The organism is Kangiella spongicola, assembly GCF_003194565.2.
Taxonomy (GTDB): domain Bacteria; phylum Pseudomonadota; class Gammaproteobacteria; order Enterobacterales; family Kangiellaceae; genus Kangiella; species Kangiella spongicola.
On sequence record NZ_QICH01000001.1, the window covers coordinates 57672 to 115342 of the forward strand.

Here is a 57671-nt window from a genome sequence, read left to right on the forward strand (position 1 = left end):
AGTCATTCTGCCAACAGCCGAAGAGGCAAGAATCAGCCCAGGATTATTTGTACCTAATAACTCGGCACTTTGCCCATTACATGCCTTTTCAAGCTGTGTGCTAATGTCTTCATCCCAGTCAGTATCAAATAAAACTCTACTTTCATCAGCAATTTCTGCTACAGCTCTTTCTATGGTATCTAACTCATGTGCAAAGCTGAAAAAGTCTTCTATGTTTTCAAAATCCCGCCCAAACACTTTTCGTGAATGCTTTAAAGAATCTTCTTCACCTAATTGATGGAAAAATTTCATTTCATCTTCGTCTAGAGCTGCCAAATCAGGAAGTACTACAACTATTGGGACATCTACATCAGCGCAAGCAAGTTCTTTGTATTGGAGAATGTTCATTGCATGCTTCATCAAATAATATGCTTGATCTGCAGGTGTTGATCTTTGAAATATATGTTTCGATCTTAAAAAAGGACAGGGTAAAATAAGAGTGTCAGTATAAATACCACACTTGGACGCTAAATTTTCAGCATGAGAAGGGAAAAGATCTCCACCAAATATACCCTTAATATTATTATGCATGTCTTCAACATGATAATGGGCAATATATCCAACCTCTCCCCAAAACTCATCAATAAATTCAAGAAAACCATCAAGGTTTTCAATCAATTCGTTAATCGACCCTTCGCTCTTCATTGCAGCTAAACCAGCTTCATGCGGAGTAAGCTTTCTCTTAATCATTATGTTGTAAAAACGACTAAAATTTTGATCAAAGAAGTTAAAGTACGCGTTCTGAATTTCAGAAAGTGAGGCCTCTTTTTTTAATTCATCTCTGTCATGCAATTCTGTGATCGCGAGTGCCATCGAACGCACAAGGCCATCGGCTGTATCAAGATCCACTTCACCGTCTGGGCCAGCGCGAACTTTATCTAAGCTCTCAGCGACACCTAAGCCTTCAGCGATATGAATTTTTCCCTCTTTCATTTTTTCTTGAAGGATCTTCAGTCGTCTTCGAAGCCTTTCTTCATATTCTCTTTCTTCAGGTGTCTTTTCCATTTGAGGAAGATCCTTTTTTAACTTAACATAAGAATACACGAATTGGCTCGTAAGCCACTAATTTTAAGAAATAATTTTCCCTATCCCAGAAAAGTGGCTAATACCGTAGTAAAGGCGGTCTTGAAGTGCAGTATCGTTCGGAGTTGCAATAAAATGTGTACTTGATGGCGAACGTCCTTCAGCCTTATTCCTATATTCTTTGTTTTGTTTATTTAGTGTTCAAGTAGAGATTACTGTAAGTTTTGGGGAGTGTCAAAAAATCCTCGGAGCGTTAACTTCATGCAACTACTGTCATTGCGAGGAAGCAAAGCTGACGAAGCAATCTCATGAGCCCCAAAGAGATCGCCACGAGCTGACGCTCTCGCGATGACGAGCATTAAAAAACCTCAAAGCCCTTTAGAACCGTGATGACGAAAACGCACAAAAAAAGCCCCAAGGCGTTAGCCTCAGGACTTTAATCTTTAACGTTGATATATTGTTTCGAGTTCGCGGCAGAAGTTGTTTTAGGAGCGGAGGTGATACCTAAGGAGATTGCACCAAAGGGCATTCCCTTCGGTCACCAAGAGTCGTTTTGCTCCTTCGCAATGACGAGCATAAAAAAAGCCCCAAGACGCGAACCTTGAGGCTTGTAATAACGTAGGTAGATTTTACTTAGACGCGACAAAACAGGTGACAGAACACGGAGTTTGCTCTAGCAAATGAGTATTTCTGGCTCCTGTTTTAACAAAGTATAAGAAAAATCTAACCAGTTATTTATAGTTTGTCAGCTTCTTCTGAAAGATATTTTGCTACGCCTTCCGGAGATGCATCCATACCTTTGTCACCTTGGTTCCAGCCAGCTGGGCAAACTTCGCCGTGTTCTTCGTGGAACTGAAGCGCGTCTACCATGCGGATCATTTCGTCTACGTTACGGCCTAGTGGTAGGTCGTTTACGACTTGGTGACGTACTACGCCGTCTTTGTCGATTAGGAATGAACCACGGAATGCTACGCCTGCTTCTGGGTGCTCAACGTCATACGCTTGGCAGATTTCGTGCTTTACGTCTGCTACTAGCGTGTAGCCTACTTGGCCGATACCTCCGTCGTTGATTGCTGTGTTACGCCATGCGTTGTGTGTGAAGTGTGAGTCGATAGAAACACCAACAACTTCTACGCCACGCTTTTTGAATTCTGCTAGACGACGGTCAAAAGCGATTAGCTCAGACGGACATACGAACGTGAAGTCTAGTGGGTAGAAGAATAGAACGGTTGGCTTGCCTTTTGTTGCTTCTGCAAAGTTGTAATCTTCAACGATCTCGCCGTTACCTAGAACAGCTGCTGCAGTAAAATCTGGTGCCTTACGGCTTACTAATACTCCCATTATTTCCTCCAAGAGTTATATGTTTTTAAATTCGTGAGCGTATTATACGCTTTTGTATGGGTATGTCTTATGCGATCACATGATAGATTAGTTTTAGCTATGGGCTCATAGCTTTTTACTAAAATGCCTATATATTAAGCAGTTATCGCTTCTTTGGTGCGTCTTACACTATCACGCATGAGACCTCTAAACCACCGATGAAGCGCCATTTGGTGCTGGCGCTCATGCCAGTAAAGATATATGTCTAAATACGGTGTTTTCAAGGGCAGTTCTTTGATGACTAGACCATATTTCTCGGCATCTTTTTCCGCGACCAGTCTCGGCATGGCAAAAATCAGATCGGTACGACTACAAATATCCATCGCCAGGTGAAAGGTTGGGACAAATAAGGCGATATTACGACTTAGGCCTTCTTTTAATAGTAGCTTATCGATGCGCCCCAGCCCTTTACCCGTCACCGTGACTAAGCCGTGGCGCTGCTGAGTGTAGGTTTTTAAGTCTATATTTTTATTACTTAGGGGATGGCTATTCGCCATGACCATCACGAAATCATGTCGGAACAGGTGATAGTTATGATACTTGGTACTTCCTAAGGATTTATTCTCATCGCCAATCAAGAAATCAATTTCACCTGCTTCTAGCAATGTCACCGCGTCAGGTCGATAGCCCATGGTACGCATGGCGACTTTGGGCGCTTCTTTTTGTAGGTCTTGCCATAGATTAGGCAGAAAGAGGCTAACTTCTGAGTCCATCGACATGATGCTGAGCTCACCGGTCGCTTCTTCGGGCACGAACTCTTCGGGCTGCATAAGACACATAAAGTCTGCTAACCAACTTTTAAGACGGGGCTGAAGCTGAAGCGCCCTTTCGGTCAGCTGATAACCGCTACCGACGCGGATCAATAAGGGGTCATTTAAGGTTTCTCGCAAGCGCTGTAAAGAACGGCTGAGTGCTGGCTGGCTCATGTTTAACCGCACCGCGGCATTAGAGATATGTCGCTCCTCGAGGATCACGTCCAGTAGTAGTAATAGGTTGAGGTCGACGTTTTTAAAATTCTCTATGTGCATAACGGTTATCCAGATGATTCATTTTATGCATAACTATAAAACGATTATATTAACGCCATCAAGTAATTTAGCGTGTTTATTCACAAACACTGGAGGATACAAGATGAGCGATTCAATCGCAGTGGTTTACCACAGTGGCTACGGTCATACCAAAGTTTTAGCAGAAGCTGTTATCGAAGGCATCAAAGAAGGTGGCGCTAATGCTCTACTGGTTCCGGTCGATAAAGTTGACGAGCATTGGGACGATCTCGCGGATGCCAAAGGCATTATTTTTGGTAGCCCAACTTACATGGGTAGCGTTAGTGCCGACTTTAAAGGCTTTATGGATAAGTCATCGAAGGTCTGGGCTGAGCAAGGTTGGAAAGACAAACTAGCAGCCGGCTTCACTAACTCAGGTTCTCAAAGTGGCGACAAGCTTAACACTTTAATGCAAATGTCGGTATTCGCGGCTCAGCAAGGTATGTTATGGGTCAGCTTGGGCTTAATGCCTGGTAATAACAGCAGCACCGCGTCAGTCAAAGATCTTAATCGTATTGGCAGTTACTTAGGCGCTATGGCGCAAAGTAATACTGACCAAGGTGCTGATGTCGCTCCACCAACGTCAGATCGTGAAACAGCTAAGATGTTGGGCAAACGTGTCGCTGAAACGGCTTCACGCTACAAGCTTTAAAACTTAAGTTTCATAGGTTACTCCGGTTGAGCTTCTATTAAATCCAAATATCATAGTTACGCTACTTACCCCTAAGAAGCTCCTTTTGGCCACGCAAGTGGCCTTTTTTATGCCCAATCAGTTCAAAATATGCGCCAAGCCAAACAACCCAATCCAAATAGCAATGTTAAAATGATTGACAATCATTCTCATTTGTAAGAAAATTCTGCCCATAAAGAACTTGTACCAGAAATACTGCAAAGAGAGATTGAAATTATGTACGTTTGTCTATGTAAAGCGGTAACAGACAAAGCAATCAAAAAAGCGGCCTGCGAAGGCGCTTGCTCTATGCGATGCCTAAACAAAATGGGCGTGGCGACTCAATGTGGCAAATGTGCTCGTGATGCCAAGCAGATCTTGAGAGCAACTCGCGCCGAGTTGGATATGCAGTTGAACGCAGACTCTGGCCGAATCGCTATCCACGCTGCCTAAGTCTTTATTTGCAGTCCAATGCTTTAGCTTGTTGAAGCAACAAGCTTTCTGTTACTTTTTCAATTCCTGCAAGCTCGCGTCCTACTCCTACAAACTCGCTCATCACTCTCGTATCCCCCTCTCCTATACCCCTGCTATAAATAACCCGTATTTATTTAGTAACACTATCAGAGAGTTATGCTGTTGATTGAGAAACAAGTCCAAACAAGAATTAGTTCCAATTGATAACGTTTCTGATTTCCATTTAATTTCAATAACTTAGAGAACCTTTGGCTTGCTAAACTGGTTCAAGCTTCCTACAATGAAGGAATAGTTCATTAATTGGAGAGAGACATGAAAGGCGACGCAAAAGTTATCGAAATATTGAATAAGGTACTAGGCAACGAGCTAGTGGCCATCAACCAATACTTCCTACACGCTCGCATGTACAAGGACTGGGGCTTAAAAGAATTAGCCGACCACGAGTACGAAGAATCGATCGATGAGATGAAGCACGCAGACTGGTTAATCGAGCGTATTTTATTCCTTGAAGGCTTACCAAACCTGCAAGATCTAGGTCGTTTACGCATTGGTGAAGACACCAAAGAAATCTTAGAGTGTGACCTAGCGTTAGAATTACAGGCGATCCCAGACCTGCGCGACGGTATCGAATATTGCGAAAAAGTTCGTGATTTCGTGAGCCGTGATTTATTACAAGAAATCTTAGAGAGCGAAGAAGAGCACGTAGATTGGTTAGAAACTCAACTTGGTTTGATCGAGAAGATTGGTCTTCAGAATTACCAGGCTGAAAAGATGAAGAAGAACGGTAACTAAACGTTAAGCATTTTGATTTTCATTAATGGCGCTTTTTAGCGCCTTTTTCTTTTATAGATATATTTTTAACTCAGTTCAGCCCTTCTTTAGCAAGAAAGTCCACCACTCTATCGGGATAATCGGTAAAGATACCATCAGCGCCCAGCTCCCTAGAGTTTTGAATTTTATCGAGATCGTTGACCGTGTGAACATAAACTTTCATGCCTCTGGAGTGTGCCTGTTCGATTAGGTCTTTATCCAACATCGAATAGCACGGATGAAAACTGTAGGCATTAATTTCATCAGCAAAGTCAAAGGCAACGACCGGCTGATCATCGGCAATCACGCCAATGCGGATCTCGGGATCAAATTCATGGATAAGATAGAGCTCGGAAAATAAGTAAGAGGAAATAATAAACTGCTCTTTCTTAAAGCGCCTTTTGTCGAGCAGCTTAACCAGCTTCATCACTAGGCTAGCGGTATTGATTCCTTTCAGTTCAATATTAATAAAAGCTTTATCGCCGATGAGCTCGATGACCTCTGCTAATAAAGGTATTTTCTCGCCCTGCCCTGCGTCGAGTTGACGCAAGTCATTAAGTGAGTAATCGAGCAATCGTCCACAACCATTGGTAGTCCGATCTAGTGTATCGTCATGAAATACTAGAAGCTCATCATCTATATTTTGAACATCGAACTCCACACCATCGACGCCAATCTCCAAGGCTTTTTTAAAAGACAACAGCGTATTCTCTGGTGCAAGCCCCATCGCACCGCGGTGACCAATGACGTCAAACTTCGCTGTCTTCATTCTTGATATCTTTAACTAAAATCTGATTGCCCACTTTTTTGGTTTTGAATAAATCAATCACCTTGATCAAGTCGCTCAGTTTTTTATAGCCATAATTTCGAATATCGATCGACGATTTATTGGTAATAAAAGAACCGATAGGACCTAGCGACGCCCAGCCCTTGTCGTCAGAGTTGAGGTCAATCGCATCCCGAATCAAGGAAATAAGCTTCGTGTCCTGCTTGAGTTTACTCGGGTTGGTTCTTTGCGATTGCTCACTATCCAGCTTCGAATCCAGAACTAAAAAGCGGCTACAGGAGTTTTTAAAGACATCCTTGGTTTTGCTTTCGCCATAGCCAAAGACCAGTTTGCCTTCGTTTATGAGCCGCATGGATAATGGCGTGAAGTCACAATCCGAGGTGACTAAACAAAAGATATCGACTTCTTTGGTGAACAGAACGTCCATGACATCAATCGCCATCGCCATATCCGTAGCGTTTTTGCCTTTGGTTAGATCGAACTGTTGGATGGGCTGGATAGCATGCTCAGGTAGTAACTCAATCCAGCCTTTTAGGCCATCCTTAGTCCAGTTACCATACGCTTTACGAATAACGACTCGTCCATGACTGGCTAAGTCCGACAAAATTAAGTCGATGTATTTATTCGACACATTGTCAGTATCGATAAATAGTGCGATTAGCTTTTCTTGGCTCATCAATATCCTTTTATATTCATCTGCTTTTGGATTCTATGCTTTAAAACAATACTGACAGTTTCCCTCAAATGCAATTCCCCAGCGCCTCATCACAGTTACATGTTACTCGCTAAGTTTGAATAGGCGCTTAAGCGGCTTTTATAAACGACCACACAGCTTAAGATAAAGATGATGCCAGCGATTAGGCTGAGCGGTAACCACCAGAATGTAAGCTTTCCATAACTTAACCCCGCTAACAAACTTCCCAGCGGATAACCGGACGTATGAGCCACTGCGAGCTTGCCACTAATGTGACCTTTAGTGGCGTTCGATAGTGCCATGGCAAACCGGCTATAAATTGGTGTAATTAAAGCAATAACTGCAGCAATGGGTACCATCAAAGCTAGTACTAAGTGCGTAGACTGCGCGACACTAAAACCCAAGGTAGAGGCGATTAAGACTAATGACAAAATGATCATAATACTGGATGAGCGCCAATTCAGTCGCTTCACAATTAGAAGCTGACACAATAGTGCAGTAGTCGCCACAGCCGTCATAGTTAGGCCCATCATAAAGGTGGCTTGTTCAGCATCTTTAAGCCACTCTAGAAACAAGGGACCAAGGATAAATTGTAGGTAGCCGAGCAATAAGGTGACACAAAATGCTAAAGCAAAAAACACCCTAACTTGCGGCGCAGTGGAGCGATTGTCATTATCACCGCTTTCTTCTTTTTTAGACTCTTCTAACCATTTCGTTTCGCCGTTCTTCTTGGGCGTTGTAGTTAAGCTAAACGTTAAGCTAAACGTCACAACAGCCCATACAATTGGCAGAGCCACTACACAAAAGACGCTTAAAACCCAGCTGATTTGCGAGGCCAGCACAATTAAAACAATAGGCCCACAAAGTCGCCCGATGGAAAGTGAGGCGCCTACGAGCCCGAGCCGCTTCATCGATAACCCATCGCTTTTATCATCCGTAGCTTCACTTCTACTAGATGTTTCAACCGCTAGAGACTGACATGTTGGCATAACACCGCTAGCGCTTACGCCATAAAGAATGCGGCTGACTGCAATCGCCATGAACCATAACCAGGGTGCAAACGAAAGAGTTTTGCCAAGCCACCACACCAAGCTCAAGATAAGAATGGAAAGACCTAAGCCTAGGGCCGAGTAGCGGATTATCACCCCTGCTCCGTGACGATCAGCCCAGCCCCCCCATCTTGGTGACATGAACAAAAACAATAAGGTCGGCATCGATAATAGAACAGCCCACTGCACCGCCGATAACCCCGTAATTGCTATAAATTTTGGCGTAGCTGCGATCAGGGTGCTTTGAAACAACCCCATAAGAATCGGCAAAAATAACCAGCTTTGGTTATCTTTTTTGTTTACGGCTTTGGGCTTTGATATAGACAAATGTGACATTTCCGAAAAGCTTGACGAGTTTCAAATAAGCGCAAAATTTATCATAAATAATTCTCAATTGCTATTGATAATGATTATCATTCGATCTACTGTAGCGCCTTCGCAATAACCCAATATTGAGAAGGAATTATTATGTTCGACTCCGCCGCGAACTGTTTTTTAAATGCGTTAGTACGTGAATTTGAGCAATGGGAATATGCAAAGCTGCCCCCAGAAGTCACACAAGCTAGTGGTTACCCTTATGGCTTTCGCTGTATTCTCGACGGTGAAAAATCTATCTATTTACCGCTAATCGAATACTCCTATTTCGGTAGAAGTTATATTTTTCATAAGCAGTACAGCTACAATCACACAGAGAAAACTTTTATTGAGTACGGTTTTTCGCAATTTCTTCAACTTCTCGGCCAGCATCTTGAAATGTTTACTGACACAAAGCTTGGTGAACCTCAGTTACAGAATCTACTCAAGGTTTTGCATCGAGCACATGAAAGCACCGTTAATATCAATAACGTTTTAACTCATAGACAAAATGACCTCGAGCGTATCTATAACCAAGACTTAAACTTTATCGATAGTGAGCAAAGCCTTTTAGTGGGTCACTCGATACACCCCTGCCCTAAATCAAGAAGTGGCTTTGATGAAGCCGATGAAAAGCTTTATGTGCCTGAATATGCAAACGAATTTCAGTTACATTGGTTTGCAGTGAAAAAGGACATACTTTTTGTTTTTGCCGGAAACGAGACCCCACTGGAGAGCTATTGCCATGACCTCGTAGTAAACAATCCCGAACTCAAGCAACTCGCAAACTCACTAAAATCAGACTTTGTGTTAATCCCTTGTCACCCCTGGCAGGCTAAGCATTGGAAAGCTAATAAACAACTAACAGAGTATTTTATAAATCACCAACTGGTAGACCTTGGCCCACAAGGGCCCGCTTGGAGCGCCACATCGTCACTTCGCAGCTTGTATCAGGCTGATGCCCCTTGGATGATTAAGTTCTCACTGAGCACTCAGCTCACTAACTCCGTTCGCCACCTGCAACCGGAAGAAATGATCCGCGGGCAAATCATTGAGAAGGTGCTGTCATCGAAAAAATTTCAAAAGATGGAGCAAGAAGTATCTAGCTTTAACATCATGCGCGAGCCAATCAGCATTGCGCTTAAAGGCATCGACGGCGAGGCCTTAGATAGTACCGCTATTATTTGGAGACAAAATCCTTTCTACCAGAATCTTAATCCTTCCGAGTCTACCGAAGTGTTATCGGGTCTTTTGCAAGATTTACCTAATTCGCCTGACAACCGACTAAGCCTGCGATTAAAAGCGCTGGCAGAAAAAAGTCAGTCAGAACCAAGCCACCTAGCACAAGCCTTCCTGCGAAATTTTTTACAGGTTGTGATAAAGCCAATCATCATCGCTCAGGCAAAATACGGTCTCTTGTTCGGCGCCCATCAGCAAAATATCGTGATCACTTTTGACTCACAGCTGATACCAATAAAAGCCTACTTTAGAGACTGCCAAGGCACCGGTTTCTCCTCCCTAGCAAGGGAGCTTTATGGCGAAGAGTTGCTTAGCGAAACGATAAACAGCGGCAATCTATTTGAAAGCGATACCGTGATTCACCTTTTTGCTTACTACTTAATGCTGAACTCTTTCTTTAACACCATCAGCAGTCTCACCCTCCCCAAGCTATTAAGTGAAGAAGCAGCGCTGGATATTTATCGAGAGTTTTTATTGCAACTTAAGGCCGAAAACTTACCTGATCCACGAGTTATTGATTACCTACTGGACTCTGAATATATCTGGTCAAAAGGTAACTTCTTCTGCAATTTGCACGATATTAATGAGAACACTATGGCCGATCCTTTCAGTATTTATCACCGACTTAAGAATCCTTTATATGCTTCTTTTGAGTCGATTGGCAGTGTCGCCTAAGGAGGTATGATGCAACCATTAGAATCTAACGAAATCATCCAGCCTTCACCTTTTAAGCAATACCCAACGGAGCATTTATACTGCTATACAGATACGGTATGTGAACAAGAATTCGAAATCCGTAAACTGGATATCGAGCAACACTTAGATCTTTTCCACCGTTGGCATAACCAGCCCTATGTCTATAAGTTCTGGGAGCTTAATCAATCCAAGTCCGAGCTAAGGAAATACCTCGAACGACTGACAAAGCAGGCATACATAGAGCCATGTATTGGTTATATCAATCAGACTCCCTGTGCCTATTTCGAAATTTATTGGGCTTTTTTCGATCGCATCGCACCATTTTGCGACGCCACTCTGTACGACCGAGGTTATCACTTACTCATCGGCGAGAAGCAGTATTTGGGACGCCACAATACCACTTTATGGCTCAAGCTCGTCAATGACTTCATCTTTAAGGGTGAACCCAAAACGAAACGTATCGTTGGTGAACCCCGAGCTGATAATAAAGGCTTATTGAAATACCTAAGCCAAACGGGCTTTGTCAAAACCAAAGAGTTTGATTTCCCACATAAACGAGCGGCTCTTATCGAATGTCACCGTGATCGTTTTTATCGAGATTTTACGCTTTAAACCTTAGCTATCACATAAAAAATTGAATCTAAGCATTCAGCAAAAATTATTCTACGAAGGAAATAGACATCATGAACACTAAAGATCTAGTCGGGGTCGGAATTGGCCCCTTTAATTTGTCCATCGCAGCTTTATGCCACGACAACCCACAGCTCGAGGTAGCCTTCTACGACAAGAAACCGAGCTTCTGTTGGCACCCAGGTATGTTGCTTCCGAATACTTACTTGCAAACATCTTTCTTAAAAGATCTAGTCACGGCGGTAAACCCACAAAGCCCTTTTAGCTTTTTGGCCTATTTAGTCAGTAAAAAGCGCTTTTATGCCTTCCTTAATCAAGAGCGACCAGCCATTAGTCGTCACGAATATAATGATTATTTACAATGGGTTAGCAGGCAGCTCCAGACTCTAAACTTTAACCAAAGAATCGAGAAAATTGATTTCAACAATGACACTTTTGAAGTCTATTTAGAGCAAAATACGGCACCAGTTATAAGCAAAAACTTATGTTTAGGTACGGGCAAACGCCCACATATTCCAGCTGCTGTAAAAGCCCAGTACCACAAGGAAAACTGTTTCCACGCCATAGAAATGGCGAATCACAAACGTGATTTTACCAATAAGCGCGTCACTGTAATTGGCGGTGGTCAAAGCGGGGCCGAAATATTCTTGCACCTTCTCCAAGGGCACGATGGCGAGCCGCAAGAAATTAACTGGGTTTCCCGTCGTAGTAACTTTTTACCGATGGATGAAACCTGCTTTACTAACGAATGGTTTTCACCAAAGTATATCGACAGCTTTTTCCCGCTACCGTCGCAGGCCAAAACTCAAATTGTCGACGAGCAGAAACTAGCTTCAGACGGCATCTCAGAGTCAACCTTGAAGAGCATCTATGAATGTTTGTATGACAAAAAGGTCGCTGGCGAACAGCAGAATTACCGCTTAAGACCTAACCGTGATCTAACCGCCGCTTACCTGTCTAATGGGCTTGTGCTTGAAGCTCATAACAAATTCGATAACACCACTGAGCATTATCATAGCGATATCATCATCCTCGCCACCGGCTTTGAAAACGCTCTACCCGAGTATTTAGAGCCGATTAAGCATCGACTGGATCTGAATAATGAGCAACAATTCCATTTGAACCGAGACTACTCAATTCGTTGGGATGGACCGCAAAACAACAAACTCTATGCTTTAAACGCGGGACGATATAGTCATGGTATTTCAGAGCCACAGATGAGCCTCATGTGTTGGCGCTCGGCAACTATCGTCAATGATTTATTAGGCCGTGAGTATTACGACTTGCAAGATGATTGCTCTTTTGTTGAATGGCGTAACCCAACACCTTTCGATGCTACCCAGCATAAGCTTTCGGCTTAATACTTTTAATTACTGACAAAAAAGTCACACAAAAAAGCCGCATCAAGTGCGGCTCTTTTGTTTTGCTTATGTATTGCTCGATAAAGCTTACTCAGGCTTCTTGCCGTAAGACTCGTCCAATACTTGCTGTAATTCGCCTTGTTGGAACATTTCTAAAATAATGTCACAACCGCCGATTAGCTCACCGTCTACCCATAATTGTGGGAAAGTCGGCCAGTTAGCGTATTTTGGCAACTCAGCGCGAATGTCTGGATTTTGCAAAATGTCTACGTAAGCAAATTCGTGGCCACATTCCATTAACGCCTGTACTGCCTGGGCAGAAAAGCCGCACATAGGAAGTTTTGGCGAACCCTTCATATACATCACGACTTTATTGTCGGCAATTTGCTGCTTAATCTGCTCGATAGTTTCGCTCATGGGATCCTCAATTAACTAGTTACACTCTGTTTAAGTGGCGGCGATTATAACGCTTTTCAAGACGCTTTAGCACCCCTAGCCAAGGATTCTTTATGATTCAGATCAATAGCTCCCAACAATTTCTTTGAAAAACAATTACTCAGGGTGTAAATCCGAATTATTTCCAACTAAAACTAGGCTTATTGTGCTCGGATGGTTACAATGCCAACCTAAATGATAATGAATACCACTTCAATTAGCGCATGAGCAACCAACAGCCTCTACTTCAGCTAGACAAAGTTGAATGTCGTTATGGCGATCAAGTCATCGTTAAAGACGTTAGTTTCACCTTAAATCAAGGCGATAGCGCGTGTTTACTCGGTGCGAGTGGTTGTGGCAAGACGACGCTACTACGCGCCATTGCAGGTTTAGAGCCGATTTTTGATGGTTCTATACGCATTCACGGCGAAGAGTGTTCTAACGCCAACTTCCTGATGCCCCCGGAAAAGCGCGGGCTAGGTTTAGTCTTTCAAGATCATGCCCTATTCCCTCATTTAACCATTTTTGATAACGTCGCCTTTGGCTTGCGTCACCTCAAAAAACATGAAAAAGCCAAGCGCGTCAAAGAGTGTCTTGAACTGGTTGGCCTGGCCGATATGGCTGAGCGTTATCCGCACCAACTCTCTGGCGGCCAACAGCAGCGTATCGCGCTTGCGCGCACGATTGCGCCAAAGCCGAAACTTATCCTGTTAGACGAGCCTTTCTCTAGCCTCGACACTCACCTACGCCGCTCTCTTGCGCGTGAGCTAAAAGAGGTACTAGCCGATCAAAATATCGCGCACCTTCTCGTGACCCACGATCAGCAAGAAGCTTTCGCCATGTCGGACTATATTGGTGTCATGCACGAAGGTAGCTTATTGCAATGGGACAGCCCTTATAACTTGTATCACAAGCCACAGGATGCCCAGATCGCGTCTTTTATTGGCGAGGGCTACTTTATCGCTGGTAAAATTTGCGAAAACACAGATACGGTAGAAACTGTTCTCGGCACTTTTGACATTGCAAACGGTTCAGGTTTTGCGGCCGAGCAAGATGTCCTAGTCTTAATGCGCCCAGACGACCTAAAGCCCAAGGCAAATTCAAAGCACCATGCAAAGGTCAGCCACAAGGTATTTAAAGGCGCTATTATTGAGTATGAGCTTGAATTACCGAACAAAGAACGCCTAAAAGCCATCTTCCCGAGCCACTATGACTATGAGCTATCACAAGATATAGGGTTCGACTTAGATATCAAGCACCTTATCGTCTATCCGAACTTAATTTCAGTCTAAAAATGTAAAAATAAAAAAATAGTAAAAAGCGCTTGATCACGCGCAAATGCAGACGGCACAAGGGCTTAAAAGTTACCCCACCTTTTCACACAAGTTATCCACAGCTAATTACACAAGATATGCTCTTGCTTCTAATGCAAAAACGCACTATCTTGTATCTATTGGCTTCTGGCATACAATATATGGTGAGTTAACAAGTTGTCCTAACTCGTTGATTTATAGCCAAAGCGCATTAATTTTGTACAAATAACAACCAAAAACCTGTATTCACCTAACGATTTAACTCCTATGGACTATAAATCGTTAAATAAGCATCAAGAGGTCTGTGGAGGCAAGATGGAAACCGAAGTCAGCAAAGCACAACAGTCAGCTGCATCAACCCAAACCCAACATTCGGACGCAAGCCCAGAAATCCAAGCGAATAAGCCTGGAGAACTTCGTGTAATTCGTCGTAACGGTAAAGTAACACCGTATGACGATAGCAAAATCGAAGTGGCAATGACGAAAGCGTTCCTAGCCGTAGAGGGTGGCAACGCAGCAGCGTCTTCACGCGTGCATGAAACAGTCCGTCAACTGACTAAGCACATTACTGAAGCATTTGAACGTCGTATGCCTGGTGGTGGCACCATTCATATCGAAGACATTCAAGATCAAGTTGAGCTTGCTTTAATGCGTAATAGTGAGCAAAAAGTTGCTCGCGCTTATGTTTTATACCGTAACGAACGCGCTAAAGAGCGTGCTGCTCGCGACAACGATAAGCTTGATGCTTTAGTTGGCGACAATGCCGTTACTGTGACTGGCGCTGATGGCAAAGAAAAGCCATTAGATGTTCAGCGTTTACACACAGTCGTGGTTGAAGCTTGTAAAAACCTTGACGACGTTGATGCTGATCAGATTATCAAAGATACCATGCGTAACTTGTATGATGGCGTGGCTTTAAGCGACGTTTATCAAGCGCTAGTGATGACAGCTCGCACCATGATCGAAGTCGAGCCAAACTACTCATACGTAACAGCACGTTTATTGCTCGACAATATCCGTACTGAAGCTTTGCGTGAGTTGAAGGTCACTAAGCGTGCGACGCAAAGCGAAATGACAGCGATTTACCCGCAAGCCTTTAAAGCATACTTAGAGCTTGGCGTAGAGCATGAATTACTAAGCCCTGAGCTTCTGTCTTTCGACCTTGAGAAATTAGGCAACGCAATCCAAGCGGATCGCGACTTATTGTTCACATATCTAGGTATTCAAACCCTATACGACCGCTACTTTATCCATAAAGACGAAGTTCGTATCGAGTTACCACAGGTATTCTGGATGCGTGTTTCTATGGGTCTTGCGATTAATGAAGAGAACCGTGAAGAGCGCGCGATTGAGTTCTATAACATTCTTTCGACGTTCCACTACATGAGTTCTACGCCTACCCTATTTAACTCAGGCACACTACGTCCACAGCTTTCGAGCTGCTACTTAACAAACGTTCCGGATGACCTTGAAGGCATTTATGGCGCTATTAAAGATAACGCCCTACTGTCGAAGTTTGCGGGCGGCTTAGGTAACGACTGGACACCAGTTCGTGGTCTTGGCGCTTACATCAAAGGCACCAATGGTAAGTCGCAAGGTGTAGTTCCTTTCCTAAAAGTAGCGAACGATACCGCTGTAGCTGTAAACCAAGGTGGTAAACGTAAAGGTGCTGTTTGTGCTTACTTAGAAACGTGGCACATCGATATCGAAGAATTCCTAGAGTTGCGTAAAAACACCGGTGACGATCGTCGTCGTACGCACGATATGAACTCTGCTAACTGGGTACCAGACTTATTCTTGAAGCGTGTCAGCACTGACGGCGAATGGACATTGTTCAGCCCAGACGAAGTACCAGATTTGCACGACCTATACGGCAAAGCGTTCGAAGAGCGTTATGAGTACTACGAAGAAATGGCGAAGTACGGCAAAATCAAAACTGCCAAAACCATGCAAGCCAAAGATTTGTGGCGCAAAATGCTATCGATGTTGTTCGAGACAGGCCACCCATGGATTACCTTCAAGGATCCATGTAACTTGCGCTCGCCACAGCAGCATGCAGGCGTTGTACACAGCTCAAACCTATGTACAGAGATTACGCTGAACACCAAAGCTGGCGAAGAGATTGCTGTATGTAACCTAGGTTCGGTTAACCTGCCTAAGCACATGGTTGATGGCAAGTTAGACACTGAGCAGCTAGAGAAAACAGTTACTACCGCTGTTCGTATGTTGGATAACGTGATTGATATTAACTTCTACCCAGTAGAAACAGCGCGTAAATCTAACATGCGTCACCGTCCAGTCGGTCTAGGCATGATGGGCTTCCAAGATGCCTTGTACGTACAGAACATTGCTTACTCGTCTGAAGACGCCGTAACTTTCGCCGATAACGCGATGGAAGCGATTTCTTACTACGCGATTAAAGCATCGACTGACCTTGCTGAAGAACGCGGTACTTATGAAACTTTCGCTGGATCGCTATGGTCGCAAGGCATCTTGCCGCTAGACTCGATTCAGAAACTAGTCGAAGAGCGTGGTGAAGAATTCATCGAAGTTGACACCAGCAGCACAATGGACTGGGATTCGCTTCGTGAGCGCGTACAGAAAGTGGGTATGCGTAACTCTAACGTTATGGCTATCGCACCAACGGCAACGATTTCAAACATCACAGGTGTTTCGCAATCTATCGAGCCGACGTACCAAAACCTATATGTGAAATCGAACCTTTCGGGCGAATTCACAGTCGTAAACCCATACATGGTTCACGAGCTTAAAAAGCGCGGCTTGTGGGACAACGTTATGGTTAACGACTTGAAATACTACGAAGGTAGCTTGCAGGCCATCGACCGTATTCCACAAGAACTGAAAGACTTGTTTGCTAACGCCTTTGAAATTGAACCAAAGTGGTTAGTCGAGTCAGCGAGCCGTCGCCAGAAATGGATTGACCAAGCTCAATCATTGAACCTTTACATGAGCGAACCATCGGGTAAAAAACTTGATATGGTTTACCGCATGGCATGGTTCCGTGGCCTTAAAACTACTTACTACTTGCGCTCAATGGGCGCGACAAGCACAGAAAAATCGACCATCAGTGATGGCAAGCTAAACGCAGTATCATCAGCAGCCCCAGTCGGCTCCACTGCTCCAAAAGCTTGCGCCATCGATGAGCCAGATTGCGAAGCTTGTCAGTAACACTATCGGGGAGCCTATCGCTCCCCTTTTTTAGACGTTTAACGAATTAGCAACACAAAGAAATAAATGAGGTAGAAATATGTTCAACTGGGACGACTACGAAAAAGAAGAAAAAGCGGAGCAGAAAACACCGCCACAACAGCCAAAGGCAGAGCCTGCGCAAAAGCCTGAGCCTGTAGCCACAGCAAAGCCAGCGACTAAAGAGTATGTTGAGCCGGAAGCTATGGACAACGTTGCCAAAGCTCAAGCCTCGCTTGAAAACCTTGACGTAGCCCCTGGTTTGGAAGAACTTGAGATGGGCGCTGAGCGTATCGAAGTTGACGACAAGAAAATGATCAACTGTCGTGCTGACTTGAATCAGCTTGTTCCGTTTAAGTACGACTGGGCTTGGCAAAAATACCTCGATGGTTGTTCAAACCACTGGATGCCACAAGAGATCAACATGACTAAAGACGTTGCGACTTGGAAAGACCCGAACGGTCTAACTGACGACGAACGTAAAATCGTCATGCGCTCGCTAGGTTACTTCTCTACTGCCGACTCATTGGTTGCTAACAACCTAGTACTCGCAATTTATCGCCTAATCACAAACCCAGAGTGTCGTCAGTACATCTTACGTCAAGCGTTTGAAGAAGCGATCCACACACACGCTTATCAGTACTGTATTGAATCTCTAGGTATGGACGAAGGCGAAGTCTTCAACATGTACCGTGAAGTTCCGAGCATCGCTAAAAAAGCAGCCTGGAGTATTAAGCATACTCAAGGTATCTCGAATCCAGCGTTTACAACTGGTACGCCTGAAGCGGATCAAGAGCTTCTGAGAAACCTTATCGGCTTCTACTGTGTTACCGAAGGTATTTTCTTCTACTGTGGCTTCACTCAGATCCTATCAATGGGTCGTCGCAACAAGATGACTGGTGTTGCTGAGCAGTTCCAATACATCTTGCGTGACGAATCGATGCACCTAAACTTCGGTGTTGACGTGATTAACCAAATCAAGTTGGAAAACCCACACCTTTGGACTGAAGAGTTCCAAAAAGAAGTGACGCAGATGATTCTAGAAGGCACTCAGCTAGAAATCGAATACGCTCGTGACACTATGCCACGCGGTGTATTAGGCATGAACGCCAACATGATGGAAGAATACTTGCAGTTCATCTGTAACCGTCGTTTAGCCCAGCTAGGTCTTCCTGCACAGTTCAAAAACGTCTCAAACCCATTCCCATGGATGAGCGAAATTATGGACTTGAAGAAAGAGAAAAACTTCTTTGAAACTCGAGTAATCGAATATCAAACAGGTGGCGCCCTATCTTGGGACTAACCTGATTCGCTGTTACGTGCCACATAAGTTGATATTTGGTCACATAAAATGATATTGCTTTTAAAATCAATTGTTTTTTAAAAGTAATACTCTTGGGGGAACTGAGAGGCTCCTATAAGCCTCTCAAACAAAAGCCTGACAAGAAATTGTCAGGCTTTTTTTGTTTATACTTGCAAGAAGTTAATCTTTACTGCCCCTAAGTGAATGCCTTCCAACATACCGCTGTAACTACGCCCACAATGACAACCACACCAACCCAGCCATACTTGGTATTTGTCTTTTGCACTGCAGAAGTGTACTGGCTTGCTTGGTCTGTTTGACTTGCCGGTCTAGCCTTCTGAGGCGTTACTTTTGGCGCGGCCTGAACTTCAACGGGTTGCTTCGAGTAAGTGCCGTCTGAGATCGTGGTGGAGTTGAACCTTCGGTTATGCATTTGCTTAACCTTTTCTTCGAGAAAGCTTCTATTGGCTTCTTTATCAAGAAGTGACTCAGACAATGTGGGCATGTTGTTCCAGAACTCTTGAGCTTCTTGTGGCATATCTTCAAAGCTCTCATAAGTGGTTCCATTGTATTCATAAAGTGTTTGCCCGTCGCTCAAGTCCTGAAACTTAAACTCCATCAATTCACGGATATTCTCTTTTTGATCCTCTGGAACCTCATCTAAACTGGTGTATGTTTTACCGTTAATCGTTATGCTGCTGTTGCTGATAGTGGAGGATGTGTATTTTGAATTCATAGCCTTCCCTGCTTTTCCTTAAAGTTCGCTATATTTTGCTGATTATTTTAGATTTTCTCAAGATGATTTTGTGTGCTAATAATCTTCGCCTAAACCATAGCATGACTTCCCTTGATTTATGTCTTTTATGTTGAACACTTTGTAGAACCCAATACAATAGGCAGCACTCTAATTATTAGCTGTCGATAGACACGAGGAGTCGATATGTTGGCACCGGGAATAGGCGGAAAAACGCCTGAGCAAGCTTTGGCGTCGCTGAGCGATATGATGGCGGATGTAGCGCCAATCACTGTAGATGAACATTTGAGTCGCATAGAAAAAGTACAAGAGTACATGGTGTCCAAGGGCATTGATGCGCTGTATTTAAACGCTGGCACTAACCTTACTTATTTTTCGGGCCTGCGCTGGTATCCGAGCGAGCGTTTGGTTGGAGCTATTCTGCCGGCGAAAGGCGAGATTCAATATATTGCGCCTGACTTTGAGGTGGGTAGCTTGAACGGCTATATGATGATCGAGGGCCCGATGCACACGTGGCTTGAGCATGAATGTCCATACACCTTAGTAAAGTCTGTGTTACAAGGGCTAGGCCTAACAGAGACGGCGACTCTTGCTGTGGATGAGGCTTCACCCTACTTCTTAGTCGATGGCTTAAAGCAGGCGATGCCTGATGTGACCATTATTAGCGGTCAACCTCTTACCTCACACTGCCGTATGTGTAAGTCCAAGCATGAGATTGCGTTAATTCAGCGTGCGATGGACATGACGCTTGAGGTTCATAAAGCAGCAGCCAGTATCTTAAAAGAAGGTATTAGTACCGCAGAGGTGGTTTCATTCATCAACGAAGCACACAAAAAAGTAGGCAGTACGGGCAGTTACTTCTGCATTGTGTTATTCGGCGAGGCAACCTCATACCCGCATGGCGTGAAGCACGAACAGTATCTAAAAAAAGGCGATACGGTGCTGATCGATACAGGTTGTAAGGTTCATGGTTATCTTTCCGACATCACGCGTACTTATGTTTATGGCGAGGCGAACGACCTGCAAAGAACAACGTGGCAGCATGAAAAAAATGCTCAGCTAGCAGCCTTCGATAAGGCTCAGATTGGTAACAATTGCGAGGATGTTGATGAAGCGGCTCGTTCATACTTAACCGAGCAAGGATATGGCCCTGATTATAATTTACCGGGATTGCCTCACCGAACTGGACATGGTATTGGTTTAGAAATTCATGAAATGCCGTACTTGGTTCGCGGGGATAAAACCCCTCTTGCGCCTGGAATGTGTTTCAGTAACGAGCCGATGTTGGTTATTCCAAAAACCCTTGGCGTTCGTTTAGAAGATCATTTTTATATGACTGATACAGGGCCTAAATGGTTTACAGAGCCTAGCCACAGCTTAGATAACCCCTTCGGTCTTTAAAAATCCTTAGCAGCTCCTTCTACAAACAGAAGGAGCTCACCTTTCTCTTTGCTCACCTTTCTCTTTGCTCACCTTTCTCTTTGCTCACCTTTCTCTTAGCCCACTCACTTCTGTTAATTCACAATCTACAATTTAGGGTTCTTCTCTAAGATGTACTTAATGCCATCTTAGTAAAAACTAACGCTCGATAAGGCTCTCTACCCTTAGAGATATGAAGCTCAAACACTTTTATAACTTGAGGTCTGTTCTTAGGCAAATAAGCTAAGCAATCTTTGCGTGATAGAGAAAAAGGATTCCGAATGATTTGATAACGATTGAGGTGATAATTAAAAAGTCTAACAGCGCTGTTTTGTTGTTCCGAGTGCGGTAGTTTTATTGTCACATTTACTTCGGTGCTTGCAGCGAAACTAGGAGCTGAGAAATAAATGCTGAAAAGTAATATGCAAAAGGTAAGTACTTTATTCATAAGTGGCACCGCGCTATGGTCTGAAAGCGATACCGATGGCTCATCAGCTGATGAAAAATAATTAAATCTTGTGACTTAGTTTGGGGCAGTGTTGCTTGAAGTTTACCAAAAAAAATTGTGCTCACGCTGTGTGAGGAAGGTAAGACTGAATATGTCCTTGAAACTGCTTTTCCACTCTTCGGGAGAGTCATCTTCATATGAAATTAGACTATCTAATGGAATGCATAACTTCAAGTAATATAGCGAGTGTTTAACCCGTTAAATGTAACAAACTATAACGACCGCAGATTTACCCCTGATACACTTTATTTAGGCTGTCGAATATAATCCATGATCGTCATTCCTTCGACATACAGTTCTTTTAAGGTAGCCTTTCCATCTAACACACTTATTTCTGCATAAACGTTTTCTTCTTGCTGGCGTCTACGTACAGTTCTTTCAATTATAGGCGCTGCATCTTCAGGTGCGTAGTAGCGGTTAAAGGGGATTTTCACATTGTACCCATGCTCGATATTCCCCCACCCGACCTTGATTTTGATATAGTCTCGCTCAGAGCTTGGTTCTTCTTTTACTAATTTAGTGAACGTTGCAAACCCTGAGTCATTTTCTGCAAGGAGAGCATAAGCCCATTCACCACGCTGTAATATTTCATCAGAAGGAATTGGCTCTGCATTAATGTTATAGGTCAAAGTTACGTAACGTCCACGAAAGGGATCATAGGGATCAATCGGCTGAGTTTCGAATCTATATACCGTGCCTTCAGATAAAATCTGATTTTGTTCATAGATCATATAGCCCGGTACAGCCAGTTGAACAACGCATAATACAAGCAATAAAAGTTTTATGTTCTTCATGCTTACCCCTCCACACTTTCTGCTTGTTGTTTTTTCTTAAACCAAACATTGGTTGCTATAAAGGCACAACCTATGATGATGAAGATAACGCCTTTATACACGAAGGGAATGTCGCTATCGAAAAATCTAAATATAACCAGCAAGCTGAACCAGATTAACCCACCATTGAGTAACATTAATTGCCCTCGATTAACCCCTTGTAGCATCAAGAGAACCGATCCTATAAGAATGTAGAGGTTAGAAGAGATAACAAAAACGCTTTCGTTAAATCTAAAGAAGTAGCCGATGAGGCCAAAGAAGACAAAAACTAAACTCGTTAAGGCAACCCAGTTTGAAGCTGAGAATTCTTGGTAGCGCCTTGCTATAAAGATAGAGGTCAAAATCAGGGAGGCAATAAAGAATCCAATAATGGCATATTCATTAAAACTCATGGCATTTTCTACTTGCCATAAATCGTAAGGCAACGTTCGGCCATACCAGGTGAACATTAAGCTCACAACGCCAATTATGAGAATCCCAAAACTGCTCGGCGCATTACTCCAAAAGCCATCTTGCTCTAAACCAAACAGCCAATAGCCGAGAGCATAAAATGCACACCCCATAGCGAGAGTTATGTATATTGCCCAGTTATCCAGCGGTGAAGCATAGTAACTACTACCGTAAATGATTGAAATAGTTAAACTTATCAATGCCACCCACAAACACCAGTGTAAGAGTATACGACTCTGTTGCTGATAAAGGTGGTATAAGTGCGGGATGAGAACGATATAAAACAACCAATAAGGCTCACGCTCAAGGCAACATAACCATAAAATAATGCCGCAGATAAGCATTAACGTCGTGCCAGACCGTAAGAGATATACGATGGGGAGAGTTAAAAACAGCCAGACCACTAAGAAGCGCTCTAAATCACCGTAGATATGATAGGTTTGACTAATCAGAGCAATGCTAGAAGCTACCGCAAAAAAAAGTAATACCGCGCCAGACTCTCTCACAGCTAGTGATTGAGGTTTATATTGAACGCCATACCAACACAAACTCTGTGCCAGAACTAAGGGTAAAAAAGATAAGAAGGTGCGCGTGGTTTTTCCAAAGTGCTCCCAGTTGTGTGCTAATAGGAGAATTATTCCACCACCGATCAGTAACGAACCTAATGACACCAGAAGTATATTACTCCAGCTAGAAGACCTGCTATGGCCAGGGGAAACACAGATACTTTGATAGCGCTTTAATAATGTATCTCGAGCATTTGGCTCAATTAATCCTTCATCGAGCCAAGAGCTAGACTCGCGTTCAAACCACCTTAATTGTTCTGAGGAAATTGTTTCTTGCTTGCTGTTATTGTTCATCTATACCCCCTATAGTTATTTCACTATACACCAACTCGTTAGCTCATCCCATCTTCTTGAGTGATACGATTAAGAGTTATAACTCACTGATAAACATCGATTTAAAGCCCCTCTTTCACTATCTGTTCTTCTAAACTTTACCAGCTTCGTGATATAACAGACTCAACTATTTCGAACTAGGTTCTGTTTATGGTGTTAATTTTAGCCACATCGCTTCTTGTTATCTCTCTGTGCGTTATATCCCACTTAGAGTCTTTGCGCAGGATTACTATATTATGTGATTGGTTAAATATTAAAGGCCGTTATCGCATAACCATAAGTGTTCTTGTGGCGATCTTGTCGCACACTATCCATGTTTGGTTATTTGGTCTCGCATACTTTTTTATTCTCAGCTTAGAAAAAGCCAACCAAATAGTAAGCCTAGATGGGCCCGTTTCCAGTTTCTTAGACTGTGTTTACTTCTCTTTCGCCAATTATACCAGTTTAGGCTACGGCGACTTAGTCCCCGAAGGGCCTATTCGCTTTATGGCAGGAACGGAAGCGTTAGTTGGGCTTGTGTTTATTGCATGGACGGCTTCGTTTCTTTACTTGAAAATGGAGCAGTATTGGAAGTGATATACGAAAAAGCCCAGCAAATGCTGGGCTTTTTTAGATACTTTGCTACTGTCTAACAGAAGCAGTAACGCTAGGATTATGCGAAGTTTTTAGCCGCAAAGTCCCAGTTCACAAGCTCCCAGAAGTTTTTCAAGTATTCTGGACGAGCGTTACGGTAATCTACGTAATAAGCGTGCTCCCACACGTCAACAGTCATTAACGGTGTAATACCTGCGTCTGTGATTGGTGTATCAGCATTGCTTGTGTTTACGATTTCTAGCGAACCTGAAGCGTTTTTCACCAGCCAAGTCCAGCCAGAACCGAAGTTACCCGCAGCGCTTGCTGTGAATTTTTCTTTAAAGTCTGCGAATGAACCGAATGCCGCGTTGATCGCGTCAGCTAGTGCGCCAGTTGGCTCACCGCCACCGTTAGGGCTTAAGCTGTTCCAGTAGAACGTATGGTTCCAAACTTGTGCTGCGTTGTTGAAAACACCACCTTCAGAAGAACGAATAATCTCTTCTAGCGACTTACCTTCGAAATCTGTACCTTCAATCATCTTGTTCAAGTTAGTGACGTAAGCATTGTGGTGCTTACCATAGTGATAATTGATGGTTTCTTCAGAGATGTGTGGTGCTAGTGCATCACGTCCGTAAGGTAATTCTGGTAATTCAATTGCCATGATAATCTCCTGATTTATTCACGCTATAAATATAAAGTGTCTATTCTAACACGTTCAATATACCGACCCAATAGAATAAAATTAATAAGGTTATTAATGATTTATAACTTCTTCACAAACCAACGAAGCTTTGACATTTAGCTTCATTCCCTTATTATCAAGTGAACCAATAAATCCAATAATATTCTATGAACAGTCTAGTACTTATATGCGCCTTCATTATGGGTTTTTCAATCATGACGGTTGAACTTTTAGGCGGAAAAATTTTGTCACCTTATTTCGGCGGTAGCGTCTACGTCTGGGGGAGCATCATCACCATCTTCATGCTTGCCTTGTCGATAGGCTACCTTGTGGGCGGCAAGTTGTCGCTAAAAGAGCCCAACACCCGCAAATATGGCGTTATTTTTATCGTAGCCGCGATTACCACCTTACCACTGGTGATTTGGCACGCAGAGTTATCGGACTGGGTATTTATGCAGATAGAGGATCCGCGTTACGGTTCTCTAGTCACGTCGCTAATCCTATTCCTCGTACCCACAACCATTATGGGCATGGTCGCGCCGTATTCAGTCAGATTATTAGTCGCTAACGCTGAAAGTAGTGGCCAAACGGCTGGCTTTTTATACTTTGTATCGACCTTAGGTAGTGCGCTTGGCACTATTATGACGTCTTTTTACTTGGTGCTGTGGTTTGAGTTAGACAATATTTTATACGGTGTGACTGTGGTCTTAGCGCTCGTCGGGCTTGTTGCGATACTCTTTCCTAAACCACTTCCTAAAGCTGAAAAAGCGGAGCTTTCCCATGAGTAAGACCCTTTCCTTTAGTAAATACAAAATTATTTCATTATTCGCGCTACTTTTAGGCTCACTCCTAATCCCAGCGACTAGTCAGGCTAAAATTCTGGAAGAAAAACGCTCCTTATATCAAAACGTTTACATCATAGATGACATGGGTTTGACTTGTATGCGCTTTCGCAAGAAAAGCCACAATGATCTAAGCCAATCCTGTATTTTTAATGACACGCCAGAATACCTTGTCTTTGACTATTATAAACTCGCCATGGGCGCGACCTTCTTCTTAGAAGACCCAAAAGATATGCTGATCATAGGTCTTGGCGGCGGCGTATTAGTTAATCGCTACAAAGAAGTCTATCCCAAAGCCAATATCACTTCGATTGAAATTGATGACGTAGTAGCACAAATGGCTCGTAAATATTTCAATTACACCGATGAAGGCGAACAGTATGAAACCCATGTTCGTGACGGCCGTGTTTTTATCAAAAGAGCCCTAAGAAAAGACAAGCGCTACGACTTTATTTTACTCGACGCTTTTAATAGCGACTATATCCCTGAGCATATGATGACTAAGGAGTATCTTGAGGAAGTTAAAGGTTTGCTCAAACCTGGCGGCATAATTATGGCCAATACATTCAGCTCAAGCGCCCTGTTTCATCATGAATCCGAAACCTACCATCAGGTATTTGGCGAACTCTATCAGATCCACTTTGATGACGAAAAGACCAACCGCGTTATCGTCGTCAGTAATGAAAAGCTTCCTAGCAAAGAAAAGCTTCTTAAAAAGGCGAACGAGTACAAGCCATTACTATCGCCATACGGTGTAGATACCTTAAAAGTATTCGATGCGATTAGCGGTGAGGTCAACTGGGACACGGATGCAAAAGTATTAACCGATCAGTATTCACCTGCTAACTTATTGAAATAATTATATTATATTTACTGTCGCCCCACTGGCGGGCGCTTGTCGTCACCGTCAGAGGCTGATTTATGGATAATTTCCTCCTGAAACAGCACTAAGGAGAAAACAATGATTGTTAAAAAACTGCGCGAAAAGAAACAATGGTCACAAGAGCAACTTTCAATACTAAGTGGCATTAGTGTTCGCACTATTCAACGCATTGAAAGTGGCAATCGCGCTAGTTTGGAATCACTCAAGTCTCTCGCTGCTGTTTTCGAAACTGATATCGAAACATTACAAAAGGAGATTATCGTGATAGATAAAAGCACAGAAGAGTGGAAAGCAAAACCGTTTTGGTTACGGTTCAACCTAGTGGGCATTAGAAAGCGTTCGCACTTAATATTCTTGGAGTACGCTTTTGCCATTTTGGGTTTAGTTGCATGGCTTGGCGCTATATTTTTCGAGTCGAGCTTACAGCCGTTTGCCCCCGCACTTTTCTTTAGTGCCTATATTACCGCTTGCACCATCCGCAAAGCTGATCAAGACAAGGTCTGGTAAATCCACTAGGTAATAAAAAAAGGCGCTGAAACAGCGCCTTTTTTATTAATTCTACCCGCCTAAAAATAAGGATTTTTATTCCTAGGCGAGGAGTAGCAATACATAGACTGCCACGGAGCACTATTTTTGAAGAGCTTGATCTAAGTCCTCAAGAATATCATCAATATCTTCAACACCCACCGACAAACGAACTAGGTTATCTAAAATACCGATTTCTTGACGAATCTCATGTGGTACTGAAGCGTGCGTCATTAATGCTGGGTGATTCGATAAACTTTCGATACCACCTAAGCTTTCTGCCAGCGTGAAGATTTTTAGTTTCTTCATAAACTCGTGTGAGTTTTTAGCTGCTTCTTCTTCGGTGTCACCTTTAACCAGAACAGAAACCATACCACTAAAGCCTTTCATTTGGCTTTTCGCCAGTTCGTGCTGTGGATGTGATTCCAGACCTGGGTAGTAAACTTTATCAATCTGCGGGTGGTTGCTTAAGAACTCAGCCACTTTCTGACCGTTTTCGTTATGCTGGCGCATACGAAGTGCTAATGTTTTTAGGCCACGAAGTGCCAAATAGCTATCGAATGGGCCTTGTACCGCGCCTGCTGAGTTGTGCAAGAACGCCATTTGCTCACGCAATTCATCATTATCACCAACAATTGCAACACCGCCAACCATGTCAGAGTGACCGTTGAGGTATTTAGTCGCCGAGTGCATGACGATATCAAAACCAAAGTCTAAAGGCGTCTGGTTGAATGGTGTTGCGAAGGTATTATCCGCTACAGCGATTAAGTTATGCTTCTTAGCGAAATCTGCAATCGCTTGCATATCAACCACTTTCAGCATTGGGTTAGTTGGGCTTTCAACCCAGATCATTTTAGTGTTTGGTCTAAGCGCTTTTTCTAAATTGCTTAAATCAGACAAGTTCTCAAAGCTAAAATCTAAGTTTGCAGTACGCTTACGAACTTTGTCGAATAAACGGAAAGTACCGCCGTATAAGTCGTCCATCGCAATCACGTGTGAACCAGCGTCCAACAACTCAAGAATGGTGCTGGTAGCCGCCATTCCCGAAGCAAAAGCGTAACCCTGCTTACCGTTTTCTAAATCAGCGATACAACGCTCATAGGCCATACGAGTTGGGTTCTGACTACGCGAATACTCATAACCAGTGTGCTCGCCTGGCGCTGGTTGCGCATAAGTCGAAGTCGTGAAGATTGGTGGCATTACCGCGCCTGTGATTGGCTCTGGCTTTTGGCCAGCGTGGATAGTGCGGCTGGCGAACTTAAATTTCTTGTCTGACATATAATACCTATTGGTTATATCGTGTAGCTTGTATTTGCTCGATAATGACTAGATTCTTATAACATCTAGTCATTAACCTTAATTTCAAGGGGTGCTCTTTGGGTTAATCAAAGAGTCTTTCAGGATTGAGCGTTAAACACACAGAGTTAAAAGTCCGGACGATTCTTTTCTGCGAGTTCTTTTTGATACTGTTTAACCTTTCTAAACAAGCTAAATATTTGTTTATGAAAAGGAATCATCAATAAGACGCCAAGTCCCATAATAATCCATGGATAGTGTGGCCAGCTAATATATTCAGCCAGCACCCCTGAATTCTTTTCATTAATTAAGTAGATTTCATAACCCGCAAACACTACCAGCGCCATGCCGATAACGTCTAGCACCAATAAGCCTAAGGAAATATTGGTGCTTGGCGGTGTTGGTTGCTGCTGTGTCATGATAAAAAGCCCTGCTCTTTCATCCAGTCATCGTTATACATTTTCGATAAGTAACGATTACCAGTATCGCAGACAAACGTTACGACGTTCTTCGGCTCAGTCTGATCTTGGCAATATTTAAGCGCGGCCGCGACTAACGTACCGGTTGAAGAACCGCCCATAACCGACTCTTTTAACATCAATTCACGCGCTGTATTCAAAGATTCTTTATCAGTCACGGTGTAAGCTTTAGTGAACAGGCTCATGTCGCAAATATCGGGGATGAAATCTTCGCCAATACCTTCGATTACCCAACTACCCGCTTCGGACATTTCACCGGTCTCATGGTAGTGCGTTAAAATCGAGCCTTCAGGATCGGCCAAGACAATATCAATATCAGGGTTCTTTTCTTTCAAGAAACGACCGATGCCAGTAACAGTACCGCCAGAGCCGACACCTAATACCACCGCATCAATCTTACCGTCTAACTGTTCCCACATTTCTGGGCCAGTGGTCATGTAGTGCGCGGCTATGTTTGAAGGGTTTGAGAATTGATTGATAAAATACCAACCGTTTTCTTCCGACAAGCGTTTAGCTACGTCTTGGTAATACTCAGGGTGGCCTTTACCGACGTCTGAGCGGGTGCGCATCACTTCGGCACCAAAAGCACGCAAGTTATATTCTTTTTCCATGCTCATCTTATCGGGCATGACGATTTTCAGTTTATAACCTTTCTGCGAGGCAACCATGGCTAAACCTAAGCCAGTATTACCCGCTGTTGCTTCGATTAAGGTATCGCCAGGTTTGATCCAGCCTTCTTTCTCGGCCGTTTCGATCATAGTGATAGCAATACGATCTTTAATCGACGCGCCTGGGTTTTGCGATTCAAGCTTACCAAAAAGCTGACACTTGCCCGTGTTCATCTTTTGGAACTTAATCATTGGCGTATTGCCAACCATTTCGAGAATATTGTTATAAACTTTCATGCCGTTTCGATATAACCTTGCCTTTTCTAATGTTGGCGCTACTTTACCACATTCGCGGTTTCAATGAACCTACCCTGATAAATCTTAGTTTGCTGTGCCTATCTGATCCAACCAGTCGCCGTTGGAGTGACATCCCTAGTGCCATAAAGCATACTAATCCGCAACTTAGAACTACATAAAATTATTACAATGCTCGACCGTGCCAGTGTCATTGACCAAAACTTTTTAATCGCACTTAAAACTGCAAAATTTCCTAATAAAATCAGCAACATACCTGCTAGCGCGACGCAGCTATCGCCACAGGAGTTTGTGCAATTATTTGAGTCACAGCTGATCAGTCGACACCTCGACTTACGTGCCCGTATTTTAAAGGATCAAGGTATTGGTTTTTACACCATCGGCAGCAGTGGCCACGAGGGTAATGCTACCCTTGGTAAAGCCTTTAGATATAACGATATAGCTTTTTTGCATTACCGATCAGGGGCTTTGATGGCGGAGCGTTCGCGCCAAGTACCCAACATCGATCCAATTAAGGACCAAATCTTGTCTTTGGTCGCGGCAAAAGATGATCCTATCTCGCAAGGTCGCCACAAAGTCTTTGGGTCAGCCAAGCTTTTTGTACCACCACAAACCAGTACCATTGCCTCGCATTTACCCAAAGCTATGGGGGCCGCTTGGTCACTGGGTCGTGCACACCGTACCGGTTTCGACAGCTCTATCCCAAATGATGGTGTGGTCTTGTGTAACTTTGGTGATGCTAGCTTTAACCACGCGACCGCACAGTCTGCGTTTAACGCTGCCCAATATCTTTCCTATAAAGGCGAGCCATTGCCCTTAGTCTTTATTTGTGAGGATAACGGCATTGGTATTTCAGTTTCTACGCCGGAAAACTGGGTCGAAAATAACGTTAAAAATCGTCATAGTATCGAATACATTCAATGCAACGGCTTACACCTGCCAGATGCTTATATGGCTGCGCAAGAAGCCGAGGAAATCGCTCGTTATGAGCGCAGACCTGTATTCCTGCACATGAAAACTGTGCGCTTAATGGGCCATGCCGGAAACGATACCGAGAGCATGTATCACACGGTTGAGCACATCGAGAAAACCGAAGCACAAGATCCCCTATTACATTCAGCTCGTTTATGTATCGAGGCGGGTTATTTATCGACCGATGATATTTTGACCATGTATGAAAATACCCGTCAAAAAGTAGAAAAAGTCGCCGAACAAGCAATTAAATTACCGAAACTCTCGAGCGCTGAAGAAGTATGCGCCTCGATTGCACCAGAACGTCCTGCACAAGAAAAGCCACCTGTTCCTACGTTAAGCAGACGTCATGAACTTTTTGAGGTAGGTCGTCAATTTAAGTTTTTGGATAAACCGCGAAGCATGGCTCAGTTGATTAACTACGCCCTGACCGACTTAATGGAGCAGTATCAAAATATCATCATGTTCGGCGAAGATGTGGGTAAAAAAGGCGGTGTTTATAGCGTGTCGACCAATTTACAGAAGCGATTTGGCGCCGATCGCGTATTCGACACTATGCTCGACGAAACCAGTATTTTGGGTAACGCCATCGGCGCGGCTCACCTTGGCTATTTGCCGATCCCGGAAATACAATTCCTTGCTTATACCCACAATGCTGTGGATCAGATTCGCGGCGAAGCGTCGACCTTGTCGTTCTTCTCGAATAATCAGTTCACCAACCCAATGGTCATTCGCATCGCTGGCCTCGCCTACCAAAAAGGCTTTGGTGGACACTTTCATAACGACAACAGCATGGCTTTCCTACGTGAAATTCCAGGCGTTATCGTCGCTTGTCCGTCTCATGGTCAAGATGCAGCGAAAATGCTACGCGAAGCGGTGCGTTTAGCCGATGAACAAAAGCGCGTGGTTATATTTCTTGAACCTATTGCCCTCTATCACGCTAAAGATTTGCATGAAACTGGCGATAACGGTTGGTTAGGCGTTTATCCTGAGCCGACAGAAGTTGTCAATTTTGGGGAGCCAGCGTTATACGCGAGCGCTAGTAAAAAGCCGAGTAAAACCCTAATCATCAGCTACGGAAACGGCCACTATTTATCGCAACAAGCACAGAAAATACTACAAGATAAATACAAAACCGCTGTAGATATTATAGATATCCGCTGGTTGGCACCACTGAATCACCAAGCCATCGCTGATATCGCTAAAAATTATCAGAACGTCTTGGTGGTTGATGAGTGCCGTAAAACGGGCTCGCTCAGCGAAGAGCTCATTACTGGCCTTGTCGAAAACTTAGACTCAACGCCAACAGTCAAACGTATTACAGGCCATGACACTTTTATCCCTATCGGAAACTCTTGGCAGTTTGTACTTCCAAGCAAAGAAGACATTGTTAAAGCAGTCAAAGAAATGCTCTAAAAGCCTGTAATAACAGGCCTTTTAGCCTATGTAGAGAATCGACAGCTTTTCAAATTCTGCTATACTTTGGGCGGATTTATATTCGCCATTAGAAAAGATTTACTAGCCTGAGCTTGCCAAAAACCAATAAGTGCAAGTAGAACAATAACTTAAGGAGCTTTCATGAGTGACAAACCTTTACCGCCTCCGGTGGTCTCGGCTGAGCGAAACTTAACCGAGCTGACGGTTAAAGCATTGATACTAGGTGCCCTACTATCGATGATTTTAGCTGCTGCGAACGCTTACATCGGACTACTGGTTGGTTTAACTGTTTCTGCGTCGATTCCTGCCGCGGCCGTGTCGATGGGGGTTTTGCGGCTCTTCAGACGCTCTACCATCCTTGAAAACAATATGGTTCAAACCTCCGCCTCCGCGGGTGAATCCTTAGTCGCAGGTATTATTTTCACCATCCCTGCACTGGTTATGATGAACGCTTGGACGGGTTATGAATACGGCCCAATGGTCTCAATCGCAATTCTTGGTGGTATCTTAGGGGTTGCCTTCACCATTCCATTACGTCGCGCGCTCATTGTCGAAGCAAAGCTTAAATTCCCTGAGGGTGTTGCTACTGCTGAGGTATTGAAAACTGGCGGTATCGAAACCGATAAAGACCACCCTGAGCACGTACATAACGAAGAAGCCGCCAAAGGTTTCAAAATGCTACTGGTAGCAGCAGGTTTAGGCGGTTTATTCAAAGTATTGGAATCGGCGATTGGCGTTCTTTCGAGTGGTGTTGCGACCATTAAAAGCTTCTTAACGGGCAAATACCTGTTTATGGGCAGCATCACATTAAGCCCAGCTTTGATTGGCGTAGGCTATATTGTTGGTCTTAACATTGCTGTTTTAGTTTTCTTAGGCGGTGTAATCGGTACTTTAATTGGTGTCCCTTTAAACTGGCTCTTTAACTCAGACGCTCTAATGCAAACCGTTGGTATCCCAGCGGGCACCCCAATGAGCGAGTTTACCGATGGTCAATGGAGCGCGCTAGCGAATGAAGCATGGCAGAACTGTCGTCGCATTGGTGTTGGTGCCATGATGGTTGGTGGTGTTTGGTCATTGATTAGCTTAGCCAAGCCTCTTTGGAATGGTATTAAAACCAGTCTAGCCGCATACAAAGCAACGAAAAGTGGCGAAGGCCAAAAGATTCTTCGTACAGAATACGATACGCCTATCAACTATGTCGGTATCTTAATTCTGATCGCGATCGTTCCATTATTCTTTATCTTCTATAACGCACTCGGCGAATACGAAAGTAAGTTAATGATCGCGAGCATTATGACAGTCTTAATGCTGGTGTTTGGTTTCATTTTCGCCTCGGTAGCCGGTTATATGGCTGGTTTAGTCGGTAGCTCAAACAATCCAATTTCAGGTGTTACTATTGCCACGGTTATCGTTTCTGCCCTAATTTTATTACAACTGATGGGCAACGAAGGAATGGCTGCAACATTAGGCCCAATCGCCGTTATTTTCCTAGCAGGCATGATCTGCTCAGCGGCTGCAATCGCTGGCGATAATATGCAAGATTTGAAGTGTGGTCACGTTCTTGGTGCAACACCATGGCGTCAGCAGATCTTCCAGATCGTAGGTGTCGTGGCGGCAGCTCTGGTTATTCCTTTCGTACTGGATATCCTTGACCAAGGTTATGGTATCGGTCGTCCAAGCCCATTAAACCCTGATGCAACGCCATTATCAGCGCCGCAAGCAGGTTTAATGCGTGACTTATCGACGGGTATTTTTGGTGCCGGTATTGAATGGAACTTTATCTTCATCGGCTTCGCACTTGCGATTGTACTAATTATTCTTGATACCATCCAAGAGAAACGCGGCTCTGACGTTCGTTTCCCAGTTCTTGCTGTGGCGGTTGGTATTTACTTACCATTAGGTCTTTCTGTACCAATTTTCGTGGGTGGCTTAATCGCACACATCATTAAGAAGAAAACAGCGAAACAGAGTGACGAAGTTAAAAAGAAACGCGAAGGCACTGGCTTACTAATTGCTTCAGGTTTAATTACGGGTGAAGCCCTACTTGGTGTTTTAGTCGCTGTAGCCGCTGTTGTTTGGCAGGGTTCGGTTCCATTAATGGGCGATTCATTAATGAGTCAAATCCTAGGTTTAGCTGGATTAATCTTTGTTTGTGGTTACCTCTATCGCAAAACCATTAAAACAAAATAATCTTAAAAGCTTGTTTTGGAGACATCTTGCAAGAAAAGCTAACAGAAAAGCAAAAGGGTCCTTAGGGGCCCTTTTTTATAATAGCCGTAACTTGAAATACCACTCGCTTGGACCAATACCACTACTATCAAAATTCAAAAGGACTCACCATGTTAGCGTTTTATATATTTTTGCTGTTCTGCGTTGGGCTTATCGTATGGATAGCGACCTCTAACATTCGCAAGCGAATAAAACGCCAGTCCATCGTTGAGCAACCTTTCCCTAAGGAATGGCGTCAGATTTTACGCAAAAATCTTAGTTTCTTTTATAAGATGCCAACGGACCTCCAGCTACAACTTAAAGATAAGATGAAAATTTTCTTAGCGGAGAAGCAGTTTGTTGGGCATCAAGAACAGCCAATCACCGATGAAGTTCGAGTCACTATCGCAGTCCAAGCATGTCTACTACTCTTAAACCGCAATACCCAGTATTACCCTTTCTTGCAAACGATTGCGGTTTATCCAGCAGCTTTTATCACCAATCGCGCCATTCAAGATGGTTCTGGCGTTCATCAGCGAGATTCACGCGTTATATTAGGCGAATCTTGGAATCGTGGGAAAGTGATCTTATCGTGGCAGGATTCCGCTAGTGGCGGTGCTGACTTTGAGGATGGGCACAACTTAGTGATTCATGAGTTTGCGCATCAGCTTGATGGCGAATCAGGCACCACCAACGGCGCGCCACCACTCGCTAAAGGCCATGACTATAAGAAATGGTCACAAGTCTTATCATCAGAGTTTGAAAAGCTACGCCAACAAGCCCTGAACAATGAGCCTACACTTATTGATAAATATGGCGCCACTAACCCTGCCGAATTTTTCGCTGTCTCTAGCGAAGTCTTTTTTGAACGCCCTAAAGATTTACGCCTAAAACACCGAGAACTTTATCAACAGTTACAGCAATTTTATAATGTCGATCCAGCCAGCTGGTAGTCATATAAACTAAACATCGTCCGTAAAACCTTTACTCACCATAACTTGATATAAATCAACACTCACTATCATTAATTACCCTAACCTTATAGCTACTTAAGGGTAAAAGGGTAATCTCACGATGAAACCACTTCAAACCAGTTTGGCCATCATATTAGCAATATCCCCATTCACATTTTTGGCCGACAAAGCTTCAGGCAGCGATAAAGAGGAGCTCAATCAGCATAATGTAACGTTAGATTTTCGCTACCGCTTAGAAGACGTGTCTCAAAGCAATCTTCTCGACGATGCATTAGCTTCGACATTACGCTCACGATTAACCTTCACCAGCAAAGAAAAGAATGACTTTTCCGCTATTATCGAATTTGATGATGTTAGAACTTTGTTTACCTACGATGAACATAATAGCTTACGTAATGGCATCCTGACTCATTCGGTAGTGGCCGACCCTGAGGGCACCGAACTCAACCAAGCAGCCGTTTTATACCGAGGTTTTGGAAACACGCAAATAACACTTGGCCGTCAACGAATCAACCTTGGCAACCAACGATTTGTCGGTGGCGTAGCGTGGCGTCAAAATGAACAAACCTACGATGCTGTGACTATCGAGAATCACTCGTTTGCAGACTCGACACTGAAGTATGGTTACCTTGAGAATGTAAACAATATTTTAGGTGATAACGAACAATCTAATAGCCATCTTTTTGATTATCACTGGAGTGGAGCAGAAACCTTTCAGCTTTCTGCTTTCGGTTACTTCTTAGACTTTAAGGATAGTCCCAATAAGTCCAGCAGAACCCTTGGACTTAGAATAAGCAACACCAAGCCATCTAGGGTTGTTTGGAACTTAAGTTACGCCAAGCAAGCTGATTTTGGGGATAACCCTAACGATCTAAGCGCTAGTTACTACCAGGGCGAGCTTGGTTATCGCTTTGATCCGCTGACTCTAAAATTAGGGCGAGAAGTCTTAAGTGGTGAAGCGAATAACCCTGGACAGGCTTTCCAAACTCCTTTGGCGACTAAACATAAATTCCAAGGTTGGGCTGATCAGTTCCTAGTAACTCCTGATGCCGGTATTGAAGATAATTACTTAGCGCTGAACACTGGCTGGGATAAGATCAAGTTAACTGTCAGTTATCACGATTATCAAGCGGAAGATTCGAACCTTGATTATGGCTCAGAAATCAATGTTGCCCTAAACCATCAGTTATCTAAAGAGTACAGCCTGAGTTTTAAACTAGCGGACTATAACGCCAAGCAACACTCGGTAGATACTCGAAAAGCTTGGTTTATGATTCACGCAAGGTTCTAAGAGGGATCAAAATGCACGACTCCGTGATCAAGCAACATACAGCTCTAATAAGAAAAAGTTTCTTATTACAACCCTTGCCTGAAAAAGCATTAGATGAGCTACTTGCTAATTCTAAAATTAATGACTTTAATCGTGAAGATATCATCATTAACCAAGGACAATCTGCACAGCATTTCTTCTTAGTTTTGAAGGGTCAGTTAAAGCTGACTCTACTGTCTAGCGAAGGTAAGGAGAAAATTGTTAAGTTCGTTGATGCTGGCGACACCTTCGCGGAAGCCATCATGTTTTTGCAGGGTAAGCATTATCCAATTAGCGCTATTTCTACCAAGAAAAGTACTGTTTTATCTATACCGAATGAACAATATTACAAACTGTTAAGTGGCAACAGCGAGTTGTGTATGAAAATGCTAGGCAATATTTGTCTAAAAATGCGGGGGCATGTTAACGAAATTGAGATGCTGACCATTCTCGATGCTTCGCAAAGAGTGTTGAAGTTTTTCTATGACCTTATGCCTTGCAACATAAAGAATGGCGAGTCATATCCTGTTACCATGTCGAAGAAGCTGATCGCGAGTAAGCTATCGATGCGCGCCGAAACCTTCTCGAGAATATTAAAACGGTTTGAAGAGCAGCAGATCTTTGCCTTTAATCAACACCAGATATTGGTACTCGATCGCGATAAGATGGCGGATTTCCAAGCTTTTGCAGCATAATAATTCTGAGTAACTAAGCCACCCACTCAAACTTGGGGAATAATGCTTTAAGTTCTTGTTGCAGCATTTCTGCGCTAGTTTTATCGGTAATATTGGGTGCTAATGTGGGGTCTAGAAAAGTTGTGTTACGCGCGACTTGAACCTTATATGATTTAACTTTAAGTGCGGATAGTTTTTTAGCTAAAGAGGTTAATTGTTGCGGTTTGATTAGATCCCAATGGACGGTTGTACGACATTCATAATCAACATTTTCAGCTTGCAGCAATAGTTCTAAGCTTTCCCAATTTGAACTAGAAGCACCTTTTACTTGGATAAATTCATCCGCTAGAACTGGTAAGCCCTTAACATCAAAACCGACCCAATCTATTAGTGGTAATAACTGTTTAAATCTTTTTGGAGCACAGCCACCAGTGTGCAGACCCACTTTAAAGCCTAACGCTTTCACCTCTTTTATCGCCTCCACAATACCCGCTTGCAACAAAGGTTCGCCGCCACTAAACACCACAGCTTCGAGCAACCCTTGGCGTTTTTTGAGAAGCTTTAACGTGTCTTGCCACTGATATTCTGTTTTCGTTTTACAATCAATTAGCTCTGGATTATGGCAATATCGACACTGCCAGGCACATCCTTGGCAATAAACCACATAAGAAAGATGATCGGGGTAATCGATGGTGGTTAGGGGAGTTACCCCCCCTATCCTTAGAGCTGGCATGCTCACCGTTAGGCGCCTTTCTCTTGAAAATGTAAACGCTCCTTATGCTCGGATTGCTTACCTTTATTAAAGGCAGACACAGGTCTATGGTAGCCCATTACTCGCGTCCAGACCTCGCACTTTTGGCGCTCGTTATTATCGATAGTGTTTTTCATAGTATCACTCCTATAAGTTACTACATTGCTTTTGTTTCTGAAGTAAATCCTCGTCACACTTAGGGCAATATTCATGCTCACCTGCTAAGTAACCGTGAGTCGGACAGATGGAAAAAGTCGGTGTTATGGTGATATAAGGCAGCTCAAAGCGAGTGAGTGTGGTTTTCACCATCTTCTTACAAGCCTCACTGCTTGAGATGCGTTCCCCCATGTATAAGTGGAGTACAGTGCCGCCGGTGTACTTTGACTGTAGCTCATCCTGTAATTCCAGTGCTTCAAAGGCATCATTAGTGTGCCCAACAGGAAGCTGCGATGAGTTGGTATAATAGGGCGATCCGTCGTAACCAGCTTGTAAAATATCGCTGAAACGCTTCTTATCTTCTTTCGCGAATCGGTAGGTTGTGCCTTCTGCCGGCGTTGCCTCTAGGTTATAGAGATGCCCTGTTTCTTCCTGATACGCCACCATTTTGGCGCGGATAAAGTCGAGCATTTCAACTGCAAGCTTGTGACCTTCTGGCGATGTGATATCCAGCTCATCATTGCTAAAATTACGAATCATTTCGTTAATGCCATTTACACCAATGGTAGAAAAATGATTCCTCAGAGTGCCAAGGTAACGCTTGGTATAGGGGAATAAACCATTATCAATATAGTGCTGGATAACTTTGCGTTTTTGCTCCAAAGACTCTTTGGCCATATCCATCAAGGTTTCCAGGCGCTTTAATAACGCTTCTTTATCGCCTTTGTAGAGATAACCCAGTCTGGCACAGTTAATCGTTACCACGCCTAAAGAGCCGGTTTGCTCCGCCGAACCGAATAAGCCATTACCTCTTTTTAAGAGTTCTCGTAAATCCAGCTGTAGGCGGCAACACATCGAGCGGATCATGTTCGGAGATAGCTCTGAATTGATGAAATTCTGGAAGTAAGGAAGACCATATTTCGCCGTCATTTCAAACAGCAAAGTAGCGTTCTCGGAATCCCAATCAAACTCTGGTGTAATGTTGTAGGTTGGGATTGGGAAAGTGAACACACGATCTTTTGCATCGCCCGTCATCATCACTTCAATGTAAGCTTTGTTGATTAGGTTCATTTCCTCTTGCAACTCGCCATACGAGAATGGCATCTCTTCACCGGCAATAATCGGGATCTGCTCTTGCAAATCTTCGGGACATACCCAGTCTAAAGTGATATTGGTAAATGGCGTTTGAGTTCCCCAGCGAGAAGGAACATTAAGATTGAAGATAAACTCTTGAATTGATTGCTTAACCTCTTCATAACTTAAATTATCGTTGCGCACAAAAGGTGCCAAATAAGTATCAAAAGAGCTGAACGCTTGGGCGCCCGCCCACTCGTTTTGAAGTGTCCCTAAGAAGTTAACCATCTGGCCAACTGCACTAGATAAATGCTTTGGTGGACCCGACTCAATCTTACCCGGTACACCGTTAAAGCCTTCGTGCAACAAGGTTCTTAACGACCAGCCTGCGCAGTAACCGGCCAACATATCTAAGTCATGAATATGCAGATCGGCGTTTCTATGCGCCTGCCCAATATCAGGGTTATAAATATGGTTTAACCAATAGTTGGCGATGACTTTACCCGACACATTAAGAATTAAACCACCAAGAGAGTAGCCTTGATTCGCATTAGCTTTCACACGCCAGTCGGCTTGAGACAGGTATTCCTCAATAGATTGCGTCACATCAAGCAACGTTTTTTGATTTTCACGAATTTGCTTGTGCTTTTCGCGGTATAGAATATAAACTTTAGCCGTCTTGAAATATTGGTTTTGTGCTAAGCAATACTCGACGATATCTTGAATTTGCTCGACGGTAGGAATCGTCAGTTTTTCAAATCTGAAAGACAACACATCTACCACTTGTTTAGTCAGATCTCTTGCGATTTTTTCATCAAACTCGGTTGAGGCCAAGCCTGCTTTTAGAATAGCTTGATAAATCTTTTCCTGATCAAAGTCGACCTCTGACAGATCTCTTTTAATCGCTTTTACTGGTGTTTGTACTTCATAGACACACTGCATAACAACCCCTATATATTGTGCTTTTGATGCAATGTACACCCATATACCCGATAAAAACCTTGATCTAGAACAATTAATAGAACTATTAATTCGTTTTGTAGAAATGAGCTTATAGAAATATAAATACAGGTCATTAAGCACAGCCATTGATGGCAGAGCGTTTATGACAAGATACCCTGAGATTGATTTCGATCAATGCTATAAGCGAATAGTTGGCGTTAAGATCAATTCACCCTAATTTATTTATTTATGATTAGCATGACTAGAAAATTGAAGCCTATTGTGTACTCATGCTCAGGCTGTTCTAACTTGGCTCAAATGGCAAACCAGTTAGCGGTAAAGTTGAACGAGAGTCAAAAAGCCGAGATGTCATGTATTGCTGGGGTTGGAGGCAATGTGCCATCTTTAGTCAAAATAGCCCAATCGGGACGCCCTATTTTAGCGATTGACGGATGTCACCTCGCTTGCAGCAAGCAGTGTCTTGCAAACCACGATGTTACTCCCGACAAACATTTAGTGCTCAGTGATATAGGTTATAAAAAGCGCTATAACCAATTAATGACCGACCAAGATATAGACGAAGCTTTATCACTGACTATGGTACTTTGCGATGAATTGTGAACAAGCAAAACTCTGCTATGCCATACGAGACTCTTTGTATTTGAACATAAGCAATCGCTGTACATTAGAATGCCAGTTCTGCCCAAAAACTAAAGGCAACTTACAGCTTCATGACTACGATCTAAGCTTGAAGAGACAGCCTAGTACCGAAGAAGTCATCGCACAACTTCCAAACCTAGCACCTTTTCAAGAAGTCGTATTCTGTGGCTATGGCGAGCCGACGCTACGCCTTAAGGTCTTAAAACAAGTCGCACAACACTGCAAATCGCTAGGAATCTCTACTCGCTTAAATACCGATGGCCTTGGCAACCTCGTCCATAAGCGCAATATTCTTCCTGAGCTGGCACCTTGTATAGATGCGATTTCGATTTCCCTAAATGCGCAATCGGCATCAGTCTATGAGCATCACTGCCAACCGAAATTAAATAAAGCCTATGACGCGTTGTTGGATTTTATAAAGCTTGCGTCACTATATATCCGCCGAGTACAGGTCACAGCTATTGATGGGCTGTCAGAAGTCGATATTGCAGAATGCAAACAAATAGCAGAATCATCTGGTGCAACATTTCTTGCACGACAATTGGATGTGCTGGGGTAGTTTAAGCCATTAATTGCACAGGGCTAAACTTCCTGCCCGCAAGCATGACCCGATGCCCACGCCCATTGGAAGTTGAAGCCTCCTAAATGACCTGTGACGTCTAATACTTCCCCAATAAAATGTAAGCCAGTGACTTTCTTCGCTTCAAAGGTTTTTGAGGATACTTCGTCGGTATCAACACCACCCAAGGTAACCTCCGCGGTACGATAGCCTTCAGTTCCTGTGGGTTTGAGTTGCCAAGCTTGGCACTGTGTCGCGATTGTTTGAAGCGCCTCGTTGGAGAGTTCAGCTAAAGGTTTTTCTTTGTAATTACCGAACCATAGATCCGTCAGCCTGTCCGCAAGCTTCTTAGTCAAAGTTTCTGCCAGCACCGTATTGATATGAGTCTTTGGTCGTTCTTGTTGCACCGACTTTAGAGTTTCATAGAGGTCTATTTCAGGAAAAAGATTGATTTCGACCGCATCACCCGGGTTCCAATAGGAAGAAATCTGAAGAATTGATGGCCCGCTCAAACCGCGATGGGTAAACAGTATGTTCTCTCGAAAACTCACGCCGTTACAGCTAACAAGCGCATCAGCGGAAGTGCCAGACAATCCCTCAAAGTCTTCGAGTAGCTTAGGCGTAAGGGTAAAGGGAACCAACCCCGCTCTAGTCGGTAATACTTTGAGTCCGAACTGGCGCGCAATATCATAACCAAAGCCGGTAGCGCCCATGGTTGGAATGGATAAGGCACCGGTCGCTATGACTAAAGACTGGCACTGCCACTTGCCTTGGCTTGAGGTTAATAAGAAACCTTTGTCCGTTTTTTCAACTTTATCAATGCTACAGTGAGTCCTTACATCAGCACCCACGTCAGAGCATTCGTCCAATAGCATGTTGACGATATCTTTAGCTTTATTATCGCAGAATAACTGCCCTAACTTTTTCTCATGGTAAGGAATTTCATGCTTTTCCACTAAACTAATGAAGTCCCACTGGGTATAGCGACTCAGGGCGGATTTACAGAAATGTTCGTTTTCTGATAAGAAGTTTGTCGGCTCAGTATAGTAATTGGTGAAATTACAACGGCCGCCCCCTGACATAAGAATCTTTTTACCGACTTTATTGGCATGATCGAGCACCGTCACAGATTTACCACGGCTACCAGCGCTGATAGCGCACATCAGCCCGGCTGCTCCAGCACCGATAATAATTACGTCTCTTTTTTGCATGCCAATCCAATCAGTAAAATGTTCGACAGAATTCTACCATCTATGGCATCATCTGCACATTAAAAGCCTTTGAGTCCGTTTATGAAGTTTCTGATGTCCACCAGTGTCCTCTATACGCTGTGCGTTTTAATTTGGGGGAGCACCTGGTTTGCTATTGAGTATCAACTGGATGGCGTCGCTCACGAGTATTCGACCTTCTATCGCTTTGCACTTGCTGCGTTTCTGCTTTGGCTATACTGCCTAGTCAAAAAGTTGCCGCTAAAGTTTAATCTCAAGCAACACTTATGGTTGGTTTTACTCGGCACCTGTATGTTCGGCTTAAACTATATGCTGCTCTATCACGCTCAGGTTTACCTTACCTCAGCCATGGCTTCAGTTATCTTTTCCTTCGTCTTGAAGGTCAATATTATTAACTCAAGGATATTTTTCAAAACACCTATCACTCTACGACTCAGCATCGGTTCGGCTTTAGGTTTAGTGGGGATGGTGCTGATTTTCTGGGATGAGCTAGTCAACTTTAGCTTCGAGAATGCAACCGCGCTCGGCTTAATGCTGGCGATTCTTGGCGTTCTGGCGGCATCGGTTGGAAACTTAGTGTCGGTACAAACCCAAAAGTATGACTTGCCTGTGATACAAATGAACACCTATGGTATGGCTTACGGCGCGCTGTTTAGTTTGTTAGTGGGACTCGCTCAAGGAAAAGAGATCACCTATAACCTATCTTGGTCGTACACCGTTAGTTTGGTCTATTTATCACTCTTCGGCTCAGTCTTTGCCTTTGGTTGCTATTTAACCTTACTTCGACGGATTGGGGTTCACAAAGCATCTTACGCCGTAGTCCTATTCCCGGCGGTAGCCCTTATCATCTCAACCCTATTTGAGGGCTTCCAGTGGACCTACAGCGTAGCGATTGGCATTCTTCTAATCGCCATCGGTAATACGTTTGTCATTAACCGCAAAGATCTTAGAAAAAGCTCTTAAAAAAGAGCTTAGAAAAAATCCAACAAGAAAACCGCAAGCGAAAGCTCTTAAAGCTAACTAAGTCCTTTAAACTTCCGCTTATAACGTCCAACGCCAAAGAGTGCTAACAGTCCTAATAGTAACCAGCTCATACTCCCCCCGCCGCCACCACGAGATTCTGGCGCTGTTAGGGTTAAGTTTTGGTTGGAGACTTTTAACTGATAAGAAGCGTCTGCACCGCCCGTATCACCTGCTTGGCCGTTTGAATTTTCATAATTGGTCCAAGCGCCCCCGCTCCAATCTACAGCAGTGGCAGGGTTAGCGTCTAAAGACAATCCCGCGAGATCTTGCACGCTGATATTAATTCGAATATCCGTGTTTCCGGTGTTTGCACTAACTGGAATATCCGTGGGTAAGGTGAAATCGACTTTGAAGGCATCGTCAAAATACGTATCAAAGCTGAAACCATCGACGTCTTGGTTTAACCAATTATTATTAGCAACGCTGATGGTGCGCGTGAAATCACCACTACCACCGTTACCTGTAATGGTCACCGAAGGTGATAGAGTTACTGACTGGCCTGCATATTGAGTAATTGCGCCAGAAGAGCTTCGAATGCGCATCGGCTTACTAAAACTGACGTAGAGAGTATATGTTTCACCACCTTCAAGGGTGTTGTTAATCGCTACATTAAGACTTCTGCTAGCGCCACCACTCCATGTTGCCGCGTAGACGTCGTTACCACTGGCATCCACTAGCTGAACTTTAGTCACATGGGCTGGGCCTGCTTGATGATAAAACATTAAAAGCTGAGCAACAGCCAGCTGATCACGAGTTCGCGCGATTTCACTATCCGGCATAATAAAGCCTGAGTGACTGGCGCCGGTCCCGCCATAAAAAGCTCCGCCATTTGGCTCATTGGCAAAGCCTTGAGGTGGTTCAATTTCCAAAGTCCAACTAGGAATTAAGTCGGTATAGGCAAAGTAGTCTGCTGTGGTTGGGATTCCACTACCTTGCTGATTAATAACAGGGAAATAATTTGCGCCTTGTGCCTGAGTCGCGCTTTGGAACTTGCCCGCTAAAGCGTTGGTAATCACATTACGGCGACTGTTATTCGGTTGTGGCACAAACAACACTCGTGAAAAGGAGTGGGTGTCTTGATAAAAGCGCAGGCGGTTTCTTGGTCCGAGCGCCGCAGCGGATAATAATGCTTGAGTTTCGGGCTCAGAAAGAGCCGATGGGCCGCCGTAAATCAAACTGTTAGGCGAGCTGTTGTCCGGTTGGACACCAAAAAAAGCCTCTCCGTTTCGGTTCAAGTCAACACCACGCAAACGATCAACTTCGGTCGATAAAACTTCATCCACATTCGGCATATTTTTTCGGCGCATACGCCCGTCGCGAGGCTCTGCAAATTTTTGCGAAGGCGTCGAACTTGAATTAGTGCCAGGAGACTGAGTGACTTGGGTTGGGAAACGTTGCGTTTGTAAAAAGCCATCAATATTCATGACTGGCAAAATGACGATATTGGTATTATCCAATAAGTACTGCACCATACTCTGATCGCCTTTTTTCTCGGCCAGCTGCTCCATAAGTTCAGTCACCACCTCAGGGCTTTGCCATTCGCGTGCATGGATCGTACCGTTGACTAAAAACGCTGGCTCAGTGAGGCCTGTATTGGTTTGGTTATCACTATCGCCAAAGCGGTAAGCGTAGATATCGCGTCCGTTATGAGTTTGACCAACAATGCTACTGCGGATTTCAGCGTGAGTTACGGCTAACGATTGGTGTTGGCTATGCAAGCTATCATAACTGCGGAAGCCATCTACAGCAGTTAGCGAATCTACGGGGACTGGAACCGGATAACCAATAGCAAGCTGATTACTCGAATTAGTATTTTCAGTATAGTTTAGGACTTCTGTTTGACCTGAACTTGACGCCATTATTAAAGCGGAGCCCACTAAAGCTGTTATTACTTTAACCATGTCTTAACCTCCGCTTTCATATCATCAAACTGCACATAGTCCTGCTCTAACGCTTCTTGCAGTAGCTGTCTGGAGGCAGGAGTATCCGCCAAATTTAGAGCTAATAGCGTATTAGCCGTATGGAGTCGAGATTTTTTCTTCTGCTGCAAATGACTTTTTAAGATCGAAACATCGGAAGATTTCTTCAATACATTCGCTAAGGCAAATGCGCTACTCGCGCCTAAACTAGGATCTGACAAGTTTGCATAAAGCAGTTCTGTTTTAATCACGCTTTGAGGTAGCTTGCCATACTCTGCTAAGGCTTGTGACGACAGTTTTGACTTTGCGCGAATATGCTCACTAAGTAAGGTTTCACGCTGCTCTGCGCTAAAATACTTATCTAAGTTACTCAGTAATTGGTGCTTGAGTGGTGATTGAAAACTTGACTGAAGGACTGCTTTAGCAGCTTCTAAACTGTGCTTTTGCTCTACTAAAGCGAATAGCAAAGAAAGTGCATCTTCATGATTAGCTGCCTTGTAGCTATTGATTAATAGTTCAGTATCAAGCAAAGACAAATCATTCGCCTCAGCAAGTAGCGCCTTAGATGCATGAAAAGTTGCTGGCGACTCTAAGCTCTTTTGCGCAAAAGTAGAAAGACTTGAATTAAAGATGGGTTTAAGCTGCTCTTTTTCTAACTCTACTTGATGCAGGAATAATTTATACCTTGCTAAAGAAGCGATATCAAAGATAGGAACCGCGATCGGCCCTTCTGGATGACGCTTAAATGCTTCAGTTTGGTGCTTAGAGTTATTTTTTAAAAAGCTTAACTGCTCTGTTGTAAGGCTTTTGGGATCAAGCGAGTTAATTTCTTGATACAGCACATACTCTTTTGTAAGGCTATTTTGGCCACCACTTTTAAACTTCTTTACTGCGATGTCTTTAATAGCCAGTATCTCGGCTTCACTATAGACTTGATTCGGCGTAACTTCAGAGATTAATGTAGGACCAATTTCCACAGCGCTGGTTTCTGCAGAAATGACTATACCTATTATGAGAGAGCTCAAAGTGGCTCTAAAAAACCCAGATTTTTTATGCATACCAACACCTCTACTTCAGCCTCTATCGCGAGGCTGTGTTGCGAGAATGTGGCACGCATAAAATATACTCACCACATTATTTTTAGACCAATTTAAAGCTCATTAGTTTATTTATATTAGCTTCTTAGGATCCAATATCTTCTCTAGCTCCGACTTCGATAAATTGGTTAACTCTATAGAAACGTCTAATATACTGCGCTCTTCACGGCGAGCTTTATAAACAATTTCAGATGCTTTTTCATAGCCAACTTCGGGGGCAAGCGCTGTTGCTAAAATTGCATTCTTACTAAGAAGTTGCTCAAGATCTTCTTGGTTCACTTCAAAGTTTTTGATGGTTTCTGCGAGTTGGTGTGATGAATTAGTCGCTAACTCAAGTGATTGATGCAAGTTATAAGCAATCATCGGTAACATCACATTAAGCTGGAAATTGCCAGCTTGGGCACCTACGGTAATAGCCGTGTGATTCCCCATTATTTGCGCGGCAGCCATGGCTACTGCTTCGGGGATTACAGGGTTTACTTTCCCGGGCATAATACTGCTACCCGGCTGAATGGCTTTTAAGCGAATTTCACCAAGGCCACTGACTGGCCCACTATTCATCCAGCGCAAGTCATTACTAATCTTCATTAATACCGTAGCGAAGGTGTTAAGAGCGCCTGAAACCGCAACGCTAGAGTCTTGACCGGCGATACTAGCAAAAGCATTGCCAGACTTTTTATACGGCAAGCCTGTTTTAGCTTTAAGATTTTTAGCAAAAAGAGTTCTGAACTTTGCCGAACTATTAATACCTGTTCCAATGGCTGTACCGCCTTGAGCCAACTCGCTAATTTGAGGCACTAAACTCTTAATATTTTTTAAAGCCAGTTCGACTTGATAAGCCCAACCTGATAGCTCCTGCTGCATACTTAAAGGCATGGCATCCATTAAGTGGGTGCGCCCAGTTTTAACCACAGACTTTAACGATTGCCCTTTGGTTTTAATGATTTTCATCAAACTTTCTAAAGCAGGGATTAAATGATTAACCAGTTGCTCTGTCGCCATCATCGAGATAGCCGTGGGGATAACATCGTTACTGCTTTGCCCCATATTTACGTCATCGTTCGGGTGAATCTTAACTCGAGAATTGGACGCTAAATGTGCCACCACTTCATTAACGTTCATGTTGGTGCTAGTACCGGAACCAGTCTGAAAAACATCAATCGGAAAATTATCGGGATTGATAAGCTTTTGATCGAGTATATGATTGGTCGCTTTTACTATCGCCTGTTTTTTATTTTTTGAAAGCAAACCAAGCTCATGATTGGTCTCTGCTGCATTTTGTTTAATTAATACAACTTGTCGAATGAAGTCTTTGGGAAGGGTTAAAGGGCTGATATTAAAATTATCCACAGCCCTTTGTGTTTGCGCAGCATAAAGAGCGTCTTTAGGCACTTTGACCTCGCCCATGCTGTCTTTTTCAATACGAAACTGGGTGTTCTTCTGACCTTTAGCCAAGATAACCTCCTGTTTACAAATAGTATCAGTGAGGTCACCGCCAGCTGACTATTGCTCAATAATGTGGCGGCACCTCATCATTAGGATTAAAAGGTTTGTTTGGCAAATTGGATTCGATATCTTGAATCTTATCGCCAATGATCGAGAACTTAGACTGCAATAAACGAATCACTTCGTCTTGCTTAGTGACGATACGATTTAATTGATCAATCGTATCGTCTTGAAAGGCTACTTTTGCTTGCAGTTCATCGATCTGGTTTTGCAATGAATCAAGTGTACTCATTAATGCTTTTTCTTTTTAAATTACGCTTGTTCAAGTTTTACCATGCGCGTCCCTAAAATAAAAGCGACTACGCCGATAGCTATTAAAATTAGCACTGGAGTCATCATCTCACCGTAACTAAAGTCACGCCAAACAGCGCCCTCAAAAGCCACGATTGCCCACTTAACGGGACTGAAGTTACTGATCGCTTGCATCCAGCCCGGCATAACGAATAGCGGAATCATGGCGCCGCCAACCATCCCCATCATCAATAAGAAGGCGTTAGTAATACCGGCAACTGAGCGCTCGGTTTTGGCTAATGACGCGAAGAACATCATTAATCCTACAAAGCAAATACCCGATGCTACCGCTGCAAGAATGAGTTTTGGCAAGTTAAAACGCACTCCTAGAACAAAGTAAGCTACAACAAAAAGCAGTGTGACGACGGCTATCTGCGCGACAAAACAGCCAAGCGCTTTACCCGCGACGATTTGAGTTCGGCTGATAGGCGCTACGATGAGTCGATTCATAGTGCCTAAGGTTTTTTCCTGTACGATGCTAATGGCGAAGCCAATAACACAGCCCATAATGGCCCAGATAACACCCTGAGGGATAGTGATAGCGAAAGCATTTTGTGGCCCTGAACGCTTAACGACTTCTTCCTGCTTTGTCACTTTTAACGGCATCATTGGGTTTTCGGCTCCGTCTTCACCACCAAAGCCAAAGCCTTCGCCGTTACCTATTTCCTGAGCCGTCAACTCTTTCATCTTTGGTAAGTAATCGTTGAGTAGCGATTTCCATTCGTCGGGGATATCATCACTTTCTTGAATCTGTGCGATAGAAGCGTCTAGCTGTTCAGTCATTGCCGTAGGATCGGAAAATGCCTGCTCAAATCGATTAATGCCAAGCTTCATCAAGGAACCTTCTAAGTAGCCTGCTTCTGCTTTTCGTGAAGGATCAATACCGACTAAAACCTCTGGTGGGCTACCGGCAAAGACACCTTTGTAATCCTCACCAAACCCTTGTGGCAAGATAAAGTAAGCAACACGCTTACCGCGGCGTACCAAATCCTTAGCTTTTTCTTCCGTAGAAAGAGTAACGGTAAACTCATCTGCCTCACTGATTTGCTCGACAAAAGCTTTTGATTGCTCAGTTTGGTCAAGATCAACCACAGCTACTTTTAGTGCCTTTGATCCACCTCCATCACCTGAAAAGATCGAGCCAAAGATAAAAGCAAAAACCAAAGGGAATACAAAGGTAAAAAAGACCGCCATCTTGTCGCGGAAAAGCAACTTAAAATCTTTTTTCATTAACGCTAACATTTTATTCATCTCGTTGCTCCTTAATCCCTTAATTGACGGCCAGTTAAATTCAAAAATACCGTCTCTAAGTCAGGACGGTGCATCGAAATATCATAAACTTTGTTGCTTTTCTTGAGCGCCTCGAGCAAGTCCTGAGAAACATCGCCTGATTCAAAATGTTGAACGCCCTGCTCCGAGCTTATGCTGACTTTGGTATCGCCGCCATATTGCTTTAATAACTCATCAACAGTACCGAGCGCTAGCAATTGGCCATGATCAATAATGCCGACTTTGTCGCAAAGCTTTTGTGCTTCTTCCATGTAGTGAGTTGTGTAAATCACGGTTTTGCCCAACTCTTTTAGTTTTAAGACATTCTCAAACAGTTTATTACGTGACTGAGGGTCAACGCCGGCGGTCGGCTCATCCATAAAGATATAATCTGGATCATGTAGTAACGACGCGGCTAGGTTGAGCCTGCGTTTCATACCACCAGAGAACTGCGACACGCGATCGTTAGCCCGATCGGATAAGCCAACAAACTCTAATGCCCAGTCCATCCTTTCTGACATCTTATTTTTTGGTATGTCGTACAGAGAGGCAAAAAAACTGAGATTATCAACAGCCGATAGTTCTTCGTATAAAGCAATGCTTTGGGGGATGAGTCCAATTTTGAAACGAGCTTGTTTTGATTGAGGGTTAAGCCCGTTGAGGGCAACACTTCCTGAATCGCAATCAATTAAACCTGTCATGATTGATATGCTAGTACTTTTACCAGCACCATTAGGACCGAGTAGACCGAATATTTGGCCTGTAGGTATTTCTAGAGAAACATCTTTGACAGCGTGAATACTTCCAAAGTGCTTGTTTAAAGCGTCGACTTGAATCATTCCTTTTCCCCATTTATTTGATTCATCTAATTTACATTAGATGCCAGAAAAAAGAAAAAGGTTTAGTTAGTGAGAAATTAAATACAGCAGCGCTTTGCTTTTAAGCCGCTACCGCATGGGCAGGGTTCGTTACGGTTTATTTTAGTCGTAATTTTAGGTTTAAACTCACCGTCAGTATATAACCATAAACCGCCTTCGAGGACGAAGTTCGACACTTCATGAAAGGTGTGTAACTTATCTTTATCGATAAAACTCGCTTTAAATTCAACAGTTCCTGAACTTTCTTGGTGAGAACTATTAATAACTGCTAAGTGGCACCAATTAGTGGCTTTAGCACTATCGGTAAATTCTTCCGGTGTGGTATTGCCGCGGTAATCGCTATGGTGGGTATCATAGATATATTGCCCTAATCCGTGGTAGTAAGCGGTGTAACGCGAGCGCATTAATTGCTCAGGAGTCCTTGCAATTTCTTGCCCCAGATGCAAAGGCTTGCAACACTCCTCGTATTTCATAGGAGTGTTGTTCATCTTTTTACCGCAAGGACAATCGCTGCTTTGCATTACTTTTTCGGTAGCTCGCAGTAACCGAACATACATCTATCCTTGATGATTTGTCGAATTTCTTCTGGGATCTGCTGTTCCCAGTCACCTTGACCCAGTGGAATTTTGGTGGCGATATGACGAGCAGAGATATGAAGATTCTCATCATTCCAGTTTTCAATTGGCACCAGCAGTCGGTTATGTCGTAAGTGCTTTAAGAGATATTGGGCATTATCTTCAACTTCGACATTGTCCAGTGTTATGAGTTTATCGCCGCTTCTTGTGGGGTAAACATAAACATTGGTATTGCCTGAGAAGAGCTTGCCCATAGCTTCAAGAATACCGCCCTCTAAGCCTTTGTAGTATTGGGCATCAAACAACTGATCAAAGTCTAGAATACTCAGCACTATGCCGATTCGATTTTGGGTATAACGGCGCATCCATGAGCGCAATCTAAAGAATCGTAAGTAATCTGAAATGAGTACGTTGTAGCCCAGCTTGTTCAAGAGGTCGACCCGAGCTAAGAAGTTTTCATCCTCGGTTTCAACGTCCGTATTTAGCTCTGCCATGGTAATCTCAGCAACGGTACAAACTTTATCCTTTTCAACACCATCTTCTTCTAAGAACTGTTGCATAGCCGCTTCAGTCATATCCACATGGACTTTTGTTGGCGGTTTAAAAGATCCACGAATGACCAAGACATCTTTCTTACGAAGCAAGCTCATCGGTACTTCTGAGTCGCCTTTCGGGTCAAACATTACTGCACGACAGCACCATGAACGCACCAAGTGCAAATTCATCAGTCGATTTTCAACATTAGCAAAGTGGTGACCAGAAAAGTGAATCAAATCAATTTCGATACGCTTTTGACCAAATGGATTAATCAGGTTATCGAGCAAGGATTCGATAAATATTTTTGGTTCTTGATGATAATTAAAAGCACCATAAACCACGTTTACACCTAAAATTCCAAGCGCTTCCGATTGCTCACGATTGGTATCATCAAGCATACGCACATGCATCAGTATTTCACTCGGCGGAGCACCAGGCTCTAGCTGTAAGCGTATTCCAATCCAGCCATGACATTCGTTTTTCTGACTATAGCTTTTAGCCGTTACAGTAGCCGCGTAACTAAAATATAGCGTTTCTTCAGAACGAACCGCATCCAAACGTTTGTGCAATAAGTTGTACTCATAGTCCAGCATTTGCTCCAAACGCTCACGACTGACATAGCGCCCTGCCTTGCCATAAATATCATCGCTGACCTGCATATCATAGGCAGACATGGTTTTCGCCACGGTTCCAGCGGCCGCGCCGGCTGAGAAAAATTGACGAGCCACTTCCTGACCCGCACCAATTTCGACAAAGGTACCGTACTGACGCTTATCTAAGTTTACCGTTAAGGCTTTCTGTTCAGTTGTTAGGGTTTTATCTTGCTCTATCATTCTTTGTCCGTATTGACTTTGAAGTGTTGCATCAATTCTTTAATGAATTGTGCCATAGTTTGCGTCATCAACACAAAATCTGCATCGATACGTGCTATCTTGTCCTGAGAGTCGATTTCATCATTTTCTTTAAGTAGCTCGTCATCGAACTTTATGCTTTTCAGAGAAAGGTCATTACTTAATACTGCACTGAACTCTTCGGTACGACGAATGCCCATCTTCTGCACCCAAAAACCATCATCTAGCAGCTCTTTCACTAACTCTAAGTCCTGCTCGCCCTTGATTTTAATCACTCTATCATCTTTCGGATCTTGCAGATCAAACTGGCCTGTTAGCTCTAGGTTTTCAGGTAAATCGCCTAGTACCCACTGATTCATGATAGCGCCAGGGCTTTCTTCGCCCATCAAACGCACCGCGCCTAATGTACCAAGTGATTCAATCAACAACTCTACGAAAGCGTCAGCGGCGCTCGCGCTACCGGCATTCACCACTAATAGCTCGTGGCGTGTGTCAATATAACCATAAGTATGGCTAGACTTGGTTAAAGCCTTAGGCTTTAGAAGACTCAAAATATCATCTTTAAGGCTGGCTTTTTCCTTGCCATAGACTTTGCGGCCTTCCGTGTCTTCAATTTGGGCAACCCTATCTTCTAGCGCTTCTTTGACCATGCTCGCTGGTATGACTTTTTGTTCTTTACGCATCGCTAGCAAATAAGCGCTATTGGCGCCATACACCAAGCTATCATATCCACGACCTAGCGGCGAGACCCAGCCAAAAGCATCGGTTTCTTGCCTGCCAATTTCTTTAAAGCTTTGATTATTAAGGCTTTCTTCGAGTGAATCTTGAGAATGCTCAAACTTCGAGCTGAGATAATATATAAAACAGTTTTTAAACCACATAAAACGCCAAGGCCAGCTATATTTAGACTGCGTATTATGCCAAAACACAGTGCTGATACTAGCCACGATTAAAGTTTTTTATGAATTTTTTATTGATATGGCTACTTTAGGTTTAAATTTTGCAAAAGGCCCCCATTTGTACACCTTAGACACCTTTTTGGAGACATTATGTCAACTACTGACTTTTCAACAACTGAAGCAAAAGCTTCATACGGTATCGGCCTTCAAATGGGCCAGCAAGTAAGCGGCGCATTTCCTGGCGTAGCCATTGACGCAGTGATTGCAGGTATTCAAGATGCCTTCGCGGGTAAAGAATCACAAATCCCAGGCGAAGAACTCAACGCAGCTTTCCAAGAGATCCAAAAGATCGTGGAAGAAGAAAATGCTAAACAAGCGAAAGAATTTGCGGCTGAAGGCGAAGTTTTCCTAGCTGAGAACGCTAAGCGTGAAGAAGTGACCGTGCTAGACAGTGGCTTACAGTATGAAGTCATTAAAGAAGGTTCAGGCGACATTCCAACGGCTGACTCTACCGTTAAAACACACTATGCGGGTACATTAGTCAATGGCCAAGAATTCGACAGCTCTTATAAGCGTGGCGAGCCAGCCGAATTCCCAGTTGGTGGTGTAATCTCTGGTTGGACTGAAGCACTACAGAAGATGACTGTAGGCTCTAAGTGGAAACTGTATGTTCCGTACAACCTTGCCTATGGCGAGCGCGGTGCTGGTGGTGCAATCGGCCCATACCAAGCATTGATTTTCGACATCGAGTTGCTTGATATCGTTGCTTAATACGATTTTAAGATACAAAAAAAGGTGAGCATTTGCTCACCTTTTTTTATGGTCTGGTAATTTATCGAGGTATAAGCTACCTGCAAAGACTAGGGCGATATTTTTGCGCCACAGTACCGCCAGAGCAGTCCCAATAACTAATATAGTCGCCTTCAATCATTGGAACATAAACAATGGTTTGCGGGCCGTAACCTAAGCTTCTATTCTTAAAGAACAAAGTAATCACACCGTCAGTAACGACGATTTTCTCTATAATCGAGTTTTCATACTCGTGTGCTTGCTGGATTGTGTCATAACCATTATCCAAATCTTCAACTTTGGCACCATTAACTAGCGCTTGCGAGATTTGTAATTTAACCCCTTCAGCCGCGTGAAGCCCAGAAGCCATTTCAGCACGAAGTGCGTATTCTTGATAGGCTGGAATTGCCACCGCCGCTAAAATACCAATAACCGCTATCGAGCTGGTTGAGCCCATGCCGTAAAGTAAGTCTGTGCCTCCGTTTTCAAAGGTAAACTCAAGACCGAGCACATCTTTATCCGAACGTAAGTTCAGTCCTACAGCGCCCTTTTCTGGGAAGCCTAATTCGTCAGCTGTCGGTAACGCCATAAGATCAATATCAGCCTGAGTGATATCCGCTAAAATCATCAAGAACTCAATGTAATAATGATAACTATTGCGCGACAAGCCATCGACAGAAGCCGTCAACCCAAGTAATGCACTATTAGCATCATAACCTTGTTTGCTCGACAGCCACTCGGCTACTTCTACTTCTGCTGTGCGCTTTTGTCTTTCCAGAAGTAATTGTGGAACTGAGGCAAAAATAATGTTCTCTCCTTCAATCGTCCAGAAGTAGTTTTCTCGGTAATTCTTCATCAGCTCAGGCCCAAGCAAAGAACCGCTATTTGACTTAACGTCTAAAGCCTTTCCCACCAAAGATACTGACAAATGGTGAATTTCCTGACCATTTTTATTATAAACCTTGTGCTCGATGTCAAAGTTTTCTTGGGCCTTTGTTAGCAATGCCTTGATATCATTTGGGTTATAAGAAACGGCCGCAAAGGTTCCTACCTGATCATTAAAAAACACAACCTCTGGCCCGAAGGAGTCTAATAAAGTTGTGATACTAACCCCTAGCTCTTTCTCCGCTTGTTGATTAATCGTCCCCCAGGATTCTACCTTGTCCGCGCCTACTTGCTGCAAGCTCGTTACAAGACGTGCAGCTTGCTCAGAGGTTGGTAAGGACATGACTGCGGCCCACTTTGGTGTACCCACAGACTTAACATTGATGGTATTGCTGACTTCTGGCAAGAAGCGATTGATGCCAACTTTTGGCATATCCAGCAAAAGCTTAAGACGAGTTTTACCATCGCTCACACCATAGCCCAAGGCTAGCCCTCTAGCTTGATCGATCCCAAACTCTTTTAATTCTCTAAGCTGCTTTGGTGACATGCCCATTTGCAGTAGTGGCATTGCATTTTTTGGGCTAGACCAAACAAATAAGCCTTGATGGCTCGCGTCGATATCAGCTTCTAGCTTTAGCATTTCATGCTTATCATTAGTTTTAATCGAAGCGGCGGCGTTTTCGAGGCTGGTCACAGAAGCCCCCATGCCGCTAATGATCGTTAAACGCTGGTTATCCGTATTGTAAGAATAATAAACAGCAGCGCCCGGTCCAAAGCTAACAATACCTCTGGTTTTATCGTCCTGCGGCATGATGTTGGCGTTCGGAAGCCCTTGGACTAATGCTACAATCGCTTGGCTAAAGCTGGTGTCGTCTTCATAGTCCAGACTAGTGCCTGCGTATACGACGGGCTGCCCACCTTGGCTAACAAAAGCGATCTCTAAAGGCCCAGTAGTATGTTTAGCATAAAATTCAGCGAGTGGTTTAATCGGCTGCTCTAGTTGACTGATAATATTCTCATACAGCCCTTTTTGAATTTGCTTCATGGTGGCAACATGGTGCTCATTACCTAAAGCATATTTAAAGCTATCGTCCTTAGCAGAAAACCCCGACCACAAATTAGGCACTCGAGCATAAGCTATGGTGTTTTCTGGCAACGAACCATAAAGCCATGCGCTTTCTGTTAGTGTTTCAACCTCATAGCTTGGTGTCGCTGAGCTTTTTTTATCAGACTCGGAACACCCCGTCAGCAATAAGCCCCAAGCTAATGAAGCCACTACGACCTTTTTTAGTCCTGATCGTTTTGTTTGTACTATTTTCATGAAATCCTCTGCATTTTCAATTAATTGGCGCACTTGATATAAGTCCTTTAAAAACAGGGCTCAGTTTATTACGACTATTAACTCCACACAATCAAAAATCGAGCTCCGCTGTGAACATTCACAGAATATTCAGTCACTTAGAGTATTATTTATATCCAGAAACACTCTTAAGTTGCATCTTAGTAATTTACAGCCTAAGTTAAACAGACAGATTATCGAGGAGTTTAAACTTGAAGTTTCCCACAAGAGTCATCATTATCGCGCTCGCTTTATTTACCCTTCAGGGTTGTGGTTTACAGTTTTGGTATAACCGCATTGCTTGGCTTTCCACTTGGTACGCAGATGACTATGTGACTTTAACTTCAGTTCAAGAAGAGCGCATCGAAAAGCTGGTCGATAAGCACTCCTATTGGCATCGCACCACTCAACTTCCTCGCTACAATCAGTTTATTGACGATATCTCTGAAGATCTCCGTAACCGCAACCTAGAACTAACTTACGACAATTACAGAGATAGAATTTTCGATTTTTATCAGACCATTTTAGTGCAGGTGCTAGACGATGCTGTTAACGAGCTATCTCAGCTGAGTGATGAGCAAGTCGAAGAGTTAATGCAAAACATCAACAACTCCGCACAAGAGCAAGCCAAAGAATATCGTAAAAAAGATGACAAAGAGCGTGCTGAGGAAGAGCTTGAAGAAGCGATTGAATATTACGACGAGTGGTTTGATGATCTTACTGAAGAACAAGAAACTATCATCACACAGATGGTGCAGAAGACTCAGCCAACTTTCGAACTACGTAGTGAGTATTTGGCTAGTTGGCGTCAGGCCTTCAAGTTAGCGCTACAAGAACGTCACACTGAATCTGGCCAGAAAGCCCTCTACAGCTTAATGCTCAAACCGCGCCAACTTACTTCACCGGAATTAAAGAAAGCTAGAGAGTTGAACAGCCAAGTGTTTAAAACACACCTAATTCAGCTCTTTAACTCTTTATCTGACGAGCAAATTGAAAACTTTATAGATTTCCTTAGCGATTACCAAGCGGACTTCAATGACTTGATTGAGGATGCCGACTAAATTAAATCACTGAAATATTCATAGCCCAAGCTGATAGCGATGGCTAAACCAAAGCTGAGCAAAGTTCCAATTAAGATATACTCGGTTAATCGGCGATCATGCGCTTCTTTTAGATCGCCAAATCTAAACACTGACTTTGCCGCCAATAAGAAACCAACGCCTTCCCAGTGATTAGTCACAATAAAGACAAATATAAATAATCGCTCTAAAAAGCCAATATAACTCCCCGCA

The 57671-nt window shown here is 43.5% G+C and carries 53 protein-coding genes (2 of these 53 cut by a window edge); 24 read left to right on the forward strand and 29 right to left on the reverse strand.

All coding sequences use genetic code 11. The features are described from left to right. The 3 genes from DL796_RS00205 to DL796_RS00215 form a co-directional block, all read right to left on the reverse strand. A protein-coding gene (locus DL796_RS00205; RefSeq protein ID WP_110198883.1) for a hypothetical protein crosses the window boundary here: on the reverse strand, positions 1-1044 show its 5' portion. The gene continues 639 nt to the left of window position 1, outside the view; 1044 of the gene's 1683 nt are visible here — the first part of the coding sequence; its start codon is at positions 1042-1044; the stop codon falls past the left edge of the window. Positions 1045-1797: 753 nt separating this feature from the next. After that, positions 1798-2403, reverse strand: coding sequence for a peroxiredoxin C (locus DL796_RS00210; protein ID WP_110198884.1), 606 nt, complete (start codon positions 2401-2403; stop codon positions 1798-1800). A gap of 134 nt (positions 2404-2537) precedes the next feature. Continuing rightward, positions 2538-3470, reverse strand: a complete 933-nt coding sequence (locus DL796_RS00215) for a LysR family transcriptional regulator (RefSeq protein ID WP_110198885.1) — start codon at positions 3468-3470, stop codon at positions 2538-2540. Positions 3471-3573: 103 nt separating this feature from the next. Between DL796_RS00215 and DL796_RS00220 the strand changes: the two genes are divergently transcribed. The 3 genes from DL796_RS00220 to bfr all read left to right on the forward strand — a co-directional run bounded on the left by DL796_RS00220 (position 3574) and on the right by bfr (position 5424). Then, positions 3574-4140, forward strand: coding sequence for a flavodoxin family protein (locus tag DL796_RS00220; RefSeq protein WP_110198886.1), 567 nt, complete (start codon positions 3574-3576; stop codon positions 4138-4140). Between the two features lie 255 nt (positions 4141-4395). Then, a complete protein-coding gene (locus tag DL796_RS00225; RefSeq protein ID WP_110198887.1) occupies positions 4396-4611 on the forward strand; it encodes a (2Fe-2S)-binding protein in 216 nt (71 codons plus the stop codon). Positions 4612-4944: 333 nt separating this feature from the next. Next, positions 4945-5424 carry a bacterioferritin gene (gene bfr, locus DL796_RS00230; RefSeq protein ID WP_110198888.1) on the forward strand — a complete coding sequence of 160 codons (480 nt, stop codon included), beginning with the start codon at positions 4945-4947 and terminating at the stop codon, positions 5422-5424. A 70-nt stretch (positions 5425-5494) separates the two neighbouring features. Here bfr and DL796_RS00235 read toward each other — a convergent pair whose 3' ends face one another. The 3 genes from DL796_RS00235 to DL796_RS00245 form a co-directional block, all read right to left on the reverse strand. Further along, on the reverse strand, positions 5495-6211 hold the full coding sequence (locus DL796_RS00235; protein WP_110198889.1) for a glycerophosphodiester phosphodiesterase: 717 nt from the start codon (positions 6209-6211) through the stop codon (positions 5495-5497). Beyond that, positions 6192-6905: an NYN domain-containing protein gene (locus DL796_RS00240; protein ID WP_110198890.1), complete on the reverse strand. Its 714-nt coding sequence runs from the start codon at positions 6903-6905 to the stop codon at positions 6192-6194. The genes DL796_RS00235 and DL796_RS00240 overlap by 20 nt, the downstream gene beginning before the upstream one ends. A 95-nt stretch (positions 6906-7000) precedes the next feature. Beyond that, positions 7001-8308 (reverse strand): MFS transporter, encoded by a 1308-nt coding sequence (locus tag DL796_RS00245; RefSeq protein WP_110198891.1) that lies wholly within the window; start codon positions 8306-8308, stop codon positions 7001-7003. A gap of 132 nt (positions 8309-8440) precedes the next feature. On the opposite strand from DL796_RS00245, the gene DL796_RS00250 reads away from it, so the two are divergent. From DL796_RS00250 to DL796_RS00260, 3 genes are all read left to right on the forward strand, one after another. After that, positions 8441-10240: an IucA/IucC family protein gene (locus tag DL796_RS00250; RefSeq protein ID WP_110198892.1), complete on the forward strand. Its 1800-nt coding sequence runs from the start codon at positions 8441-8443 to the stop codon at positions 10238-10240. A 6-nt stretch (positions 10241-10246) separates the two neighbouring features. Beyond that, complete coding sequence (locus DL796_RS00255; protein ID WP_110198893.1) at positions 10247-10873, forward strand: GNAT family N-acetyltransferase; 627 nt, start codon at positions 10247-10249, stop codon at positions 10871-10873. Between the two features lie 71 nt (positions 10874-10944). Continuing rightward, entirely contained in the window at positions 10945-12252 is a 1308-nt protein-coding gene (locus DL796_RS00260; protein ID WP_110198894.1) for a lysine N(6)-hydroxylase/L-ornithine N(5)-oxygenase family protein, read from the forward strand. A gap of 87 nt (positions 12253-12339) precedes the next feature. On the opposite strand, the gene grxD is transcribed toward DL796_RS00260, so the two are convergent. Further along, positions 12340-12669, reverse strand: a complete 330-nt coding sequence (gene grxD / locus DL796_RS00265; RefSeq protein ID WP_046560841.1) for a Grx4 family monothiol glutaredoxin — start codon at positions 12667-12669, stop codon at positions 12340-12342. Positions 12670-12911: 242 nt separating this feature from the next. On the opposite strand from grxD, the gene DL796_RS00270 reads away from it, so the two are divergent. The 3 genes from DL796_RS00270 to DL796_RS00280 all read left to right on the forward strand — a co-directional run bounded on the left by DL796_RS00270 (position 12912) and on the right by DL796_RS00280 (position 18510). Continuing rightward, a complete protein-coding gene (locus tag DL796_RS00270; protein ID WP_110198895.1) occupies positions 12912-13979 on the forward strand; it encodes an ABC transporter ATP-binding protein in 1068 nt (355 codons plus the stop codon). A gap of 336 nt (positions 13980-14315) precedes the next feature. Beyond that, positions 14316-17189, forward strand: coding sequence for a ribonucleoside-diphosphate reductase subunit alpha (locus tag DL796_RS00275; RefSeq protein ID WP_110198896.1), 2874 nt, complete (start codon positions 14316-14318; stop codon positions 17187-17189). Between the two features lie 79 nt (positions 17190-17268). Next, positions 17269-18510 carry a ribonucleotide-diphosphate reductase subunit beta gene (locus DL796_RS00280; RefSeq protein ID WP_110198897.1) on the forward strand — a complete coding sequence of 414 codons (1242 nt, stop codon included), beginning with the start codon at positions 17269-17271 and terminating at the stop codon, positions 18508-18510. A gap of 196 nt (positions 18511-18706) precedes the next feature. Here DL796_RS00280 and DL796_RS00285 read toward each other — a convergent pair whose 3' ends face one another. Next, positions 18707-19246 (reverse strand): hypothetical protein, encoded by a 540-nt coding sequence (locus tag DL796_RS00285; protein ID WP_110198898.1) that lies wholly within the window; start codon positions 19244-19246, stop codon positions 18707-18709. 204 nt (positions 19247-19450) lie between these two features. Between DL796_RS00285 and DL796_RS00290 the strand changes: the two genes are divergently transcribed. Further along, positions 19451-20665: a M24 family metallopeptidase gene (locus DL796_RS00290; protein WP_110198899.1), complete on the forward strand. Its 1215-nt coding sequence runs from the start codon at positions 19451-19453 to the stop codon at positions 20663-20665. Positions 20666-21436: 771 nt separating this feature from the next. Here DL796_RS00290 and DL796_RS00295 read toward each other — a convergent pair. Both DL796_RS00295 and DL796_RS00300 read right to left on the reverse strand, forming a co-directional pair. After that, on the reverse strand, positions 21437-21985 hold the full coding sequence (locus DL796_RS00295; protein WP_110198900.1) for a GDYXXLXY domain-containing protein: 549 nt from the start codon (positions 21983-21985) through the stop codon (positions 21437-21439). A gap of 2 nt (positions 21986-21987) precedes the next feature. Then, positions 21988-23334 carry a DUF2157 domain-containing protein gene (locus DL796_RS00300; RefSeq protein ID WP_110198901.1) on the reverse strand — a complete coding sequence of 449 codons (1347 nt, stop codon included), beginning with the start codon at positions 23332-23334 and terminating at the stop codon, positions 21988-21990. A gap of 327 nt (positions 23335-23661) precedes the next feature. On the opposite strand from DL796_RS00300, the gene DL796_RS00305 reads away from it, so the two are divergent. Then, entirely contained in the window at positions 23662-23949 is a 288-nt protein-coding gene (locus DL796_RS00305) for a potassium channel family protein (RefSeq protein WP_170114191.1), read from the forward strand. Between the two features lie 76 nt (positions 23950-24025). Here DL796_RS00305 and sodB read toward each other — a convergent pair whose 3' ends face one another. Continuing rightward, the gene (sodB, locus tag DL796_RS00310) at positions 24026-24607 is read right to left on the reverse strand and encodes a superoxide dismutase [Fe] (RefSeq protein ID WP_110198903.1); all 582 of its coding nucleotides are present in this window, start codon (positions 24605-24607) and stop codon (positions 24026-24028) included. A 236-nt stretch (positions 24608-24843) separates the two neighbouring features. On the opposite strand from sodB, the gene DL796_RS00315 reads away from it, so the two are divergent. The 3 genes from DL796_RS00315 to DL796_RS00325 all read left to right on the forward strand — a co-directional run bounded on the left by DL796_RS00315 (position 24844) and on the right by DL796_RS00325 (position 26860). Next, complete coding sequence (locus tag DL796_RS00315; RefSeq protein ID WP_196597931.1) at positions 24844-25416, forward strand: fused MFS/spermidine synthase; 573 nt, start codon at positions 24844-24846, stop codon at positions 25414-25416. After that, positions 25409-26329 (forward strand): spermidine synthase, encoded by a 921-nt coding sequence (locus DL796_RS00320; RefSeq protein ID WP_110198905.1) that lies wholly within the window; start codon positions 25409-25411, stop codon positions 26327-26329. The genes DL796_RS00315 and DL796_RS00320 overlap by 8 nt, the downstream gene beginning before the upstream one ends. A 102-nt stretch (positions 26330-26431) precedes the next feature. After that, a complete protein-coding gene (locus DL796_RS00325) occupies positions 26432-26860 on the forward strand; it encodes a helix-turn-helix domain-containing protein (RefSeq protein ID WP_110198906.1) in 429 nt (142 codons plus the stop codon). 120 nt (positions 26861-26980) lie between these two features. Here the strand turns inward: DL796_RS00325 and DL796_RS00330 are convergent, their stop codons facing one another. The 3 genes from DL796_RS00330 to DL796_RS00340 all read right to left on the reverse strand — a co-directional run bounded on the left by DL796_RS00330 (position 26981) and on the right by DL796_RS00340 (position 29558). Beyond that, positions 26981-28156 (reverse strand): trans-sulfuration enzyme family protein, encoded by a 1176-nt coding sequence (locus DL796_RS00330; RefSeq protein WP_110198907.1) that lies wholly within the window; start codon positions 28154-28156, stop codon positions 26981-26983. 146 nt (positions 28157-28302) lie between these two features. Beyond that, positions 28303-28593 (reverse strand): hypothetical protein, encoded by a 291-nt coding sequence (locus tag DL796_RS00335; RefSeq protein ID WP_196597932.1) that lies wholly within the window; start codon positions 28591-28593, stop codon positions 28303-28305. Beyond that, positions 28590-29558 (reverse strand): PLP-dependent cysteine synthase family protein, encoded by a 969-nt coding sequence (locus tag DL796_RS00340; protein ID WP_110198908.1) that lies wholly within the window; start codon positions 29556-29558, stop codon positions 28590-28592. The genes DL796_RS00335 and DL796_RS00340 overlap by 4 nt, the downstream gene beginning before the upstream one ends. 189 nt (positions 29559-29747) lie before the next feature. Here DL796_RS00340 and DL796_RS00345 point away from each other — a divergent pair, with 189 nt between their 5' ends. The 5 genes from DL796_RS00345 (at position 29748) to DL796_RS00365 (ending at position 37171) form a co-directional block, all read left to right on the forward strand. Then, positions 29748-31964: a thiamine pyrophosphate-dependent enzyme gene (locus DL796_RS00345; protein WP_110198909.1), complete on the forward strand. Its 2217-nt coding sequence runs from the start codon at positions 29748-29750 to the stop codon at positions 31962-31964. Positions 31965-32126: 162 nt separating this feature from the next. Next, positions 32127-34175 (forward strand): OPT family oligopeptide transporter, encoded by a 2049-nt coding sequence (locus tag DL796_RS00350; RefSeq protein WP_110198910.1) that lies wholly within the window; start codon positions 32127-32129, stop codon positions 34173-34175. A 149-nt stretch (positions 34176-34324) separates the two neighbouring features. Next, positions 34325-35146: a M90 family metallopeptidase gene (locus tag DL796_RS00355; RefSeq protein WP_110198911.1), complete on the forward strand. Its 822-nt coding sequence runs from the start codon at positions 34325-34327 to the stop codon at positions 35144-35146. 121 nt (positions 35147-35267) lie between these two features. Further along, the gene (locus tag DL796_RS00360; protein ID WP_110198912.1) at positions 35268-36458 is read left to right on the forward strand and encodes an alginate export family protein; all 1191 of its coding nucleotides are present in this window, start codon (positions 35268-35270) and stop codon (positions 36456-36458) included. Between the two features lie 11 nt (positions 36459-36469). Further along, on the forward strand, positions 36470-37171 hold the full coding sequence (locus DL796_RS00365) for a Crp/Fnr family transcriptional regulator (protein WP_110198913.1): 702 nt from the start codon (positions 36470-36472) through the stop codon (positions 37169-37171). A 13-nt stretch (positions 37172-37184) separates the two neighbouring features. Here DL796_RS00365 and DL796_RS00370 read toward each other — a convergent pair whose 3' ends face one another. The 3 genes from DL796_RS00370 to DL796_RS00380 are packed head-to-tail and all read right to left on the reverse strand — an operon-like array spanning position 37185 to position 40073. Continuing rightward, positions 37185-37883: an anaerobic ribonucleoside-triphosphate reductase activating protein gene (locus DL796_RS00370; protein WP_110200664.1), complete on the reverse strand. Its 699-nt coding sequence runs from the start codon at positions 37881-37883 to the stop codon at positions 37185-37187. Positions 37884-37891: 8 nt separating this feature from the next. After that, entirely contained in the window at positions 37892-38038 is a 147-nt protein-coding gene (gene nrdD, locus DL796_RS11735; RefSeq protein ID WP_110198914.1) for an anaerobic ribonucleoside-triphosphate reductase, read from the reverse strand. A 10-nt stretch (positions 38039-38048) separates the two neighbouring features. Then, on the reverse strand, positions 38049-40073 hold the full coding sequence (locus DL796_RS00380) for a ribonucleoside triphosphate reductase (protein ID WP_110198915.1): 2025 nt from the start codon (positions 40071-40073) through the stop codon (positions 38049-38051). A 318-nt stretch (positions 40074-40391) separates the two neighbouring features. Between DL796_RS00380 and DL796_RS00385 the strand changes: the two genes are divergently transcribed. Beyond that, positions 40392-40694: a putative zinc-binding protein gene (locus DL796_RS00385; protein ID WP_406946414.1), complete on the forward strand. Its 303-nt coding sequence runs from the start codon at positions 40392-40394 to the stop codon at positions 40692-40694. After that, positions 40684-41292, forward strand: a complete 609-nt coding sequence (locus tag DL796_RS00390) for a TatD family nuclease-associated radical SAM protein (protein WP_110198916.1) — start codon at positions 40684-40686, stop codon at positions 41290-41292. The genes DL796_RS00385 and DL796_RS00390 overlap by 11 nt, the downstream gene beginning before the upstream one ends. A 23-nt stretch (positions 41293-41315) precedes the next feature. Here the strand turns inward: DL796_RS00390 and DL796_RS00395 are convergent, their stop codons facing one another. Then, positions 41316-42503 carry a BaiN/RdsA family NAD(P)/FAD-dependent oxidoreductase gene (locus DL796_RS00395; protein ID WP_110198917.1) on the reverse strand — a complete coding sequence of 396 codons (1188 nt, stop codon included), beginning with the start codon at positions 42501-42503 and terminating at the stop codon, positions 41316-41318. An 81-nt stretch (positions 42504-42584) separates the two neighbouring features. Between DL796_RS00395 and DL796_RS00400 the strand changes: the two genes are divergently transcribed. Further along, positions 42585-43484, forward strand: coding sequence for a DMT family transporter (locus DL796_RS00400; protein ID WP_196597934.1), 900 nt, complete (start codon positions 42585-42587; stop codon positions 43482-43484). A gap of 53 nt (positions 43485-43537) precedes the next feature. Here the strand turns inward: DL796_RS00400 and DL796_RS00405 are convergent, their stop codons facing one another. The 9 genes from DL796_RS00405 to DL796_RS00445 form a co-directional block, all read right to left on the reverse strand. After that, positions 43538-45445: a M14 family metallopeptidase gene (locus DL796_RS00405; RefSeq protein WP_110198918.1), complete on the reverse strand. Its 1908-nt coding sequence runs from the start codon at positions 45443-45445 to the stop codon at positions 43538-43540. Continuing rightward, entirely contained in the window at positions 45433-46521 is a 1089-nt protein-coding gene (locus DL796_RS00410; RefSeq protein WP_110198919.1) for a hypothetical protein, read from the reverse strand. The genes DL796_RS00405 and DL796_RS00410 overlap by 13 nt, the downstream gene beginning before the upstream one ends. 111 nt (positions 46522-46632) lie before the next feature. Further along, a complete protein-coding gene (locus DL796_RS00415) occupies positions 46633-47967 on the reverse strand; it encodes a class II fumarate hydratase (RefSeq protein ID WP_110200667.1) in 1335 nt (444 codons plus the stop codon). 103 nt (positions 47968-48070) lie between these two features. Continuing rightward, a complete protein-coding gene (locus DL796_RS00420; RefSeq protein ID WP_110198920.1) occupies positions 48071-48298 on the reverse strand; it encodes a SlyX family protein in 228 nt (75 codons plus the stop codon). Positions 48299-48318: 20 nt separating this feature from the next. Beyond that, positions 48319-49608, reverse strand: a complete 1290-nt coding sequence (locus DL796_RS00425) for an ABC transporter permease (RefSeq protein ID WP_110198921.1) — start codon at positions 49606-49608, stop codon at positions 48319-48321. 11 nt (positions 49609-49619) lie between these two features. Then, positions 49620-50465 (reverse strand): ABC transporter ATP-binding protein, encoded by an 846-nt coding sequence (locus DL796_RS00430; protein WP_110198922.1) that lies wholly within the window; start codon positions 50463-50465, stop codon positions 49620-49622. A gap of 77 nt (positions 50466-50542) precedes the next feature. Further along, positions 50543-51025, reverse strand: coding sequence for a YchJ family protein (locus DL796_RS00435; protein ID WP_227592916.1), 483 nt, complete (start codon positions 51023-51025; stop codon positions 50543-50545). Continuing rightward, a complete protein-coding gene (locus DL796_RS00440) occupies positions 51025-52449 on the reverse strand; it encodes a TonB-dependent receptor (protein ID WP_110198923.1) in 1425 nt (474 codons plus the stop codon). Before DL796_RS00440 ends, DL796_RS00435 begins: the two co-directional genes overlap by 1 nt. Then, entirely contained in the window at positions 52446-53348 is a 903-nt protein-coding gene (locus tag DL796_RS00445; RefSeq protein WP_110198924.1) for a recombination-associated protein RdgC, read from the reverse strand. Before DL796_RS00445 ends, DL796_RS00440 begins: the two co-directional genes overlap by 4 nt. A gap of 168 nt (positions 53349-53516) precedes the next feature. On the opposite strand from DL796_RS00445, the gene DL796_RS00450 reads away from it, so the two are divergent. Next, entirely contained in the window at positions 53517-54137 is a 621-nt protein-coding gene (locus DL796_RS00450) for an FKBP-type peptidyl-prolyl cis-trans isomerase (protein ID WP_110198925.1), read from the forward strand. A gap of 76 nt (positions 54138-54213) precedes the next feature. Here DL796_RS00450 and DL796_RS00455 read toward each other — a convergent pair whose 3' ends face one another. Then, positions 54214-56361, reverse strand: a complete 2148-nt coding sequence (locus DL796_RS00455; protein WP_110198926.1) for a pilin — start codon at positions 56359-56361, stop codon at positions 54214-54216. A gap of 230 nt (positions 56362-56591) precedes the next feature. On the opposite strand from DL796_RS00455, the gene DL796_RS00460 reads away from it, so the two are divergent. Beyond that, the gene (locus tag DL796_RS00460) at positions 56592-57440 is read left to right on the forward strand and encodes a DUF6279 family lipoprotein (protein ID WP_110198927.1); all 849 of its coding nucleotides are present in this window, start codon (positions 56592-56594) and stop codon (positions 57438-57440) included. Here DL796_RS00460 and DL796_RS00465 read toward each other — a convergent pair. Then, positions 57437-57671, reverse strand: the final stretch of a protein-coding gene (locus DL796_RS00465) for a DUF3307 domain-containing protein (protein ID WP_110198928.1). Its footprint extends 527 nt past the window's final position; only the last 235 of its 762 coding nucleotides appear in the window; its start codon lies beyond the right edge, outside the window; the stop codon is at positions 57437-57439. The two genes, DL796_RS00460 and DL796_RS00465, sit on opposite strands and share 4 nt — an antisense overlap.

Excerpts from the sequence above, each read along its gene's own strand:
- DL796_RS00320 (WP_110198905.1), top strand. The coding sequence starts at position 25,409 with ATGAGTAAGACCCTTTCCTTTAGTAAATACAAAATTATTTCATTATTC.
- DL796_RS00235 (WP_110198889.1), bottom strand. The coding sequence starts at position 6,211 with ATGAAGACAGCGAAGTTTGACGTCATTGGTCACCGCGGTGCGATGGGG.
- DL796_RS00270 (WP_110198895.1), top strand. The coding sequence starts at position 12,912 with ATGAGCAACCAACAGCCTCTACTTCAGCTAGACAAAGTTGAATGTCGT.
- DL796_RS00435 (WP_227592916.1), bottom strand. The coding sequence starts at position 51,025 with ATGCAAAGCAGCGATTGTCCTTGCGGTAAAAAGATGAACAACACTCCT.
- DL796_RS00360 (WP_110198912.1), top strand. The coding sequence starts at position 35,268 with ATGAAACCACTTCAAACCAGTTTGGCCATCATATTAGCAATATCCCCA.
- DL796_RS00420 (WP_110198920.1), bottom strand. The coding sequence starts at position 48,298 with ATGAGTACACTTGATTCATTGCAAAACCAGATCGATGAACTGCAAGCA.
- DL796_RS00290 (WP_110198899.1), top strand. The coding sequence starts at position 19,451 with ATGTTGGCACCGGGAATAGGCGGAAAAACGCCTGAGCAAGCTTTGGCG.
- DL796_RS00285 (WP_110198898.1), bottom strand. The coding sequence starts at position 19,246 with ATGAATTCAAAATACACATCCTCCACTATCAGCAACAGCAGCATAACG.
- DL796_RS00220 (WP_110198886.1), top strand. The coding sequence starts at position 3,574 with ATGAGCGATTCAATCGCAGTGGTTTACCACAGTGGCTACGGTCATACC.
- DL796_RS00445 (WP_110198924.1), bottom strand. The coding sequence starts at position 53,348 with ATGTGGTTTAAAAACTGTTTTATATATTATCTCAGCTCGAAGTTTGAG.
- DL796_RS00255 (WP_110198893.1), top strand. The coding sequence starts at position 10,247 with ATGATGCAACCATTAGAATCTAACGAAATCATCCAGCCTTCACCTTTT.
- DL796_RS00385 (WP_406946414.1), top strand. The coding sequence starts at position 40,392 with ATGGCAAACCAGTTAGCGGTAAAGTTGAACGAGAGTCAAAAAGCCGAG.
- DL796_RS00455 (WP_110198926.1), bottom strand. The coding sequence starts at position 56,361 with ATGAAAATAGTACAAACAAAACGATCAGGACTAAAAAAGGTCGTAGTG.
- DL796_RS00410 (WP_110198919.1), bottom strand. The coding sequence starts at position 46,521 with ATGCATAAAAAATCTGGGTTTTTTAGAGCCACTTTGAGCTCTCTCATA.
- DL796_RS00405 (WP_110198918.1), bottom strand. The coding sequence starts at position 45,445 with ATGGTTAAAGTAATAACAGCTTTAGTGGGCTCCGCTTTAATAATGGCG.
- DL796_RS00450 (WP_110198925.1), top strand. The coding sequence starts at position 53,517 with ATGTCAACTACTGACTTTTCAACAACTGAAGCAAAAGCTTCATACGGT.
- bfr (WP_110198888.1), top strand. The coding sequence starts at position 4,945 with ATGAAAGGCGACGCAAAAGTTATCGAAATATTGAATAAGGTACTAGGC.
- DL796_RS00250 (WP_110198892.1), top strand. The coding sequence starts at position 8,441 with ATGTTCGACTCCGCCGCGAACTGTTTTTTAAATGCGTTAGTACGTGAA.
- DL796_RS00325 (WP_110198906.1), top strand. The coding sequence starts at position 26,432 with ATGATTGTTAAAAAACTGCGCGAAAAGAAACAATGGTCACAAGAGCAA.
- sodB (WP_110198903.1), bottom strand. The coding sequence starts at position 24,607 with ATGGCAATTGAATTACCAGAATTACCTTACGGACGTGATGCACTAGCA.
- DL796_RS00330 (WP_110198907.1), bottom strand. The coding sequence starts at position 28,156 with ATGTCAGACAAGAAATTTAAGTTCGCCAGCCGCACTATCCACGCTGGC.
- DL796_RS00240 (WP_110198890.1), bottom strand. The coding sequence starts at position 6,905 with ATGAGCCAAGAAAAGCTAATCGCACTATTTATCGATACTGACAATGTG.
- DL796_RS00335 (WP_196597932.1), bottom strand. The coding sequence starts at position 28,593 with ATGACACAGCAGCAACCAACACCGCCAAGCACCAATATTTCCTTAGGC.
- DL796_RS00225 (WP_110198887.1), top strand. The coding sequence starts at position 4,396 with ATGTACGTTTGTCTATGTAAAGCGGTAACAGACAAAGCAATCAAAAAA.
- DL796_RS00260 (WP_110198894.1), top strand. The coding sequence starts at position 10,945 with ATGAACACTAAAGATCTAGTCGGGGTCGGAATTGGCCCCTTTAATTTG.
- DL796_RS00430 (WP_110198922.1), bottom strand. The coding sequence starts at position 50,465 with ATGATTCAAGTCGACGCTTTAAACAAGCACTTTGGAAGTATTCACGCT.
- DL796_RS00390 (WP_110198916.1), top strand. The coding sequence starts at position 40,684 with ATGAATTGTGAACAAGCAAAACTCTGCTATGCCATACGAGACTCTTTG.
- DL796_RS00210 (WP_110198884.1), bottom strand. The coding sequence starts at position 2,403 with ATGGGAGTATTAGTAAGCCGTAAGGCACCAGATTTTACTGCAGCAGCT.
- DL796_RS00275 (WP_110198896.1), top strand. The coding sequence starts at position 14,316 with ATGGAAACCGAAGTCAGCAAAGCACAACAGTCAGCTGCATCAACCCAA.
- DL796_RS00440 (WP_110198923.1), bottom strand. The coding sequence starts at position 52,449 with ATGATAGAGCAAGATAAAACCCTAACAACTGAACAGAAAGCCTTAACG.
- DL796_RS00365 (WP_110198913.1), top strand. The coding sequence starts at position 36,470 with ATGCACGACTCCGTGATCAAGCAACATACAGCTCTAATAAGAAAAAGT.
- grxD (WP_046560841.1), bottom strand. The coding sequence starts at position 12,669 with ATGAGCGAAACTATCGAGCAGATTAAGCAGCAAATTGCCGACAATAAA.
- DL796_RS00380 (WP_110198915.1), bottom strand. The coding sequence starts at position 40,073 with ATGCAGTGTGTCTATGAAGTACAAACACCAGTAAAAGCGATTAAAAGA.
- DL796_RS00245 (WP_110198891.1), bottom strand. The coding sequence starts at position 8,308 with ATGTCACATTTGTCTATATCAAAGCCCAAAGCCGTAAACAAAAAAGAT.
- DL796_RS00315 (WP_196597931.1), top strand. The coding sequence starts at position 24,844 with ATGACGGTTGAACTTTTAGGCGGAAAAATTTTGTCACCTTATTTCGGC.
- DL796_RS00345 (WP_110198909.1), top strand. The coding sequence starts at position 29,748 with ATGCTCGACCGTGCCAGTGTCATTGACCAAAACTTTTTAATCGCACTT.
- DL796_RS00355 (WP_110198911.1), top strand. The coding sequence starts at position 34,325 with ATGTTAGCGTTTTATATATTTTTGCTGTTCTGCGTTGGGCTTATCGTA.
- nrdD (WP_110198914.1), bottom strand. The coding sequence starts at position 38,038 with ATGAAAAACACTATCGATAATAACGAGCGCCAAAAGTGCGAGGTCTGG.
- DL796_RS00370 (WP_110200664.1), bottom strand. The coding sequence starts at position 37,883 with ATGCCAGCTCTAAGGATAGGGGGGGTAACTCCCCTAACCACCATCGAT.
- DL796_RS00340 (WP_110198908.1), bottom strand. The coding sequence starts at position 29,558 with ATGAAAGTTTATAACAATATTCTCGAAATGGTTGGCAATACGCCAATG.
- DL796_RS00400 (WP_196597934.1), top strand. The coding sequence starts at position 42,585 with ATGAAGTTTCTGATGTCCACCAGTGTCCTCTATACGCTGTGCGTTTTA.
- DL796_RS00350 (WP_110198910.1), top strand. The coding sequence starts at position 32,127 with ATGAGTGACAAACCTTTACCGCCTCCGGTGGTCTCGGCTGAGCGAAAC.
- DL796_RS00295 (WP_110198900.1), bottom strand. The coding sequence starts at position 21,985 with ATGAAGAACATAAAACTTTTATTGCTTGTATTATGCGTTGTTCAACTG.
- DL796_RS00395 (WP_110198917.1), bottom strand. The coding sequence starts at position 42,503 with ATGCAAAAAAGAGACGTAATTATTATCGGTGCTGGAGCAGCCGGGCTG.
- DL796_RS00415 (WP_110200667.1), bottom strand. The coding sequence starts at position 47,967 with ATGGGCGAGGTCAAAGTGCCTAAAGACGCTCTTTATGCTGCGCAAACA.
- DL796_RS00425 (WP_110198921.1), bottom strand. The coding sequence starts at position 49,608 with ATGAATAAAATGTTAGCGTTAATGAAAAAAGATTTTAAGTTGCTTTTC.
- DL796_RS00300 (WP_110198901.1), bottom strand. The coding sequence starts at position 23,334 with ATGAACAATAACAGCAAGCAAGAAACAATTTCCTCAGAACAATTAAGG.
- DL796_RS00280 (WP_110198897.1), top strand. The coding sequence starts at position 17,269 with ATGTTCAACTGGGACGACTACGAAAAAGAAGAAAAAGCGGAGCAGAAA.
- DL796_RS00215 (WP_110198885.1), bottom strand. The coding sequence starts at position 3,470 with ATGCACATAGAGAATTTTAAAAACGTCGACCTCAACCTATTACTACTA.